Genomic DNA, 56,372 nt, shown 5'->3' on the forward strand with positions numbered 1-56,372 from the left:
CCGCCTCGATCACCTCGGCATGGCTGAGCGGGGTCTTCTGGATGCCGGCGGCGAGGTTGGTGATGAGCGAGAAGCCGAGGATCTCCATGCCGGCCTGCCGCGCGGCGATCGCCTCGAGCGCGGTGGACATGCCGACGATGTGGCCACCGATGGTCTTCGCCATCTGCACCTCGGCCGGGGTCTCGTAGTGCGGGCCGCGGAACTGCGTGTAGACGCCCTCGTCCAGGCTCGGATCGATCGTGCGGGCGAGGTCGCGCAGCCGCGCGCTGTACAGATCCGTGAGGTCGATGAAGGTCGCGCCCTCGAGCGGCGAGTCGGCGGTGAGGTTGAGGTGGTCGCTGATCAGCACCGGCTGCCCCGGCTTCCAGGTCTCGCGGATGCCGCCGGCGCCGTTGGTGAGCACCATGGTCTTCGCCCCGGTGGCGGCGGCGGTGCGCACGCTGTGCACGACCCGGCGCACGCCATGGCCTTCGTAGTAATGCGTGCGTGCGCCGATCACGAGCACGTTCTTGCCGCCCGGGGTGACGATGCTGCGGAGGGTCCCGACGTGCCCCTCGAGCGCGGGCTTGGAGAAGCCCGTGACCTCGGTGGCGGGGATGGTGGCGATCGTCTCGCCGATCAGCTCGGCGGCCTTGCCCCAGCCGGATCCGAGCGTGACGGCGATGTCGTGGCGTTCGACTCCCGTAAGCCGGTGGATGTCGGAGGCGGCCTCTGCAGCGATCGCGAAGGGGTCGGCACTCGGGTCGTCGAGGGGGTGGTTCCAGTCAGCCATGAGAACGAGGATACGGCCACGTGCGCTGCCCGAGCGAGGTGAGCGCGGAAGAGCGGGAGCCGCGCTCTCGGGTGCTCAGGGTCTCCGACGGCGCGGAACGAGTGGCGAACGGCGTCGGAACGCTCACCCCGTGCGGGACAGGCTGATCCCGGCGGCGCGGCGGATGCGGAAGAATGGAACCCATGACCTTGATGTTCGAGCGCTCTCAGCGTGTGGCCGTCCTCGGCGGCGGTCCCGGCGGTTACGAGGCGGCGCTCGCCGCAGCACAGCTCGGTGCGGAAGTGACGCTCGTGGAGCGGGTCGGCGTGGGCGGATCCGCGGTGCTCACCGACGTGGTCCCCTCCAAGAGCCTGATCGCCACCGCTGACGCGGCCGTCGCGATCAGCGAGGCCAGCGACCTCGGGGTGCAGTTCTACGCGAAGGGCGCGGAGGGCAAGCCGCTCAAGCCGCAGGTCGCGATCAACCTCGCCGCCGTGAACAAGCGGCTGATGGCGCTCGCCGGGCAGCAGTCCGAGGACATGCGCACGACGCTGCTCGACGCCGGCGTGACGATCCTGTCGGGCCACGGCCGCCTGGACGGCCCGAACGCGATCGTCGTCTCCACCTCGGTCGACGGCACGGAGTTCGACCGCATCGAGGCCGACACCCTCATCGTCGCCGTGGGCGCTGCACCGCGCGAGCTCGATTCCGCCAAGCCCGACGGCGAGCGGATCCTCACCTGGACGCAGCTGTACGACATGAAGACGCTGCCCGAGCACCTCATCGTGGTCGGATCGGGCGTCACGGGTGCCGAGTTCGCATCGGCGTACATGAACCTGGGCGCCAAGGTCACCCTGATCTCCAGCCGCGACCAGGTGCTGCCGGGCGAGGACCAGGACGCGGCGCACGTGCTCGAGAAGGTCTTCAAGCGCGGCGGCATGCAGGTGCTGTCCAAGTCCCGTGCCGACAAGGTCGAGCGCACCGCGAACGGTGTCACCGTGACGCTGTCGGACGGTCGCACCGTCGACGGCAGCCACTGCCTCATGGCTGTCGGATCCATTCCGAACACCGCGGGCATCGGCCTGGAGGACGTGGGGGTCGAGCTCACCGAATCGGGTCATATCCGGGTCAACCGGGTGGCGCGCACCTCGGTCTCCAACATCTACGCCGTGGGCGACTGCACCAACTTCTTCCCGCTCGCCTCGGTCGCCTCGATGCAGGGCCGCACCGCGGTGTTCCACGCACTCGGCGACATCGTGATCCCGCTGGAGAAGCTCAAGATCACCGCGAACATCTTCACCGCGCCGGAGATCGCCACGATCGGCTTCTCCGAGAAGGACATCGAGGATGGCGTGGCCGACGGCATCGCCTACAAGCTGCCGCTCGCCGCGAACCCGCGCGCCAAGATGCAGGGGATCCGCGACGGCTTCGTGAAGATCATCGCGCGCAAGGGATCCGGCACCGTGATCGGCGCCGTGATCGTCGCGCCGCGCGCCTCCGAGCTGATCTACCCGCTCGCGATCGCCGTCGAGCGCCGTCTCAACGTCGACCAGGTTTCCCGCGTGTTCGCGGCGTACCCGTCCATCACGAGCAGCATCACCGACGCCACCCGCGCGATGCACCAGGTCTACATCGCGAAGTGATCCCGACGCGAAGAAGCGGCGCCCCTTCCGGGGAGCGCCGCTTCTTCGTTCTGCGGATCTGATCAGCTGATCGTGAGGAGCTGGTGCCCGGCCGACACGGTCGCACCGGCATCGGCGTTGATGTTGCCGATGACGCCGTCCTTGTGCGCCTGCAGCGGCTGCTCCATCTTCATCGCCTCGAGCACGACCACGAGGTCGCCCTTGACGACCTGCTGGCCCTCCTCGACGGCGACCTTGACGACCGTGGCCTGCATGGGCGACTTCACCGCATCGCCCGAGGCGCCGGCGTTCACGGTCTTGGCGTGGCTGCGCCTCGACGGCGGCACCGCGGCCGGGCGTCCGCCCGTGCCCACGACGGAGGCGGCGACGCGGTCGGGCAGGCTCACCTCGAGGCGCTTGCCAGCGACCTCGACGACGACCGTGTGGCGGCCCTTCGGCTCGGCGGCGGCCTCGAGCTCGCCATCCCACGCCGGGATGTCGTTGACGAACTCGGTCTCGATCCAGCGCGTGTAGACGCCGAAGCGGCCGTCCTCGGCGGTGAAGGCGGGGTCGTTCACGACCTTGCGGTGGAAGGGCAGCACGGTCGGCAGGCCCGAGACCTCGAACTCGTCGAGCGCACGACGTGAGCGCTCCAGTGCTTCAGCGCGGTCCTTGCCGGTCACGATGATCTTCGCGAGCAGCGAGTCGAACGCGCCGGAGACGACGTCGCCCGCGGTCACGCCGGAGTCGAGGCGGATGCCGGGGCCGCCGAAGGTCTTGAACACGTGCACGGGTCCCGGCTGCGGCAGGAAGCCACGGCCGGGGTCCTCGCCGTTGATCCGGAACTCGATCGAGTGGCCCTGAGGGGTCGGGTCGTCGTAGTCGATGGTGCCGCCGGCCGCGATGCGGAACTGCTCACGGACGAGGTCGATCCCGGTGACCTCCTCGGAGACCGGGTGCTCCACCTGCAGGCGGGTGTTCACCTCGAGGAACGAGACCGTGCCGTCGGCGCCGATGAGGAACTCGCACGTGCCGGCGCCGACGTAGCCGACCTCCTTGAGGATCGCCTTGGACGCGGAGTACAGCAGCGCGTTCTGCTCGTCCGTGAGGAAGGGCGCGGGCGCCTCCTCGACGAGCTTCTGGTGCCGGCGCTGCAGGGAGCAGTCGCGGGTCGAGATGACGACGACGTTGCCTTCGGCGTCGGCGAGGCACTGGGTCTCGACGTGCCGGGGCTTGTCGAGGTACTTCTCCACGAAGCACTCGCCGCGCCCGAAGGCGGCGACGGCTTCGCGGGTCGCGGATTCGAACAGTTCCGCGACCTCGTCGAGCTCGCGCGCGACCTTGAGGCCGCGTCCGCCGCCGCCGTACGCCGCCTTGATCGCGATGGGCAGACCCACCTGCTCGGCGAACGCGACGACCTCGGCGGCCGTCTCGACCGGACCGGGGGTGCCGGGGGCGAGGGGGGCGCCGACCTTCTCCGCGACGTGGCGCGCGGTGACCTTGTCGCCCAGCGCCTCGATCGCCTCCGGCGAGGGACCGATCCAGACCATGCCTGCGCCGATCACGGCACGGGCGAACTCGGCGTTCTCGGCGAGGAAGCCGTAGCCGGGGTGCACCGCGTCGGCGCCGGCGCGGCGGGCCACCGAGAGGATCTTGTCGATCTGCAGGTAGGTGTCGGCGCTCGTGGAGCCGTCGAGGGCGTAGGCCTCGTCGGCGAGCCGGGTGTGCATGGCGTCCCGGTCCTGGTCCGCGTAGACGGCGACGGAGGAGAGACCGGAGTCGCGCGCGGCGCGGATGATGCGGACGGCGATCTCGCCGCGGTTGGCGACGAGCACCTTGGCGATGGCAGGCATGATTGCCAGCCTATCGACACGGCCGCCGATATTTTTGACGACTCTCCACAAGAATCGGCGCGGAACGCGTCTTGGATCCTACGAACCGGATCCGTCTGAGACGGAGCCTCGGATCCGCCGCGGACGGAGCCACGCGGAGGCGCGGACGGAGTCACGCGGAGGGCGGCACCGCGTTCCACAGATCGGTCCAGCGGATCCCGAGCCGTCCGATGAGATGGCGCAGCGTCGACAGCGACATGCCGACGACCGTGGACGGGTCGCCGTCCACCCGCTCGATGAAGGCGCCACCGAGGCTGTCGACCGTGAAGGCGCCCGCGACCAGCAGCGGCTCCCCGGTGGCGACGTACCGCTCGATCTCCGCGTCGTCGACGTCGGCGGCGAACGTGACGGCGGCCTCCGCGACCCCGTAGGCCTCTTCGGCGCGCTCGCCCGGGCGCACCAGGAAGACGCTGTGCCCCGAGTGCAGCACGCCGGTGCGGCCGCGCATCGCGTGCCAGCGCGCGATCGCGCGCTCCGGCGTGTGCGGCTTGCCGTGCACATCGCCGTCGAGCTCGAACATGGAGTCGCCGCCGATCACGATGCCCTCGAAATCGGGATGCTCATCGTGGATGCGTGCGGCCACCTCGGCCGCCTTCGCACGCCCCAGCAGCAGCACGACCTCCTCGGGGGACAGGCGCCGGCCGAGCCGCTCCGCTTCCGCGGCGGCGACCGCATCCTCGTCGACATCGGGGCTCATGCTCAACGGCTCGATGCCGCTCTGCCGGAGAAGAGCGAGCCGAGCGGGCGAGGTGGAGGCGAGGCACACGCGCATGAGACCACGCTAGCGGTGCGCCGGATCGGGATCCGACGGCGGGCCGGGTGCGGAGGTCTGGGATGATCGAGAGGTGACCGACCCTTCGACAGGCTCAGGGACCGCAGCGTCCGAGGGCGCCCTTCTCGATCTCGACGTGACCGCCATCGCCCACGGCGGCGTCTTCATCGCCCGGCATGAGGGGCGCGTGGTGTTCGTCTCGGACGCGATCCCCGGAGAACGGGTGCGCGCGCGTCTGACCGACCCTTCGAGCGGTTCAGGGACCGCCGACTCGCGCTCGTTCTGGCGCGCCGAGACGATCGAGGTGCTCGAGCCGTCCGAGCACCGGCGCCCGCACGTGTGGGCGGAGGCCGACGTGTCGCGCGCCCCCGAGCAGCGCCCGGGCGGCGCCGACCTCGGGCACATCGCGATCGCGCATCAGCGCGTGCTGAAGCGCCAGGTGCTGCAGGAGGCGCTGGAGCGGTTCGCCGGTGGAGGGATCGAAGCGCCCGAGGTCGCGGGTACCGGAACCGACGAGAACTGGCGCACGCGGGTCACCCTGCACGTCGATGACCAGGGACGGGTCGGTCCGTTCGCGGCGCGCAGCCACCGGGTGGTGCCGGTCGCCGAGCACGTGCTCGCCCGACCCGCGATCGACGCGGCGGCACGTGAGCTGCGCGGGCTGCCCGAGGGCCGGATCGAGCTCATCGAGCCCGCCGACGGCGAAGTGCGCCGCGTGCTCCGCACCGAGGTCGAGCGCGTCGCGCACGGCCGGCGGGGGCGGCGCGGGCCGAGGCGCCCGGCGCCGGAGACCATCGTCGAGCGGGTCGGCGAGCGCTCCTTCACGCTCGATGCCGACGGCTTCTGGCAGATCCATCCGGCTGCGGCGGCGCTCCTCGACGGGGCCGTCGCCGAGCTGCTCGCCGGGCACGTCGATCCCGACTCGGCGCACCTCGACCTGTATGGCGGCGTCGGCCTGTTCTCTGCCACCCTGGCGCGACTCGGCGCGCACCGGATCACCACCGTCGAATCCTCTCCTCGCGCGACCCGGCACGCGGCCGCGAACCTGCGCGACCTCGGCGTGCAGGCGGTCACCGCGCGCGTGGACCGATTCCTGCGTGCGGGCGACGCGGGGCCGCAGGGTGTCGCCGGAGGCGCCGTGATCCTGGATCCGCCCCGCTCGGGTGCCGGACGCGCGGTCGTGGAGGATGTCGCCGCGCTGGATCCGGCGGCCATCGCCTACGTCGCCTGCGACCCGGTCGCACTCGCCAGGGACCTCGCCACGTTCCGTGCTCTCGGGTTCGAGCCGCGCGCGCTGCGCGCCTTCGACCTGTTCCCGCATTCGCACCATCTGGAGACGGTGGCGCTTCTCACGCGGTGAGCCGTCTCGGCGCGATGTCGTCGAGCGCACGATGGGGGCGTCGCTCGCCGGACCACGGGCTAAGGTGAGACCGTGAGCAGTGTAGCCCTGATCGACGATCACGAGTCCGTTCGCCTGGGACTCGCCGCCGCGCTCGAGCGGGCGTCCTTCGACGTGGTCTTCGCGGGTGCAGGCGTCGCCGAGTATCTCGACGCGCGAAGCCGTGCGGGCGTCGCGCCCGCCGATGTGGTGGTGCTCGATCTCACCCTGGGCGACGGCACCACCGTGACGGAGAACGTCACCCGCCTCGTCGTCGACGGATCCAGCGTGGTCATCCACAGCGTCGCCGACCGCCCGGTTTCCGTGCGTGAGGCGCTCGCCGCGGGAGCCGCCGGCGTGATCAGCAAGTCCTCCCCGCTGGACGACGTGATCGCCGCCGTCCGGACGGTCGCGCGCGGCGAGGCGCTGAACAATGTGGAGTGGGCGAACGCGGTCGACGGTGACACGGCGTTCGCGGACGCGCAGCTGTCCACGCGCGAGCGCGAGGTGCTCCGTCTGTATGCGACGGGACTGCCCCTGAAGGTCGTCGCCGAGCGGCTCGGCGTGGCCTATTCGACGGCCAAGGAGAACATCACCCGCATCCGCGTCAAGTACGTGGAGGTCGGGCGACCGGCGCCCACCAAGGTCGACCTGCTGCGGCGCGCGATGGAGGACGGCATCGTGGAGGCGGCGCAGGAGGATCCGCAGGGTGTCGCCTGAACCGAGCGGACTCGCTCCCGTGAGCACGGCGTCGATGCCGACGTCGCAGCCGAGGGGCTGAGCGCGTGTCGGCGGATCAGGGCCTCCGGGAGGCATGGGAGAAGATCCCCACGCCCGGCGAGGTCGGGCAGGAGCTGGAGCGCTTCGCCGGACGGCGGATGGAGCGCATCATCGCGATCGTCGTCGGGGTCGGCGCGCTCGCGCTCGGCACCCAGGCGCTCGTGAACGCGCTCCTCAAGCTGCAGGTCGTGGATGTGCCGCACATCGCGATGATGGCCCTGGTGTTCGTGCCCTGGCTCGCGATGCTCGTGTGCTGCACGCTGGGTCGCGGGGTGCGGCTCACGGCCGGGATCTTCTTCGTCGCGTATCTCGTCGACCTTCTGCTGTGGCCGTTCGTGGCGACGCACAAGAACGTCGTTCCGTCGGATCAGCCGTGGATCTTCTTCCTCGTCAACGTCGCCGGTGTGGCGGCGGTCGTGGCCTTCCCCCTCGGCGTGCAGGTGCTGTGGGCGCTCGTGGGCCCGTTCATCTACGGCACGGTGCGACTCGTGCAGGGCGGGTTCGGAGCCGACTTCTGGATCGTCACGGCGTTCGACGTGTCGTTCACGCTGATCCTCGGGTTGGTGCTGGTCGCTCTGGGCTGGATGTTCCGCTCGGTCGCGAACGGCGTCGACGACGCGCGAGGGCGTGCGGTCGCGCTCTACACCGAGGCCGCCTCCGCAGAGGCGGTCGAGCACGAACGCGTCGCGGTGGCAGCCCTCATGCACGACAGCGTGCTGGCCGCGCTGATCGCCGCCGAGCGCGCGACGACCGAACGTGAGCGCGCGCTCGCCGTGGACATGGCGCGTGAGGCCCTCACCCGGCTCGCGAACGCGGAGGCACCGGCGCAGGAGGGCAGCGACGAGCCGGTGCAGGTCGAACTCCTCGCAGAGGATCTGCGCCACGCCGTGACGCAGATGGGACTGACGATCGGGGTCGAACAGTTCGGCCATGGCGCCGTGCCCGACCGCGTGGCGCGTGCGATGGCCCTCGCCGCGCGGCAGGCGATCGGCAACGCCGTGTCGCATGCCTCCGCACGAGGTCTCGCCGTGGTCGTCGAGGGACATGGCGACACCGGTCTCACCGTCAAGGTGAGCGACACCGGGAGCGGATTCGATCCGGCGCAGGTCGGTGCGGACCGGCTCGGGATCCGCGCGTCGATCCTCGCGAGGATGGCCGCTGTCGGCGGCGTTGCCACGATCGAATCCGACCGCCACGGCACGATCGTCACACTGGGCTGGTCGCGGACATGAGGCTGACCGTCCGCATCGTCGCGACCGCGCTCGCGCTCGTGTTCGCCTGCTACTTCTCCGCACGGGCGTTGTGGTGGACCGTGATGCCGCCGCGACCGCTGCTGGTGCTGCTCGCCGTGGCGATCTACCTCGCCGCGATCGCCGTCGTCGCGATCGTCGGCGCGGGTCAGGCTGTGCGCATGCCGCGCTGGGCGGCGGCCCTGGCGCTGCTCGCGGCGGCCGCGATCCCGCAGCTGAGCAACTTCGGCCTGGACGCGAGCACGCTGCGCGCCCCGTACGCGACCTGGTACATCGGCGCGGTCGGACTGATCGGCGTGGTCTGCATCGTGCGCCGTCGCCCCCTCGCCGGATGGCTGGTGCTGGTGCTGCTCACCGTGGCCTCGACGGCGTGGATCGGGTTCCTCGACTCCCTCGGCCTGGGCCTGGTCGGATCCACGGTGTGGATGGTGATCGCCCAGCTGCTGGTCGCGTTCTGGCGGCGTGCGGTGCGCGACACCGACCGCCTGGCCGGAATACAGCAGGCCGCGTCGGCCTGGCAGGCGACGCAGACCGTCCGTCAGCGCGAGCGTCGCGAGCGCGTCCAGTACGCACTGGCGGTCGCGGGGCCCATCCTCTCCCGCGTAATCGCGACTCGAGGTGATCTTTCGGTCGAGGAGCGGCAGGAGGCGCACCTGTCGGAGGGGCGGCTGAGGGACGAGATCCGCGGCGGTGAGCTGCTCAACGAGCGCGCCCGCGCAGCGATCGAGACGGCGCGCGCACGCGGGGCCGCCGTCACAGTTTTCGACGACGGCGGGCTGGACGGCCTCGACGAACATACCAAGGGCCAGATCCGCGAGGAGCTGGCGGATGTGCTCGCGGACTCCTCCTCGGCGCGGCTCATCATCCGCGCCCCCAGGGATGCGCGTATCGCGGTCACCGTGGTCGGTCGCTCGGCCGCGGGGGAGTCCTCCGACGAGGACTCGGTCGAGCTGTGGCACGAGATTCCGCGTACGCCCGAGAGCTGAAGACGCTCGACGACCCGACAGAAAAGGAAGGGCGGGGGGCGGCGAAGCCGCCCACCCCCCGCCAGGGGCGGAACAGTTACCCGAAAACCGTTCCGCAAAGACCGGAGATCGTCTGCCTACCCTGTGGCAGAGATCCGGTCGAACGCGAAGCGTTGCAAGAAAGAGTCTTCCGGGTCGCAAGGGGGATGTCTGTAGGTATTTTGGGGGACAAATCCAGACGGAGGTGAATATCCCGTCGCGGAGCCCCGGGAGACGCCGCGAATCGGCGTCGATCCTCAGCCCGAGAAACGCCCCCACGGCACGTCTCGTCGCAGCGGCGCGCGCAGCGCGCGCTGATTGCGTCCCCAGACCGAGACGGGCTTCTGAGCGGCCACGGCGTCCGCCTCCTCGGCCACGAACGCCTCGGACAGCACGGCGATGAGAGCGGCGAGCTCCTCCTCGGTGGCGGAGCCGCGCAGCACCTGGATCTCGACCGCGTCTGCGGCGTCCTCCGCGCTCACAGCGGGATGTTCCCGTGCTTCTTCGGGGGCAGCTCGGCGCGCTTGCCGCGCAGCGCCCGCAGCGCCTTCGCGATCGAGACGCGCGTGTTGGCCGGCTCGATGACACCGTCGATCTCGCCGCGCTCGGCGGCGAGGAACGGGCTGGTGACGTTGTAGGTGTACTCGTTGGCCAGGCGGGTGCGCACGGCAGCGACGTCCTCGCCGGCTTCCTCGGCGCGCTTGATCTCGCCGCGGTAGAGGATGTTCACCGCGCCCTGGCCGCCCATGACGGCGATCTCGGCCGTAGGCCAGGCGAGGTTCACGTCGGCGCCGAGCTGCTTGGAGCCCATGACGATGTAGGCACCGCCGTAGGCCTTGCGCAGGATCACGGTCACGAGCGGCACGGTGGCCTCGGCGTAGGCGTAGATGAGCTTCGCGCCGCGGCGGATCACGCCGGTCCACTCCTGGTCGGTGCCGGGCAGGTAGCCGGGCACATCGACGAGGGTGACGATCGGGATCGAGAACGCGTCGCAGAAGCGCACGAAGCGGCTGGCCTTCTCGCCGGCCTCGATGTTCAGGGTGCCGGCCATCTGCGACGGCTGGTTCGCGATGATGCCGACCGAACGGCCCTCGACGCGGCCGAAGCCGATCACGATGTTCGGGGCGAACAGCGGCTGCACCTCGAGGAACTCGCCGTGGTCGACGACCCGCTCGATGACGGTGTGGATGTCGTACGGCTGGTTGGCCGAGTCCGGGATGATCGTGTTGAGCGTGCGGTCCGCGTCGGTCGTCTCGAACTCGAAGCCGCTCTCATAGGTCGGCAGCTCGGCCATGTTGTTGTCGGGCAGGAAGCCGAGCAACGTACGCGCGTAGTCGATCGCGTCGTCTTCGTCCTCGGCGAGGTAGTGCGCGACGCCGGAGCGGGTGTTGTGCGTGTAGGCGCCGCCGAGCTCCTCCATTCCGACGTCCTCGCCGGTCACGGTCTTGATGACGTCAGGGCCGGTCACGAACATCTGGCTGGTCTTGTCGACCATGATCACGAAGTCGGTGAGCGCGGGGCCGTACACGGCGCCGCCGGCGGCCGGGCCCATGATGATCGAGATCTGCGGGATCACGCCGGAGGAGCGGGTGTTGGCCCGGAAGATCTCGCCGTACTTGCTGAGCGCGAGGACGCCCTCCTGGATGCGCGCGCCACCCGAGTCGAGGATGCCGATGATCGGCACGCCGCTGCGCAGGGCGAACTCCATGATCTTGATGATCTTGTCGCCGGAGACCTCGCCCAGCGAGCCGCCGAAGGTGGTGAAGTCCTGGGAGTACACCGCCACGGTGCGACCGTTGATGGTCCCGACGCCGGTGACGACGGAGTCGCCGTAAGGGCGGTTCTTGTCCATGCCGAACGCGGTCGTGCGGTGCCGCACGTACTCGTCGAACTCGACGAAGCTACCCGGATCGACCAGCAGTTCGATGCGCTCGCGGGCGGTCATCTTGCCCTTGGCGTGCTGCTTCTCCTTCGCCTTCGCCTCGGCCGCGACGACGGCCTCGTCGTAGCGGGCGCGGAGGTCGGCGATCTTGCCGGCGGTCGTGTAGAGGTCAGGCGTGTCCGTCACGGGTTCCACACTAGCGCCGGGGCTTCCACGTCCGTTGGATGAGAGGCACAACAGCGCGGCCGGATCCTCTGTGCGGACCCTCTCAGAGCGGCCGGCCGTCGATGTGCATCATCCGGCACGCGGATAGGGTGATCGGATGAGCTTCCCGCACAGCGGCGTGGCCGCCGCCCGCCTCGAGATCGTCGCCTCCACCGGCTCCACGAACGCCGATCTGCGGGCCCATGCGGACGACGAGGCTGGCTGGCCGCACCTGTCCGTGATCCTCACCGAGAACCAGGTCGCGGGGCGGGGCCGCCTCGATCGCGTGTGGACGACGCCGGCCGGATCCGCACTGGCGCTGTCGGTACTGCTGCGCGTGCCCGCGATCCCGATGGCCGAGCGGGGCTGGATCCCGCTGGCGGCGGGGCTCGCCATGGCCGATCCGATCGCGGCGCAGCTGCCCGACCGCGAGGTGGGGGTGAAGTGGCCGAACGATGTGCTGGTGGGGGAGCGCAAGATCTGCGGCATCCTGACCGAGGCGATCGGACCCGACGCGGTGATCGTCGGATCGGGCGTGAACACCGCGATGACGGTCGAGCAGCTCCCGGTCTCCACGGCGACCTCGTTCGCTGTGGAGGGCGCGCAGGCCGACCTGGATCTGCTCGTCGCCGGCTACCTGGCCCGCCTGGACGGCTGGATCGAGGCGCTCGCCGAGCACGGTTCGGCCGTCGCGAGCGGCCTGCGCGACGCGGTCTCCGCGCGTTGCGTCACACTCGGCCGCACGGTGCGGGTCATGCTGCCGGGCGGGGCGGAGCTGGTCGGCGAGGCCATCGGACTCGGCGAGGACGGCTGCGTGATCGTCGATGCCGAGGGCGTCGAACACCGGATCGCGGCCGGTGACATCGTGCATCTGCGGCTCGCCTGAGCCTCCGGGTCCCGTACGGCCGGCGGACTGGGCGACCGGTCAGTCGTGCCGCAGCGCCGAGATGCGGCTGAGGGCGCGCTCCAGCGATCGCGCCGGCACCGCGGTGTCCAGCGGGCGCTCCGGCAGTGCGCGTGCGTGCACATCGAGCCGGATGTCGCGGTCGTAGAGCACATCGATCAGGTGACAGAACCGGAGCAGTGCGTCGCGGTGCATCGTGCGGAGATCCGGGACATCCAGGAGCGTGAGCGCGGTGGTCCGATCCGCGAGCCAGAGATACTGCGGAGTGCCGAGCGGCGCGCCGCAGAGGTCCTCGAAGGTCGCGGTGATCCGTTCGGCAGACCGCTCGCGCACGGTGAGCACGATGCCGTTCTCGGTCGTCATCTCGATCGCCGGTGACGGCGCCCGGGTGGGCGAGAGCGCCCAGGATCCGGCCGAGAAGCCGGTCGCGGAGCGGATCTTCGAGCCGACGCCTCGGTAGTCGGTGCCGTCCGCGACCTCGATCACGTCGAGGTGCTGCTCGATGAGTCGGATCGCCGGCACGAAATGCTCGTGCCACAGGCCCGGCATCAGTTCGCCCGGCGGATCGTTCGAGGTCGCGATCAGCAGCACATCCCGGTCGATGAGGTGTCGCAGAGTCGCCGTGAGGTATACGGCGTCTGCCACGTCGTGCACGTGGAACTCGTCGAACAGGATCGCGCGGGATCCGCCGATGAGGCGGTTCAACGCCCGATCGAGAGGCACGCGCCGCGCTCCGAGCGCGCTCTGCAGCTCGAGGAAGAAGTCGTGGAAGTGCACACGGCGCTTGCGCCGAGTGGGCAGCGCCGCGAAGTAGGCCTCGGCGAGCAGCGACTTCCCGCGTCCGACCGGGCCCCAGAGATAGGCGCCGTGGCGATGCGGGGCGGCGAGCGCCGAGGCGGCTTCCTGCTGCGCCGCATCGAGCAGGGTCTCCTCGGGCAGGTGCCCTGTGACCTGCCCGACTCGCGTCGTCAGGGGATGAGCGACGGCTTCGTCCGGCATGGCGAGCGGGACGGCGGTCATCCTCCGAGCGTAGCGAGCGGTGGGCCCGACTACCCTGGAAGCCGACATGGCACATCTCCTCGGGGCCGAAGGCCTCCATCTCGAGTTCCCCACCCGGATCGTCTTCGACTCCGTCACCCTCGGCATCGAAGAAGGGGATCGGATCGGCATCGTCGGCCGCAACGGCGACGGCAAGTCCAGCCTGCTGGCCATGCTCGCGGGACGTCTGGATCCCGACGGCGGCCGGGTGACCGTACGCGGCGGCACCACGATCGGGGTGCTCGATCAGGCCGACGTGCTGGACGACAGCCTGACGGTCGGCGGAGCGATCGTGGGCGACACCCCGGAGCACGAGTGGGCAGGGGATCCGAAGGTCCGCGACGTCATCGACGGCCTCGTGAGCGATCTGGACTGGAACGCCTCCGTCGCCGACCTCTCCGGTGGCCAGCGCCGCCGCGTCTCGCTGGCGAAGCTGCTCGTCGGGGACTGGGACATCGTCGCGCTCGACGAGCCCACCAACCACCTCGACGTGGAGGCGATCGGCTGGCTCGCGGAGCACCTGAAGCGGCGCTGGCCGGCGAACCAGGGCGCGCTCATGGTGGTCACGCACGACCGCTGGTTCCTGGACGAGGTGTGCACCGAGACCTGGGAGGTGCACGACCGGATCGTCGAGCCCTTCGAAGGCGGGTATGCGGCCTACATCCTGCAGCGCGTCGAGCGCGACCGGATGGCGGCGGCGAGCGAGGCGAAGCGGCAGAACCTCGCTCGCAAGGAGCTCGCCTGGCTGCGCCGCGGCGCCCCTGCGCGCACGTCCAAGCCGAAGTTCCGCATCGACGCCGCGAACGAGCTCATCTCCGATGTGCCCGAGATCCGTGACCGGATCGGCCTGCAGTCGCTCGCCGTCTCGCGGCTCGGGAAGGACGTCGTGGACCTCATCGACGCCGGCGTGACGTTCCCGGCCTCCGGTTCCACACCGGAGCGCGAGGTGCTGCGCGACGTCGAGTGGCGGGTCGCGCCGGGGGAGCGCACCGGGATCCTCGGCGTCAACGGCGCGGGGAAGTCGACGCTGCTCGGACTCGTCGCGGGCACCGTGGCGCCCACGAGCGGCCGGGTCAAGCATGGCAAGACCGTGCAGGTGCGCACGCTCACCCAGCGCCTCGACGAGCTGCAGGACGTGTGGGACGAGCCGGTGCGGGTCGTGATCGGCCGACTGCGCACGACCTACACGTTCGGGACCGGATCCAAGGCCGCCGAGCTGACGCCGGGCCAGCTGCTGGAGAGGCTCGGCTTCTCGTCGGCGCAGCTGTCCACGCCCGTGAAGGATCTTTCGGGCGGTCAGCAGCGCCGGCTGCAGCTGCTGCTCGTGCTGCTGGATCAGCCCAACGTGATGATCCTCGATGAGCCCACCAATGACATGGACACCGACATGCTGGCCGCCATCGAGGACCTCCTCGACTCCTGGCCCGGCACGCTGCTCGTCGTGAGCCACGACCGCTACTTCCTGGAGCGCGTGACCGATCAGCAGTACGCGATCCTGGACCGGCGCCTGCGCCACCTGCCGGGCGGGGTGGACGAGTACCTGCGGCTGCGGGCGCTCGAGCAGAGCCATCCGAAGGCGCCGGGGACAGGATCCGAGCCCGCGTCGGTCGCAGAGCCGGCGCTGAGCGGTGCCGATCGCCGTGCTGCGGAGAAGGAGGTGACGGCGCTCGAACGACGTATGCAGAAGCTCGCCGCGCAGATCGACAAGGCCAAGCATGCCCTCGCCGACCACGACCAGTCCGACTACGCCGGCCTCGGCGAGAAGATGAAGGAGATCTCCGCTCAGGAGGCTGAGGTCGAAGAGCTGGAGTTGCGCTGGTTCGAGCTCACCGAGCAGCTGGACTGATCGGATCCGCTCCGGGACTGTCCTGCGCGCGTGCACCGGGAATACCGTGGAGGCATGCGGCGCTGTGCTCTGAACGGATGGCGCCCGCGGTCCACGGCCTGGTGAAGGAGACGGCGCATGGAAGGTCTCGAAGTCACGGTCCTGCTGGGGCTCACGATCCTGAGCGGCGCCCTGCTCGCGCCGCGTCTGCGACTCGCGCTGCCGCTCGTGCTCGTCATCCTCGGCCTCGCGCTGGGCTTCATCCCGGCGCTGCGTGAGATCCAGCTGCCGCCGGAGACCGTGCTGCTGCTGTTCCTGCCGGTGATGCTGTTCTGGGAGAGCCTGACCACGTCGCTCCGGGCGATCCGTCGCGACTTCCGCTACATCCTTCCGATGAGCACGCTGTTGGTGGTGGCCTCCGCCTTCGCCGTCGCGGGGATCGGGCTGCTGTTCGGGCTGCCCTGGGAGACCGCACTGATCCTGGGTGCGGCGGTCGCGCCGCCCGACGCCACGGCGGTCGCGGCACTCGGTCGGCTGCTGCCGCGGCGCATGTTCATGAAGCTCAAGGCCGAGAGCCTCACCAACGACGGCACGGCCCTCGTGCTGTACGCGATCGGGATCTCGCTCGCGGTCGGCGGGCACATCGACCCGCTCAGCGTGACGTGGTCGGTCGTCGTCTCCTACGCCGGTGGCATCGCGGCAGGCATGGCGGTCGCCGCACTCGGATACTTCCTGCTGCGCGCGATCACATCCACGATCGTGATCAACACCGCGCTGCTGCTGATCCCGTTCGTCGCGTTCCTCCTGGCGGAGCTGATCGGCGCCTCGGGGGTGCTCGCCGTGGTCGTCGCCGGCGTGATCATCGCCTACGTGTCGCCCACGGTGACCACGGCGCAGTCCCGGCGGCAGGCCGAGTCTGCGTGGCCGTTCGGGGTGTTCCTGCTCAACGGCGCGCTGTTCGTGCTGATCGGACTCGAGGTGCAGTACGTCGTGCACCAGATCTCGGTGGGCGCGATCGGGCGCCTGGTGCTCGTCACACTCGTGGTCTGGGTCGCGCTGCTGGTCGTGCGCTATCTGTTCCAGCTGCTCAGCGTGCCGTTCTACCAGCGCACCGGTCCCCGTCCGCCCCGTGGCGTCAGGGCGCGCTCGCGCGTGCTGAGCACGTTCGCGGGCATGCGCGGGGCGGTCTCGCTCGCGATCGCGCTGTCGGTGCCCGCGGGCGCCGTCGCCGGGGGAGAGCTGGACGGCCGCGACGAGATCGTGTTCGTGACGGCCGGCGTCATCCTGTTGAGTCTGCTCGTGCAGGGAACGCTGCTGCCGGCGATCGTGCGGTGGGCACGTATCCCGGCCGACCAGGGCGAGGTGGAGGAGTACGAGCTCGCCGAACGCACGATCTCGGGCGCGGCGCTCTCCGCGCTGGATGACCTGGCGGTGCGGTACGAGGTCAGCGACGAGGTGCGCGATCGGATCCGGTTCGAGGGCTATCAGATGCTCGAGTACGCGAACGCGCGCACCCTCGCCCGGGAGCAGGCCCTCGTGGATGCGGAGGTCAAGGCGCTCGACGAGCTGCTCGGGCAGCCGGATCCGCTCGCCGCGGGGACCGAGCCGGAAGCGGAGGCGGGCGGGAGCGAGGCGAGCTCGTCCGACGGCATCGGATCCGATGGCATCGGCGGCGAGCCGGTCGACGCCGGCGATCAGGGTGCCGCGAGCGGATCCGCCCCGCGCCGCACACTCATCGAGGGCGCGACGCTGCAGATGATCGCGACGTCCGAGGACGTCGACCTCATGCAGCGCTCGCCGCTGGTGCGCCACGAGGAGTTCACGCGGCTCAAGCTGGCGCTTCTGGATCGCAAGCGCGAGGTGCTGCTGGGGCTGCGTCGTTCGGGGACGGTCGACGATCTCGTGGTGCGACGGATCTCCGCGCGCCTCGACCTCGAGCAGCTGAGGCTGCAGGGGCTCGAGGACTTCGACTGAGGGCGGCGGCGGAGTCCGCAGAGGCACGTCGTACTCCGGTAGCAGTCCGGCGGACCGGGATCACTCTGCAGAGGGACGCGGCCGGACGGCGCACCGACCTAGCGTGAGGGCATGGCCGACCTCCTGAGCTCCTTCCTCCTCACCCCGTGGGCGCCGATCCTGATCCTGCTGTTCTGCTTCCTGGACGGATTCTTCCCGCCCGTCCCAAGTGAGACCGTCGTCGTCGGCGCTCTGTCGCTGGCGTTCGCGACAGGGTCTTCGGCCACGCCGACGGCGATCCTGGTTCTGCTCGCCGCGGGCGTGGGCGCAGCGGCCGGCGACAGCGCGGCCTATGCGATCGGCCGTCGCGTCGGCACCGAGCGGTGGGCGTGGATGCGCCGCCCCCGCGTGCGCTCGGCGCTCGACTGGGCGGGGGAGAGCCTCGCCACCCGTCCCGCCATGTACCTCCTCGTCGCCCGCTACATCCCGGTCGGGCGGGTCGCGGTGAACATGACCGCCGGGGCGACCAGGCTGCCGTACCGCCGCTTCCTGCCGCTGTCCCTCGTCGCGGCCGTCGGCTGGGTCGCGCTCAGCACGGTGATCGCGGGCGTCGCCTCGGCCTGGCTCGGGCATTCGCCCCTGCTCGCGGCGGGAGTCGGCGTGGTGCTGTCGATCGTGATCGGCCTGCTGATCGATCTCGGAGCACGGCTGGTCCGTCGAGCTCGCAGCAGGAGTGCGGCAGTGCCGGCTCGCGGCTCCATGGCCGAGCCCGAACTGGTGACGGCGGGTGCAGGCGCGGAGCTGTGACGCCGTGTGACAGGTCGATTCGGAGGGCGCTCGGCGCCCCTCGTAGCGTGGTCGAGTCCCCCAAGAGAGGAACTCACAGCCATGTCCCGCAAGCTCACCACCGCGCTCGCCGCCGCCACCGCGGCCGCCGCGCTCGTCATCTCCCTCGTCGGCTGCTCATCCGCATCAGGTGCCGGATCCGATCCCACCGCGGAAGCCGGCAAGACCGTCAAGGTCGGCGTCGTCGGCAAGAGCGACCCGCAGTGGCCCGCGTTCGTCGACGCGGCCAAGAAGGAGGGCATCACCGTCGAGCTCGTGGACTTCGGCTCCTACGAGCAGCCGAACCCGGCGCTGACCGAGGGCGAGATCGACCTCAATCAGTTCCAGCACATCGTCTACCTCGCGCAGTACAACGTGAAGTCGGGCAAGGACCTGCAGCCGATCGGATCCACCGCGATCTACCCGCTCGGGCTGTACTCGAAGAAGTACAAGAGCGTGAAGGACATCCCCGCGGGCGAGACCGTCGCGGTACCCGATGACGCTTCCAACCAGGCGCGCGGTCTGCTCGTGCTGCAATCGGCCGGTCTCATCACGCTCAAGAGCGGCGGCTCGATCTTCTCCGACCTCGCCGACGTCGACACCGCGAAGTCGAAGGTCAAGGTCACCGCGCTCGAGGCGGCGCTGATCCCGACGTCGCTGCCGGACGTGGCCGCCGCGATCATCAACAACGACTTCGTCAAGGACGCCGGTCTCACGTTCAAGGACGCGATCGCGCAGGACGACCCGAAGGATCCCAACGCGCTCCCCTACGTGAACATCTTCGCGGCCCCGGCCAAGGAGAAGGACAACGCGACCTACAAGAAGCTCGTCGAGATCTTCCAGACCGACAAGGCTGTGCAGGCCGGCCTGGCCAAGGCCTCCGGCGACACCGGGGTGCCGCTGAAGGTCGACGCGTCCGAGCTGCAGAAGACCCTCACCAAGGTCGAGGGCGACGTCAAGACCCACAAGGGCTGACACCCACATCACACCGCGGCGGATGCGAACCCCGCCGCGTGCGAGGGAATCGGGCGACGCGAACCGGCGTCGCCCGATTCCGCGTCCGACAGACCCGGACGCAGAACCGAAACCGGAGAACACATGCCGATCGTGAGCCTGCAGGGCGTCACCAAGACTTATCCGCCGACCGCGCGTGACGGCGCCCCCGTCGTCGCAGTCGACGACGTGACCCTCGAGATCGCCCAGGGCGACGTGTTCGGCATCATCGGATACTCCGGTGCGGGCAAATCCACCCTGGTGCGGCTGATCAACGCCCTCGAGCCGACCACGAGCGGTCATCTGGTGGTCGACGGTGTCGACATCACGACTCTCTCGGAACGAGAGCTGCGCAAGGTGCGCGGCGGCATCGGGATGATCTTCCAGCAGTTCAACCTGTTCTCCGCCAAGACGGTCAAGGCGAACATCGCCTATCCGCTCAAGCTGGCGGGCTGGGCCAAGGCCGACATCGAGGCTCGGGTGACCGAGCTGCTCGCGTTCGTCGGTCTCTCGGACAAGGCGAAGGCGTTCCCCGAGCAGCTGTCCGGCGGTCAGAAGCAGCGGGTCGGCATTGCGCGCGCCCTCGCCACCCGGCCTGCGATCCTGCTCGCCGACGAGGCGACCAGCGCGTTGGATCCGCAGACCACGCACGAGGTGCTCGAACTGCTCGCCCGGGTGAACCGTGAGCAGGGCGTGACGATCGTCGTCATCACGCATGAGATGGATGTGATCCAGACGCTCGCCACCAAGGTCGCCGTCATGGAGAACGGTCGCGTCGTCGAACAGGGCGATGTGTTCGAGGTCTTCTCGAACCCGCAGAATCCGGCGTCACAGCGGTTCGTCGGGACCGTGATCAAGGGCGTGCCGAGCCCGGCGGAACAGGCGTCGCTGCAGGCGCGACACGACGGGCGCCTCGTCACGTTCTCGTTCCGCGACGGCGACTCCTCGCAGGCGCAGGTGTTCCTCGATCTGGCTGCGGCGGGTCTCGGGTTCGAGCTCGTCTATGGCGGCATCAACGACATCCGCGGCCGTGCCTTCGGGCACCTCACGCTCGCGATCCGCGGGGCGGAGGGAGCGATCGACTCCGCGCTCGAGAAGATCCGCGTGCACGCCACCGTGACCGAGATCGGATCCGATGCTCCGGCCGGAACGGCCTCGAGCGAAGGCGGGGTGCGCTGATGGATCGACTCATCGAACTGCTGCCGGACTTCTGGCAGGCGGCGCTCGAGACGCTGTACATGACCACGTTCGCGCTCGCGATGGCGGGCGTGATCGGCACGCTCATCGGCATCGGCCTGTACGTCACCCGTCCCGGGGGACTGCTGCCGAACCGCCCGGTGAGCATCCTGATCTCGTTCCTGGTCAACTTCATCCGCCCGATCCCTTTCGTGATCTTCATCGCGGTACTGCAGCCGTTCACCCGGATCGTCATCGGCACGGGTATCGGCATCAACGCCGGCGCGTTCGCGATCGGCGTCGCCGCGTCGTTCGCGATCGGTCGCATCGTCGAACAGCATCTCGTGTCGGTTTCGCCCGGCGTGATCGAGGCCGCGCGTGCGATGGGCGCGGGTCCCTGGCGGATCCTGTTCACGGTCGCCATGCCCGAGGCGCTCGGTCCCCTGATCCTCGGCTACACCTTCATCGTGGTCGCGCTCATCGACATGACGGCGATGGCGGGACTGGTCGGCGGCGGCGGCCTCGGCGCCTTCGCCCAGGTCTACGGCTTCCGTCAGTTCGAGCCGCTGGTGATGTGGGCTGCGATCATCCTCATCGTCGTGTTCGTGCACCTCGTGCAGACCTTCGGCACCTGGCTCGCGCGTCGGATCATGCGGCGCTGAACGCGGGTCAGGACTCGTCCGAGGCCATCGCCGTGTAGTCCAGCAGGAGCGCGCCGGTGTCGAGAGTCCGCGACGACACCAGGCGCAGGCCGGCTCCCGGACCCCCGGATCCGAAGATCGAGCGGCCCGCTCCTGCGATGCGCGGCATGAACAGCAGCCGATAGTGGTCGACGAGGCCCGTGGCGACCAGGGCTGCCGCGATCGAGACTCCGCCGACAGCGACGATCTCACCGTCGTGGCGCTGCTTGATGCGCGCGACGGCGTCGGCGATCGGGCCGCGCTCGATGGTGGCGTTCCAGCCGACGCTCTCCAGGGTGTCGGAGAGGACGACCTTCGGGAGTGCGTTCATCGTCCGGGCGAAGGCGCGGTAGTCCTCCGAGTTGCCCTCTGCGTCGGCGGTCGGCCAGTAGCCGGCATTGAACTCGAACGCCGTGCGTCCGTAGAGGAGCAACTGGCCCTCGTGCGCGTTGGCGCCGGACCAGTGCTGCTGCATCTCGTCGGACCAGGACGGGGAGATGAGCCGGCCTTCCGGCGTCTCGGTGAATCCGTCCAGGGTCATGAACATGGCGACGGTCAGGGTTCCCATGGTGTTTCTCCTTCTTGTGCGGTGGATCCTGCGGGATGGGAGGTCACGCCGCGGTGCTGCGGCGGACCAGGATGAGGACGAGGGGCAAGACGAGCGCGAGTGCGAGGAAGGCGGGCGCGGAGCCGAGGAACGAGGCGAGCACGCTGACCAGGAGCGCGCCGACGGCCATTCCGCCGTCGTATCCGGCATTCCACAGGGCGCTGACCGTGCCGAACTGGGCGTCGTCGGCGCTGTCGTACATGGCGGCGATCGTGGAGTTCTGCAGGGCGCCGAAGCCGAGGCCGAACACCGCTCCTCCGGCGAGTACGAGAGGTGCGCTCGAGGTGGCGGCCATCGCCGCCATCCCCAGCGCGGACAGGACGATGCCCGGCAGGAACAGGCGGCGGTGCCCCAGGCGATCTCCGTAGCGACCGGCGACCCAGCGCCCGAGCGCGGTGGCCGCAGGCTGAATCAGCAGGAGTGCGGGCGCCAGCGGCAGTGCCGCACCGGTGAGTGCGCCGGGCACGCACGTGACGACGACGCCCGCCACCGCGGCTGAGCCGGCGAAGACCAGCGCGGGGCGCAGCAGGGCGGGTGTGCGCAGGCCCGCGAGCATCCCGGACCCCGCTGCCTGCGTCGCGCGGCCGGACCCCCGCCGCTCCTCGTGCCGCCCCTCCGTCCGCTCGCCGCGCGGAGCACGTCCGGGGAGCCCGGCGATGCTCGCGATCGCGAGGAGCGGTGCGGCTCCGGCGATCACGAACACGGCCGCGGGGCCGCTGACAGACGTGATCCACACACCCAGCGGCAGAGCGGCGAGCGACGGTACGGCGCTGACCAAGCCGGCGATCGCGAGTCCCTCCCCGCGCCGCTCGGCAGGAACCAGCGCTGCGGTGACCGCACCTCCGGCGACGATGGCGAGAGCGAAGCCGAGGCCTCGGAGCACGCCGATCGCGATGAGGACGGGGACCGTGGTCGTGGCCAGCATCACGAAGGTCGGGGCGCCGAGGAGTACGAGTCCGACCGCCAGCACGAGGCGCGTGCCGAGACGATGCATGAGCCACGGGGATGCCAGCTCGCCCACCACCGTCGCCGCCAGCAGCGCACCGTTCGCGAGGCCGCCGGCGAGGGGTGACGAGCCTTCGGCGAGCAGGGGCACGACGGCCAGGGGAAGGAAGAAGCCCACCGAGCACGCGACGATGGACACGAAGCGAAGGAGCAGCGGGCGGGTCAGCAACCGGGGCCGGCGGATCCGCGGGGCCGTGGTGGGAAAGGTCGTCGTGGTCATGTCTTCGACACTAGAAAGCCGGTGGCCCAGCGGTAAGATCCATTGCCATGGCGGTGGCGTGGTCCAATTCCAGTCCGGAGCTCCTGGTCCCCTTGAACCGGGAGTCGGCGGAGCCGCTGCGCGTGCAGCTCCAGACCCAGTTGCGCATGGCGATCCAGAGCGGGCGGCTCGGCGCGGGCGAGAGGCTGCCGTCGTCGCGCGATCTGGCGCGGAATCTCGGGGTCGCCCGGGGCACCGTGCAGGATTGCTATGAGCAGCTGCGCTCAGAGGGTTACCTGGTCGCGCAGACCGGATCGGCGACCCGAGTCGCCGACCTGCGATTCGAATCGGCGGACGACGCGAGCGGGCTCGTCGTCGACTCATGGAAGCGGCCTTCCCGTCCGCGGATCGCCGACTTCGCGAGCGGCGTCCCCGATCTGGGAGCGTTCCCGCGTGACGACTGGGTCTGGGCATTGCGGGAGGCGACGAGAACCGCGCCCAATGCCGCTTTCGACTACGGCGACCCGCGCGGAGATCCGGCATTGCGCACGGTGGTCGCGGCATACGTGCGGCGGGTGCGCGGCATGAACGCACGCCCGGATCAGGTGATCGTCTGCGCCGGTTTCGCGCAGGGGATCGCGGTGACCTTCCGTGCGCTGGCACGGCGTGGACTGTCCCTCGTCGCGGTCGAGGATCCCGGCTCGATCGGAACGGTGACCCGCGCGGCCGAGGCGGTCGGGGGATCGGCCGTGCCTGTGCGCGTGGACGAATGCGGCATCGATGTCGAGGCGCTCGAAGCCAGCGGTGCACGCGTCGTCGTCCTCACACCGGCGCACCAGTGGCCGACCGGCGTCGTGCTGGCCGCCGATCGCCGGCTGGCGCTGCTCGAGTGGGCGGTGCGCAACGACGCCGTCATCGTGGAGGACGACTACGACGCGGAGTTCCGCTATGACCGGGATCCGGTCGGCTCCCTGCAGGGCCTCGCACCGGACCGCGTGGTGACGCTGGGCACGGTGAGCAAGTCGCTGGCCCCGGCACTGCGGCTGGGCTGGGCGGTCGTGCCTGGTCACCTCGCCGACGAGGTCGCGGCCGCGAAGGAGACCGCCGACCGCGGTGCGCCGATCATCGATCAGGTCGCTCTGGCGCGGCTGATGGAGTCCGGTCGCTACGACCGGCATCTGCGGCGGATGCGCGCGCTCTACGGCTCGCGCCGTGACGCCCTCTCCGCCGCGCTCGATCGCGCGGTTCCGCACGTGCCGCTGACCGGCCTCGCCGCCGGCTTCCACGCCGTCGCCCACCTGCCCCGGGCTGCGGATGAGCGCAGCATCGTCGACGCGGCGCGCGAGCGCGGTGTCGGACTCTACGGCATGAGCACCTACCGATCCGATCGCAATGCGCACCCTGCGCAACTGGTCCTCGGCTTCGGCAACACGTCGGCGGAGGAGATCCATGCGGGGATCGAGGCGGTCGCGGACCTGCTGCGCGGATGAGCCTGCCACGCGGGCCAGCGACACCTGGGGCCGGGCGGTGCGGTTGGTTCTGAGACGTGGAGCGGTCGGCGACCTTCGTGGGAGCGCGCCGTCGATTCTCACCATGCGGAGCTCCGGGTCAGCGCTGGCCCGAGGGGACGCGGTGGCTGTCGAGCCCGCGGACGAGGGCGTCGAGCCCGAGCTCGAACTCGAGGTCGGTTCCGCCGGCGGCGACCTGCCGGAGGACGTCGGCGAGATGCGCGGTCCGCTCGTCTCCGGGCGGTACGGCGGCTGAGAGCGGTGGGCTGTCGCGACTCCCTTGCTCCTCGAGCGCCGCGCCGATGGTGTAGCGGGACACCGCGATGAGGGCCAGCACGGCGTTCGGCCCGTCGAAGCCGCTCCGCTCCAGCAGTCCCACTTGCGCGATCGCGTTGCCGAGCTCCGGCACTCTGCTGCCGCTCGACGAGATCAGGCGCGCCCCATCACGGACCGAGAGCATCGCGATGCGAAGGCTTCTCGCATTGCGCCTGACGAACGTGTCCCAGGTCTCGCCGGGACGGGGGAGGCGATCCCGATGGTGGCGAGCGAGCACCTCGTCCGCGACCGCGGCCAGCAGAGCGGCCTTGTTCTCGAAGTGGTGATAGAGGGCGGGCTGCTTCACGCCGAGGCGTGCGGCGATCGCGTACAGGGAGACCTTGTCGAGCCCCAGCTCATCGAGGAGTTCGATCGCGGCCGTGACGATGGCGGGACGGTCCGTGCGTGCGGGCTGAGGCATGCGACGACCCTAGCAGGGCAAGCTTATCGATGATAACCTTCGGGACGTGTTTCCGGAGAAAGGACCACCATGGCTCAGCACACGGGTGACACGGCGGTCGGGAAGGGCGTCTCGACCGCACGGCGGAAGCGAACTCCTCGCAATCGTCCGGCCGCCTTCACCCTGATCGTCCTCACCCCGCTGATCGCGGAACTCGCACTCGGCTCGACGCCGATCCGGATGGCCTGGCTGGTCATCCTCTGGGTTCCGATCTACGGGGCAGGAGTTCTGTTCATCCGAGAAGTCGTCATGCGCCGGGGGCGTGGCTGGCCGAGCCTCATGGTGATGGCCCTCGGCTACGAGCTCCTCGAGGACGGAATCGGGCTGCAAGCGCTGACGAGCCCGCACCTCTACGGTGCCGCGGGATGGGGGCTCCGGCTCCTCGGGCTCAACCTGCCGTACTGGGAGGCCAACCTGATCTATCACGCCGTGTTCACGGTCGCCATCCCGATCGCTCTGACCGATCTGCTGTTCCCCCGACACGTCGGAAAGCCGTATCTCGGCCGCACCGGAACCATCGTGGCGGGGGTCGTGGCGCTTCTGGGCGTCCTGGTGCTGCGGATCTCCGTACCCGTCAGTCAGGATCCCGGCTACCAGGCGCCGTGGCCGTTCGTCGTGTCGATCGGCATCCTTGTGGTCCTCCTCGCCGGGATCGCGCTCTTCGCGATTCCCCGCCGGCGCGAGCGCAGCGGGAGCGGGTCGGTGCCGTCGCCTCATCTCCTCTTCCTCGCGGCGATGGGCGCGACTCTGGTCTTCTTCGCACTCGCCTTCCCGATCTTCGGCGCACGGCAGCCGGCCTTCACGCGCGGCGCCTTCGTCGTGGTGCCCATGGGCGCTGCAGCCGCGCTCGCGACCGCCTCCTACATTGTTCTGCGCAGGCTCGGCGGGTCCACGGCGTGGATGCCGAGGCACACCCTCTGGCTGATCGGCGGTGCATTGGTCGCCCACAGCCTCGGCGGCCTCGTGATCATGGCCCGAACTCCGATCGACGCGATCGGCCTCGCCGCGATCACCGCTCTGACGGCAGTTCTGCTGTCGGTGCTCGATGTTAGCCTGCGGCGACGAGCGGAGGGAGGGACCGTATGAGCAGACGGATCTCGGTGCGCGGTGCTCGAGCGAACAACCTGCGCAACATCGATGTCGATATTCCGGCCGCCAAGATCACGGTGTTCACCGGCGTCTCGGGATCCGGGAAGTCGTCGCTGGTCTTCGACACGATCGCCGCGGAATCGCAGCGGCAGCTCAATGACACCTTCCCCGCCTTCGTGCGCAATCGGATGCCGCAGATGGGCAAGCCTGATGTGGACTCGATCGCGAACCTCTCGGTCGCGATCGTTGTCGATCAACGACCGCTCGGCGGCAACACCCGTTCGACCGTGGGAACGGCAGCCGACCTCGCTCCGCTCCTGCGCCTCATCTTCTCCCGTGTCGGCGAACCCTTCGTGGGCTACTCGAACGCCTTCTCGTTCAATCAGCCCGCGGGCATGTGTCCGAACTGTCAGGGCCTCGGCACGGTCGACGAGGTGGACGAAGACGCTCTCCTCGATCGGTCGCGCTCGCTCAACGCCGGTGCGCTCACGTTCCCGACGTTCGCTCCCGGCACGGCCTACTGGAAGCGCTACGTGAACTCCGGACTCTTCGACAACGATCGTCCAGTGCGGAAGTGGCCGCGGCGACTGATCGAGGATCTGTTGCACGCGGAGCCCCGGGTGCTCACGAACCCGCCGCCGGAATGGTACGCATCGTCGAAGTTCGAGGGCGTGGTTCCCCGGTTCCGGCGCCTGTACCTGTCGGGCGGCGCGGAGAAGGCCCGCCGTCGATACGGAGCCGAGCTCGCCAGAGTCGTGTCCTCCCGGCCCTGTCCCGCATGCCACGGGGCCCGGCTGAACCCCGAGACGTTGAGCTGTCGCATCCACGGCCGCAACATCGCGGACGCGAGTGCGCTGCCGATCGAGGAACTGCTCGCGTTCATCGCCTCCATCGCCGATCCGCGGGTGGCGCCGGTCTGCGACGCGCTCAGGGAGGGGCTGGAGAATCTGGTCCGGATCGGGCTCGGCTACCTCAGCCTTGATCGCGTGTCGTCGACGCTGTCCGGGGGCGAATCGCAGCGGGTCAAGCTCGTTCGGCATCTCGGCAGCTCTCTCACCGCGTTGACCTACATCCTCGATGAACCGTCGAGTGGACTGCACCCCGCAGATGTGAGCCGACTCGCTGAGCTGATCGTGGGCCTGCGCGACAAGGGCAACACGATTCTGCTCGTGGAACACGACCCCGACCTCATCCGCATCGCTGACCACGTGATCGATCTCGGGCCGGGCGCCGGTGCCCACGGCGGCGCCGTCGTGTTCGAAGGAGCCATCGGCGATCTTGCGCGGAGCGACACCCCGACCGCCCGGTTCCTCCGCGCGCCGCAGCGGCTGAAAGCATGCCCGCGTCCCGGGACGGGCATGCTCGCGCAGATCGACGGGGCGGATCGGCACAATCTCCGAGACGTATCGGTGCAGCTGCCGGAAGGGGTGCTGACCGTTCTCACCGGCGTCGCCGGGTCGGGCAAGAGCTCGCTGCTAGCCGAGATCATCGATCGCACCGACGGCATCCGCCTCGTCGACCAGCGGCCGATGCGCGGAACCCGCCGCTCCAACACCCTCAGCTATCTCGGAGTCCTCGATCAGCTGCGGCAGGATTTCGCGCGCAGCAATGGAGTCGGGCCGGAATGGTTCTCGTCAAACTCGACCGGCCGGTGTCCTGTCTGCCGCGGACTGGGCGTGATCGTCACCGAACTCGCGTTCATGGACGACGTCGAACTGCCGTGCGACGCCTGCGGTGGCCGCCGCTACAACGACCAAGCTCTGAGCTACACGCTCGAGGGCCGCAACATCAGCGAGTTCCTGGCTCTCAGCGTCGAGGATGCGGGTGCCGTCGTCGACCCGGACCGACAGCCGCGCCTCGCCGACGCCGTCGACCGCGTCAGGCGTACCGGGCTCGGCTATCTCCGGCTCGGACAGGGCCTCGACACGCTCTCCGGTGGCGAACGGCAGCGGCTGAAGCTCGCCAAGCATCTCGCCGACGCCGTCACCGCCTATGCGTTCGACGAGCCCACGACGGGTCTTCACGGCAACGACGTCACGGCGCTCCTGTCGCTGTTCGACGAGCTCATCGACCACGGCGCCAGCCTGCTCGTGATCGAGCACGACCTGCAGGTCATGACGCAGGCCGACTGGATCATCGACATCGGGCCTGGCGCGGGCACCCACGGCGGCGAGGTCACGTTCGCCGGCAGGCCCGCGGATCTTCTCGAACGCGAGGACAACGCCACGGCAGTGCACCTTCGCCGCTATCTGCACGATGGGCCGCTAGCTTTGCACGCCGGCTGAGACGGAGGCGTTCGAGAGATGCGCAGGATCGCGCAGCGGATGGTGGTTGCGGGGCCTCGGGTGGAGATCGATCCAGACGGATCCCGGGCTCACGCCGCGCGTCTCCCACCCCTTCCGGCGGTACTTGGCGCCTCCTGTAGAGTCCGTCGGGTGCGGAACTCGCGCGCGTCTCCGGTCAGCGGATCCATGAAGCGCAGCTCCCGCGCGAGCAGCTGCAGCGGGCGGTCGAAGTCGTCGGGCTGTTCGGGCAGGAGTTCGGGGTAGAACGTGTCGTGGAGGATTCCGGCGCCGAGTTCGGCGAGGTGCACGCGCAGCTGGTGCATGCGTCCGGAGTGCGGGCGCAGCACGGTGTGCAGCACGCGGTCGTCGAAGCCGAGCAGTTCGACGAGCGTCTCCGAGTTCGGTTCGCGACCCGGATCCACCTGCACGCAGACGTGTCCGCGCAGCTTCTCGATGTGATTGCGATGCACGAGCGGGAATGCGGATCCACCGAGAGCCGGAGCCTGCGGATCCCACCCTTCGGGCAGCAGGGAGACGGCCTCGTAGACCTTCTCGACCCGGCGGTTCTCGAACAGCAGCTGGTATGCGCCGCGGGTGACCGGCCGCGCGGAGAACATCAGCACGCCCGCCGTCGCCCGGTCGAGACGGTGGATCGGCGTGAGCTCGGGGATGTCGAGTGCATTGCGCAGGCGCACCAGGGCCGAGTTCTGCAGGTATTTGCCCCCCGGGGTGGTCGGGAGGAAATGCGGTTTGTCCACGACGACCAGATCCTCGTCCTGATGCAGGATCTCGACATCGAACGGGATGTGCTTCTCGATCGCCGGCTCCCGGTAGTACCAGACGAAGTCGTGCACGCCGAGCGCGGTGTCCCGGGTGAGTGGCGAGCCGTCGATGGCAACGATCTCGCCGCGGTCGAAGCGACTGAACAGACGCTCCGGGTCGAGGTGGAAGAAGCGCTCGGCCATGAAGGCGCCGACGGTGGGCCACGGCCCCTCCGACGGCACGCGAAGCCGGGTCGCGCCCACGCCGTCGCGGACGGGCAGGGGAGAGCGCATCGCCATTCGGCCCAGCCTAGTTCGCACGGGAGGCATCGAGGTACGGTGCCGCGATTCCGGCCCGAGGCCCCGCGGCGTCTCGCAGGGAGTGCGGATCCGGCGCGGGGGTGCGTGCCGGTCATCCGGCGTCACATGGAAATACTCTCCGCGGCCGATCGGTTGCCCCGAACATGACTCGCATCGGATCCAGTGACCTCTCCGTCTTCCCGCTCTCGCTCGGCGGCAACGTGTTCGGCTGGACGGCCGATCGCGACGCGTCGTTCGCCGTTCTGGATGCGTTCGTGGCAGGCGGCGGCGACTTCATCGACACGGCTGACGTGTACAGCGCGTGGGTGGAGGGCAACCACGGCGGGGAGAGCGAGACGATCATCGGGGAATGGCTCGCCTCGCGCCGCCCGGAGGGCCTCGTGGTCGCGACGAAGGTGAGCCAGCACCCGCAGTTCCGCGGTCTGTCGGCCGCGAACGTCCGCCGTGCTGCGGAGGCCTCGCTCGATCGGCTCGGCGTGGACGCGATCGATCTGTACTACGCGCACTTCGACGACGAGAGCGTGCCGCTCGAGGAGACCGTGGCCGCCTTCGGTCAGCTGGTGACGGACGGCCTGGTCCGCAACATCGCCGTGTCGAACTACTCCGCCGACCGGATCCGCGAATGGATCCGGATCGCCCGATCCACCGGCGTCGCACTGCCGGTCGCGGTGCAGCCGCACTACAACCTCGTGCACCGCAATGAGGTCGAGGAGACCATCGTTCCGGTCGCGACCGAGTTCGGGCTGAGCGTGATCCCGTACTACGCGCTCGCGAGCGGGTTCCTCACGGGCAAGTACCGTTCGACCGACGCGACGGGACAGTCCTCGCCCCGCGCCTCGGGTGCGGCGAAGTACGCGACGGAGCACGGACTGCGCATCATCGACGCGCTCGAGGAGATCGGCGATGGGCACGGCGCCTCGATCACCGCGACCGCACTCGCGTGGCTGCGCGCGCAGCCGACCGTGGCCGCTCCGATCGCCAGCGCGCGCACGGCCGAACAGGTCTCTGACCTGCTCACGGGCGGGCGTCTGGAGCTCTCCGCCGAGGAGGTCGCCCGCCTCAGCGACGTCTCGGAGTGGACGCCGACGCGGGTCTGACCGCGAAGGCGATCACCCCTGCGGCGGGATGCACCGCCGCAGGGGTGATCGCGGTCAGGCGTCGAAGCTCAGGCTGAGCTTGCGCAGCAACGCCGCGAGCCGCTCGCGATCGCTGCGGGAGAGCGCAGAGAGCAGCGTCGCCTCGGCGTCCACCAGACGCGTGATCGCGGCATCCACGCGCACCCGGCCGTCGTCGGTGAGCGTGACCAGCACGCTGCGGCCGTCACCGGGATCCGCCTCGCGGCGCACGAGACGGCGACCCACGAGACGGTCGATGCGGTTCGTCATGGTGCCGCTCGAGACGAGGGTCTGCTGCAGCAGCTGCTTCGGGCTGAGCTGGAACGGGGCGCCCGCACGGCGCAGGGCGGAAAGCACATCCCACTCCCACGGTTCGAGATCGCTGCGGCGGAACACGTCGCGGCGCGCGCGATCGAGCAGCCGCGAGAGGCGATCGACCCGCGAGAGCACCTCGAGCGGCGAGAAGTCGAGATCGGGCCGCTGCGTGTTCCACGCCGCGACGATCCGGTCGACCTCGTCGCCTGCGGATGGATCGCCGATGCTCATCCGTCCATTATCCCGGCCCGGAGCGGTTGCTCATGGCCGGTCGTGGTGCGACCCGCACCGTGAGGAAGATGCTGTGCGGATCCTCGACATAGGAGCCGAACGGCTCGCATTCGTCGAAACCGGCCTTCGTGTACAGCCGGTGAGCGGCCCAGAAGAAGTCGCTCGCACCGGTCTCCAGCGACACGCGTTCGATCCCGCGATCGCGCGCGTCGCAGAGCAGGGCCGCCAGCATCACGGATCCGACACCCCGGCCGCGCATCCTGGGCGAGGTGCGCATGGACTTCAGCTCCTCGTGACCCGGCTCGAGCTCGGCGAGCGCCCCGGTGCCGACCAGCGCGCCGTCCACCGTCGCGGCGAACAGGCGCACGCGCGGCGAGAGCAGGCGCGAGATGTCCAGGGCATGCCGGCTCTCCGGCGGTGCGGTCGCCTGCATGTCGCGGAGATGGTCGCTCAGGAACGCCTCGAGGTCGGGCGTCGCAGCGTGCATGCGAGCGATGCGGATCGTCATGACCCCAAGCGTCCCGCAACGACATTGCGAGGATGTTGCCGACGGGTTCCGGCCGGATCACGCAGACGGCGCATGGCAGAATTGAGAAGCGGGCGCCCGGCGACCGCGGTCCGCCGTGGTGTAACGGCAGCACCCCAGCCTTTGGAGCTGTGGGGTCCAGGTTCGAATCCTGGCGGCGGAGCATGACGCAGAACGCACTCGCCATCGTCGTCCTCGCCGCAGGCCAGGGCACGCGCATGAAGTCCCGCCTCCCGAAGGTGCTGCATCCGATCGCCGGACGGACGCTGGTCGGCCACGTGCTCGCCACGGCCTCGCGGCTGGGAGCGGACACGATCGAGGTGGTCGTGCGCCATGAGCGCGACCAGGTGGTCGAGGCGCTGGCCGCGGAGCACCCCGAGGCCGTCATCGTCGACCAGGACGAGATCCCCGGCACTGGGCGTGCCGTGCAGGTCGCCCTCGATGCGTTGCCCGCGGGCTTCGACGGCGACGTGCTCGTGCTCTCCGGTGACGTGCCGCTGCTCGAGACGGCGACGCTGCAGGGGCTCATCGACGGGCACCGCGCCGCTGCGGCCGCGGCGACCGTGCTGAGCGCGATCGTCGACGACCCGAACGGCTACGGCCGCATCATCCGCGACGCCGCCGGCGATGTCGCCCGCATCGTCGAGCAGAAGGACGCGGATGAGGCGGAGAAGGCCACGCGCGAGATCAACGCCGGCGTGTACGTGTTCCGTGCGGATCTGCTCCGCGCCGAGCTCGCGAAGGTCACCACCGATAACACTCAGGGCGAGATGTACCTGACCACGGTGATCGGACTGCTGCGCGAGCGCGATGAGAAGGTGGCCGTCGAGATCGCCGCAGACACGGCCGCCACGTTCGGCATCAACGACCGGATTCAGCTCGCCGAAGCCGCGCGCACTCTGAACGACCGCATCGTGCGCCGCTGGCAGCGCGAGGGCGTCACGATCCAGGATCCGGCGACGACCTGGATCGACGACGACGTCACACTGGCTCCCGATGTCACGATCCTGCCCAACACGCACATCCTGCGCGCGAGCACGGTGGCGAGCGGCGCGATCATCGGCCCCGACACCACACTCGTCAGCACCGAGGTCGGGGAGGACGCGACCGTGCGCCGCTCCGAGGCGACGCTCGCCGTGATCGGCGCCGGCGCGACCGTCGGCCCGTTCTCGTTCCTGCGCGCGGGCACCACGCTCGGTGCGGAGGGCAAGATCGGCGCCTATGTCGAGACCAAGAACGCGCAGATCGGCGACGGTTCGAAGGTGCCGCATCTCTCGTACGTCGGCGATGCCACGGTCGGCCGCGGCGTGAACCTCGGGGCGTCGACGATCACGGCGAACTACGACGATGTGAACAAGCACCGCACCGAGATCGGGGACGAGGTGCACACCGGCTCGCACACGGTGCTCGTCGCGCCCGTTAGGCTGGGTGCCGGCGCGAAGACCGGCGCCGGCGCCGTCGTCCGCAAGGACGTCCCCGCCGGTGCACTCGCCATGAGTGTCGCACCCCAGCGCAACATCGAGGGGTGGGTCGAGAAGAACAGGGCAGGCACGGCCGCCGCAGACGCGGCGCGTGCCGATTCGGCGGAATAGGCGGGTCCGATGGGGCGCAAGAAGAACACGACGGTCGAGCTGGATCGCGAGAACGACATCGCGCCAGGACTGGTCGCCAAGACCAAGAAGCGACTCGTCGTCGCCGGAGGTCGCTCGCATCCCGAGCTGGTCTCGGCGGTCGCCGCAGCGCTCGGCACCGAGATCGCACCGGTCGAACACCGCACCTTCGCCTCCGGTGAGCTCTACGCCCGCTTCGAGGTGTCGATCCGCGGCTGCGACCTGTTCATCATCCAGTCCTTCGGTGAGCCGATCAACGAGTGGCTCATGGAGACGCTCATCATGCTCGACGCCGCCAAGCGCGCGTCGGCCAAGCGCATCACCGTCGTCGCGCCGTACTACCCGTACGCACGTCAGGACAAGAAGGGTCGCGGCCGTGAGCCGATCTCGGCCCGCCTCGTCGCCGACATGCTCAAGGTCGCCGGTGCCGACCGCGTCATGAGCGTCGACCTGCACGCGGCGCAGATCCAGGGCTTCTTCGACGGCCCTGTCGACCACCTCTTCGCCAAGCCCGTCCTCCTCCAGCACTTCGAGGAGACGCTCACGGCCGAGGACCGCGCCACGCTCACCATCGTCTCGCCGGATATGGGCCGCGTGCGCGTCGCCGACACCTGGTCGGACAGCCTCGACGCCCCGCTCGCGATCATCCACAAGCGCCGCGACCCCATGGTCGCCAACCAGGTCTCCGTGCACGAGATCGTCGGCACCGTGGACGGGCGCACCTGTCTCCTCGTCGACGACATGATCGACACCGGCGGCACGATCGTCAAGGCGGCCCAGGCGCTCAAGGCCAACGGCGCCCGCAAGGTGATCGTCGCCGCGACCCACGCGATCTTCTCGGATCCGGCCAGCGAGCGCCTGCAGGACTCCGCGATCGATGAGGTCGTCGTCACCGACACGATCCCGCTGTCCGCGTCGCGACGGTTCCCGGGCCTGCGCATCCTGCCGATCGCGCCGCTGCTGGCGACCGCGATCCGTCAGGTCTTCGAGGACGGGTCCGTCACGAGCATGTTCGACGGCGCCGCCTGACATCGGCCACGAGAGGCCGGCCGGAATCGGCCGGCCTCTCGTCCGTCCCGGGAGAATGCGCTCGCGCACGGTGATCCGGGGCTTCACGAGGCACAGCGTCATCTCAAAGGCGACGCATAGGAGGGTTGCGGAAGCTGGATCCCATGAAGCTCTCTCCTTCGGTACGTCACGGATCCGCTCTCGTCGGCATCGCAGGAACGCTCCTGCTGGCGGGATGCGCGGCCGAGTCGTCCTCCGCGGAGACCACGACGGAGACGCCCGCGCCGCAGACGAGCGCGGATGCTGCACCGTCCGCGCCGAGCACCGCGTCCGCGGCCGATTCCGGCTCGACGTACAAGGACGGCACGTACACGGCCGACGGCTCGTATCAGACCCCGGAGACGGTGGAGAAGATCACGGTCGCCCTCACGGTCGCCCAGGACACGGTCACGAAGGTCGAGGTCACCGGCGACCCCCAGGCGTCGGAGACGAAGCACTACCAGTCGCAGTTCATCGGCGGGATCGCCGCACAGGTCGTCGGCAAGAAGCTCGACGACATCTCCGTCAGCCGGGTCTCCGGATCCTCACTGACCAGCAAGGGTTTCAACCAGGCGCTGGCCACCATCCGCACCGAAGCCAAGGGCTAGGGGTGGGAACCCGGCCCGTGCCGGCGGTGTGCTCCTTCCCGCCCTCGGACCGTCGACTACTGCGCGCGGGGGACGCACGCTGATGGACATCTGGCGTTTCGACGCGATCGGGACGACCTGGGAGATCGGCACGGCGGATCCTCTTCCCGAAGGCGAGCGCGATGCCGTGCGCGAGACGATCGACGACTTCGACCACACCTGGTCGCGCTTTCGCGTCGACTCGCTCGTCACGGCCCTCGCCGAGGAACCTCAGGAGGTGCCGGCGCCACCGGATGCGGCGGCGATGCTCGATCTGTACCGGGAGCTGTCGCTGGCGACGGACGGCGCCGTCCAGCCCCTCATCGGAGACAGCCTAGCGTCGCGCGGCTACGACGCCGCGTACTCGTTCCGTGACCGGGGCGCGCGACCGGCCCCCGTGGACTGGACGGACCGGCTCGCGTGGGACGATGGCGCCCTCGAGCTTCGCGAACCCGACCTCATCGATGTCGGTGCGATCGGCAAGGGCCGGATCGTCGACGTCGTGCACGACCTGCTCGGAACCCTCGGGCATGTCGAACGCCTGACCGACGCCGGGGGCGACCTGCGGGTGAGCGGCGCGTCGATCCGCGTGGGGCTGGAGCATCCGTTCGACGCCACGAGCGCGATCGGCGTCGCCACGATCTCGGACGCGGCCCTGTGCGGGTCCGCGGTGAACAGACGGGCGTGGCCGGGGGAGCGCGGTGGGCTGCACCACGTGCTGGATGCGCGAACCGGGGAACCGGTGCGCACCTACGCTGCGACCTGGGTCATCGCCGCCCACGCGATGGTCGCGGATGCGGTCGCCACGGCGCTGTTCTTCGACGGCGGTGCCGAGTTCGCCGCTCGGTGCGGTGTGGAATGGGTGCGGATGACCACGGATGGAGCGGTCGAATGGTCGGCGGGGGATCGGATGGAGGTGTTCGTGTGATGGCGATGCTGATCGGCGCGCGGCAGCGCGTGGTCGCGCAGCTCGGGCGGCTGTCGATGTATCGGCTCACGCTGTACGCGCTGCTGGTGCTCGCCGCGATCGCCGTGATCCTGTCGGCGGTCGGCGCGATCTCCTCCACGCCGCTCGACGTCCTCGCCACGCTGGCGCTGCTGATGCTGGCGACCCTCTGCGCGGACGCGGTCGGCCAGGCGCTGGTGCGGGCCCCGCGTCGTGTCGAGTCGTCGTTGATCACCGCGCTCATCCTGCTGTTTGTCGTGCAGCCGGGCGCGAACCCCGACCAGGTCGGCGGTATCGCGCTCGCGGGCGTGATCGCGGCAGCCTCCAAGTACCTGCTGGTGTGGCGGGGGAGGCACCTGTTCAATCCGGCGGCCGTCGGCGCGACGGTGCTCACGGTCACCGGCCTCGGATTCTCAGCCTGGTGGGTCGGAACTCCGGCGATGGCGATCCCCGTGATCGTGCTCGGACTGCTCGTGCTGTGGCGCACCGAGCGGATCCGGGTCGTGCTGCTCTTCGTCGTCGTGTACGCGGGCGTGTCGATCGTGCGGCTCTCCGTGCAGTCCGCGGCCTCCGGGCTCGCGGTCGAGCCCGGAGCGCTGGCGACGTCGGTGCTGCTGCAGTCGCCGGTGCTGTTCCTGGGCGCCTTCATGCTCTCCGAGCCGCTGACCCTGCCGTCTCGTCGGTGGCAGCAGCTGTCGGTCGCGACGGTCGTGGGAGCGCTCGCCGGCTGGCCGATCAGCCTCGGGATCATCACGCTCGGTCAGGAGCGCGCGTTGCTGGTCGGCAACCTCCTCGCGGCGGTGCTCGTCGCCCGTGCCGGGATCCGGCTCTCGCTCGTGCGCCGGCGCGCGGTCACGCCCACCGTGCACGAGCTGACCTTCCGGGTGCGGCGCCCGTTCCGGTTCGCACCGGGGCAGTACCTGGAGCTGCAGGTGCCGCATCGCCGTCCGGACAGCCGGGGCACGCGCCGCGAGTTCAGCATCGTCTCCAAGCCGGCCGAGCTGCCGTACGTCCGCATCGCGTACCGCGAGGCGGAGCCGGGCTCGAGCTACAAGCGCGCTCTCGCCGCCGTGCAGCCGGACGATGTGCTCACCGCCACCGGCGTGTGGGGCGATTTCGTGCTGCCCGCCGGTGACGCCCCTGTGCTGCTCATCGCCGCCGGCATCGGCGTGACGCCGTTCGTGGCGCAGCTCGGCGCGCAGCAGAGGGCGGACGCCGTGCTCGTGCTCGTCGCCTCCTCGGCTGTGGAGTGCGCGTACCTGCAGGAGCTCGGCGGGTTCGGTGCGCGGATCGTGGTGGTCACGCCCGACGACCCCGGCGGCTTGCCGTCGGGTGCGGAATGGGCCGGCGGGGCGCGGCTGGATGCGGCGCTGCTGCGGACCCTGGTGCCGGATCTGGCGCACCGGCATGCCTATGTGTCCGGTCCGCCGCGGCTCATCGCGCAGCTCGCCCCCGCGCTGCGCGGCGCCCGCCATGTGACGACCGACGCCTTCGCAGGGTACTGAGCCCGGAGGGACCGGGCCGGACCCGTCCGGCACGTAGCGTCCGACGAGTCGAGGAGCCGCTCGGCTCAGCGTCCGCCGAGAGTGCGCCCGATCTGGTGGCTGCCCGCTGCGGCCGTGGATGCCGGCTGCGGGACCTTCGGCAGACGCACCGTGAACACCGTCGCGCCCGGTTCGCTCTGGACCGAGATCGTGCCGCCGTGGCCGTCGATGATCGCCTTCGTGATCGACAGTCCGAGGCCGGATCCGCCGGTGGCCCGGTTGCGGGAGCGATCACCGCGTGCGAAGCGGCTGAACAGTTCATCGCGCACCGCGGGGTCGATGCCGGGTCCGTCGTCGCGGACTCGGAGCACGACCTCGGACGTCTCCTCCGCCACCTCGATCGTGATGTGCGTGCCGGCCGGGGTATGCGTGCGCGCGTTCGCGAGCAGGTTCGTGACGACCTGCTGCAGCCGTCCGGTGTCGCCGATGAGCTCGACGGGTTCCTCCGGCACGTCGATCGCCCACTCGTGGTCCGGTGCGGTGGGCCGGGCATCCTCGACGCCCTCGATCGCGAGCCGGGAGAGGTCGACGGTGGAGAGGGAGAGCTCCCTGCCTTCTTCGAGGCGGGCGAGGAGCAGCAGGTCCTCGACCAGGCTCGTCATCCGCAGCGACTGCGCCTGGATGCGCTCCAGGGCGGTGTGGGCGGAGGCGGTGGCGGGATCCTCTGGTGCATCCGATTTCGACAGCGCGCGCAGCGACAGCTCCGAGTACCCGCGGATCGAGGACAACGGCGTGCGCAGCTCGTGGCTCGCGTCCGCGACGAACTGCCGCATCCGCTCCTCGTTGCGTTGACGCACCGCGAGCGAGGCGTCGACGTGGTCGAGGAGGGTGTTCAGCGCAGATCCGACGAGTCCGGTCTCGGTGCGCGGATCGGCTTCCGCGGCGGGCACGCGCTCCGTGATCGACACGTCACCGCGGTCCAGCGGCAGGTTGGCGACCCTGTTCGCGGTCGCGGCGACCTCGCGCAGAGGCCGCAGCGCGACCCGGATCGTGATCGCGGTGGACAGCGCCAGCAGGATCAATCCGCCGATCGTGGTGAGCGCGATCATCGAGAACAGCGTCGTGATCTGCGCTTCCGTGGACGCGCGGGGCAGGCCCGTGATCACCTCGAACTGGGTGGGGCCCGTAGCCGGCACGGGCTGATGCACGAACTGATAGTCGCCGAGCTGGGAGAGATCCTCCGCGTAGCGTCCCTCCGAGAGCGCGGTGACGACCTGATGGATCTGCAGGGCGGTGAGGTCCTGGGCGACCCGATCGGACGTGACCACCGTGCCTGTCGCTGACCCGCTCTGCGAGACCACGATGACGAGCGTGCCGTTGGGGACCCCCGTCGGCCCGACCACGAGGTCTGCGGCATCGGGCACGAAATGGCCGATCACGGCCGGCTGCCGGGCGATGCCGCCGATGCTCTTCGCGGTCGTCGCCAGTTCATCCTGCAGTCGGCCGTTGAGCACGTTCCCGAGCACGACGCTCGTCGTGATCGCGATCACCACGAGGATGAGCGAGACGAACCCGGTCACCGCCGCCATCAGCCGTGTCTGCAGGGACAGCGGACCACGGGGCCGGGTGCGGAACGGATTCATCGAGGGTGTGCCTTCTTCATGCGCGGGGCAGTCGGTCCTGTCGCTGCGGTGCCTTGCCTACTGCTGCGGCTGCGGCGCCTTGATCATGTAGCCGACGCCGCGCACGGTGTGGATCAGCGCCACCTCGCGTCCTGCGTCCAGCTTCTTGCGCAAGTACGAGATGTACAGCTCGACGACGCTGGAGCGTCCGCCGAAGTCGTAGCTCCACACCCGATCCAGGATCTGCGCCTTGGACAGCACGCGGCGCTCGTTGCGCATCAAGAAGCGCAGCAGCTCGAACTCGGTGGCCGTGAGCTCGATCTCGTCGCCGCCGCGGACGACCTCGTGGCTGTCCTCGTTGAGCGTGAGGTCGCCGACCTGGAGGATGGAGTCGCTGGCATCGGTGGTCGCGCCGCCCGAGCGGCGGATCACCGCGCGCAGCCGCGCGACGACCTCCTCCAGACTGAACGGCTTGGTGACGTAGTCGTCGCCGCCGGCGGTGAGCCCTGCGATCCGGTCGCTCACCGCGTCCTTGGCGGTGAGGAACACGACGGGCACCATGTTGCCCTGCTCGCGCAGGCGTTTGAGGACGCCGAGCCCGTCCAGGTCGGGCATCATGACGTCGAGGACCAGCGCGTCGGGGCCGAAGTCGCGGGCGACCTGGAGTGCTTCGAGTCCTGATCCGGCGGTGCGCACCTCCCAGCCCTCCATCCGCAGGGCCATGGCGAGGAGGTCGGTGAGCATCGGCTCGTCGTCGACCGCGAGGATCCGCAGGGGAGAGCCATCGGGGCGGCGCAGCTCAGTGGCGTGATCGTTCATGGGATCCATTCTCCTCAATTTCCTATGAGCCGCCTATGAGCTTTGGAATGTCGTATCCGCCGCGTAGCGTCGCAGGCATGAGCTCACTCAGCGCATCGTCCTCCGCCGCCGCGGACCAGCCCGAGATCCTGCATCCTGCCGATGCCGAAGGAGTCGCCACCGCGGTGCGCCGTGCGGTCGACGAGGGCAGGGGACTGACCGTGCGCACCGGGGGCCATGGGTTCTGGAAGCCCCGGCCCGCGGGACTCACCATCGATCTGCGGAAGTTGTCCTCGATCGAGATCGGGGAGGATTCCGGCGAGGGCAGGATGGTCCGGGTCGGCGCCGGCGCGTTGTGGGGCGAGGTCGCAGCGGCGCTCTCGCCGCACGGAGTCGCCATCAGCTCGGGCGACACTGCCAGCGTCGGGGTGGGCGGGCTGATCGTCGGCGGGGGCATCGGCCTGCTGGTGCGCGACCGAGGTCTCGCGATCGATCAGCTCCGCGGGGCGCAGCTCGTGACGGCGGATGGAGTGGTGCGCGAGGTCTCGGCCTCCGAGAACGCCGATCTGTTCTGGGCCATCCGCGGCGGGGGCGGGAACTTCGGTGTGGTGACGCGGCTCGACTTCGCCGCGGCGCCGCTCGACGGCGTCCTGGCGGGCGAGCTGGCCGTCGACGGGGACCAGACCGCGCTGCTGCGGACGATGCGCGATGCCCTCGAGTCCGCTCCGCGGGCGCTCACGGTGACGTATATGGACGTCCCGGCGATGGATCCGAGCGCCCCCGCGGGCGCACGACTGGCCGTGACCTGGGCAGGCACCGATCAGGAGGCGCTCGACGAAGCCCTGCGGCCGATCGTCGCCGTCGACGGCGTCCGCGGAGAGGTCGTCCGCACGGCTTACGGCGATGCGCTGAACACCATGCCGCACGACGTCGATGAGCCCACACCGCCGATGCTGTCGATGAACGGGCTGTTCACCGTGCTCGACGACGACCTCATCGAGCGACTGGTGGCCTTCCGGCGCGCTCACGCGGTGTCGGTCGTGTTCCTGCGCTCGCTGGGCGGGGCGTTCGGCGATGTCGCAGAGGAGACGACGGCGTTCCCTGCCCGCTCCGCCACCTGGTTCGTGATGGCGGTCGCCTTCGACATCCCCGGCATGCTCGACGATGCGGAGCGCGAAGCGGTGCGGTCCGAGCTGGCTGCCATCGCGCAGGGCCGGATCTCCGCGTACACGAACTTCGCGGATCCAGCGTCCAACCCCGATCTCCGCGTGTTCTACACCCCGGAGACATGGACGCGTCTGCGCGTGCTAAAGGCGCAGTGGGATCCGCAGAACGTGTTCGCAGGCAATCACAACATCCCGCCGGCGGACTGACGGTCCCGCCGTCGGCCTCGGCGCCCGCGGCGTGCTTAGCGCGCGCATAGCCGCGCCATCAATCCGCCCCAGACCAGGCTCCTAGCGTCACCAGCACGAGCGTGACCGAAGGAGAAGCATGTACGGGACGTATCTGCGCCGGGAACTGGCCGGGCGGAAGAAGCAGACGATGATCGTCGCGGTGGGGCTCGCGATCGCGATCGCCCTGGTCATCGTCGTCAACGCGCTGGCGGCCGGCGTGCGCGACGCGCAGACGCAGGCGCTTGCGCGGGTCTACGGGGTGGGCACTGATCTCACAGTCACCGGTGCACCCGCTGAGCGCGGCAGCGACACCGGGCAGCGCTTCGACTTCGGGGCGGGCGGCGGCGCCGCGGCGAGCGACGGCAGCACCACGCTGAAGACCTCGGTGCTGCGCGCTTCTCCGGCGCGCGGCACGATCGACGCGGCCGGAGTGAAGACGATCTCGAGCACATCCGGTGTCGCGGCGGCCACGGGAGCGCTCAGCCTGACCAACCTCACGTTCGACGGGCAGATCGCCCAGCAGAGGACGCAGGACGGAACCGGCACCGGTCAGGCCGACACCGGGCAGAACGGCACCGGTCAGACAGGGGAGGGCGGCACCGGCGAGCGGCCGCGATTCGGCGGCGGCAACTTCGGTCTCAACTCGTTCACGGTCCTGGGCGTCGACCCCGCCGCGGGCACGTCGGTGGGGCCGCTCTCATCGGTGAAGGTCTCGTCGGGGCGCGGGCTCGACGGCGCCGACGCGGGGCAGCTGGTCGCCGTGGTGGACAGCACCTACGCCACCTCGAAGAGCCTGAGTGTCGGCGGCACGATCGACGTCGGCGGATCCACGGTGAAGATCGTCGGGATCGTGGCCTCGTCGTCCGATTCCGCCGATACCGCGGCGAACGTCTACCTGCCGCTGGACACCGCCCAGAAGATCGCCGGCACCGGCGACGTGGTGTCCACGGTCTACGTCAAGGCGGCCTCCGCGTCCGACATCGCCGCCGTGCAGACTGCACTCGCCAAGGCCCTCCCGACCGCGACAGTGAGCTCGCAGGCGGATCTCGCCTCCACCGTCTCCGGTTCCCTCGCCAGCGCCGCCGGCATGATCGAGGGCCTCGGCACCTGGCTGTCCCTCATCGTGCTCGCAGTCGCCGTGCTGCTCGCGGTGCTGTTCACGCTCTCCGGCGTCACGCGCCGCACGCGGGAGTTCGGCACGCTCAAGGCGATCGGGTGGTCGAACGGACGGATCGTGCGCCAGGTCGCCGGGGAGTCGCTGGTCCAGGGCCTTATCGGAGGGGCAGCCGGACTCGTGCTCGGTCTGGTCGGGATCCTCGTCGTGAACCTCGTACAGCCCACGATCTCCGGCGCGTCGGCCGCCGGGTTCGCGCGTGGCGATGGGGCAGCCAGGGGCGGGCAGGCCGCAGCCGGCGCGGGGAGCGGAGGTTTCCCCGGTGCGGGAGGAGGCGAGGGTTTCCGCGGGCTCGGCCAGGCCGCGCAGGCGGTCGTGCTGCATGCGCCCCTCAGCGTGGGGATCCTCGTCGCGGCTGTCGGCCTGGCGATCCTCGGCGGCCTCGTCGCCGGTGCGATCGGCGGATGGCGGGCCGCGAGGCTGAGCCCGGCCGAAGCGCTCCGATCCGCCGCGTGACATCAGCAACCCGAACAGGAGAGACGACATCATGAGCATCACTGAGATCGAGATCGAGCCGCAGGCGCTGTACCGCCTGATCGACGTCACCCGCACCTACCGGACGAAGGGACGCACGGTCGCGGCGCTGACCGGCGCGACCGCCGAGATCAGGGCGGGCGAATTCGTGACCATCCAGGGCCCGACCGGCGGAGGGAAGTCCACGCTGCTGCAGCTGCTCGGCGCACTGGACCGCCCCTCCGGCGGGTCGCTGGTGCTGGGCGGCACAGAACTGTCCACCGCGTCGAATCGCGAGCTCGGCAGGCTGCGCGCCGAGGAGATCGGGTTCGTGTTCCAAGGGTTCAACCTGATCCCCACGCTCACGGCGCGGGAGAACGTCGCGATGGCGCTCGTGCCGCTCACGATCCCGGCTGAGGAACGTCGTGCTCGCGTGGATGAGGCGCTCGCGCACGTGGGCCTGGCTGACCGCGGCGATCATCTGCCCGGCGAGCTGAGCGGTGGTCAGCAGCAGCGCGTGGCGATCGCCAGAGCGATCGTGAAGAAGCCGCGTGTGCTGCTCGCCGACGAGCCCACCGGCAACCTCGACGAGGAGATGCGGGACGAGATCCTCGTGCTCCTCGAGGCGCTCTGCGCCGAGGGGCTCACTCTCATCGTGGTCACGCACGACTCGGCGGTGGCGAAGCGCGCGCACCGCCGCCTGCGACTCAAGAACGGCCGCCTCACCGAGGTGTGACACCCACCGGAGCCTGCAGCTGGTCGGCGGGCAGCGCCAGGAAGTCGATCGCCGCCTGCAGCGCCAGGGCATCGGCGAGCCGGCCTTCCGGGCCGTCGATGTGGCCGTTGGCCCGCACCGTCAGGCGCCGCGGCCCGGCGAGTGCATGGTAGACCGCGAACTGTCCCCGTGGATCGACGGCCGGGTCGAGCAGGGCGGCGCCGACGTGCACGGGAATGCGAATGCGGCGGGCCGCGGTCGCCGCGTCGTGATAATCGAGCGTGGAGCGTACCTCGGGGTGCGTGCGGAGATGCGTCCGGACGGCCTCACCGCTCCCGGTGCAGCGCCGGGTGAGTCGGATCGCGTGCGCGCCGAAGCTGGGGACGTCCAGTGCTGCACGGCGGAAGCGCGCGTCCCAAGGAAGCGCCATCGCGCCGATCCCGCCGCCGAAGCTGCTGCCACTGAAGTCGAGAGCGTCCGCAGCCGGGGCGGCGATGTCCAGCAGCACGCTCGCCGCACGCCAGATATCCGCGGCGGCGAAGCGGAGCGAGTAGGTGTCTCGATCGGCGATGCCCGCGAGCACGTGCTCCGCGGGGAGCGCCGGGAAGCGGCTGGGTGCATCCGCGTTGGTCCCCGGCGCGCAGGGGAAGATCGCGGCCGTGTCCGCGGGCACGCGCTCGATATCGGGTGCCGAGCGTCCGCCGTAGCCGTGTCCGACCACGAGCCCGCGCCGGATGCCGGTCGTCGCGTGCGGGACCATGACGAACGCGGTGGCCGGCTCGCCGGCCGAGGATTGGAAGCGGATCTGTGTCACGTGATGGGTCGGCGTGGCTTCCCGCTCACGAGTGGTCCGCCATCCGACCGTGCCGGTGCCGAACTCCTCGAAGGTCGACTGCCAGAAGCGGTCGAAGTCGTCCGGCTCCGGTAGATCCGGCGGAGGTACGAGCAGCGCTCCGAGTGAGTACTCGGTCAGTTCTTCGGGTCTTGCGTCGGGCAACGACTGACTCCTCACCGGTTCCACTCCTCCTCGATCCTGCCGCGCAGACAGCGTTCAGGCGCATACAGGACGATCCATTGACATCCTCGCATACGAATTGCAATATATGCATCATGATTGCAAGGAAGAACGCGAGAGATGATGATGGCTCCCTGCAGTGGAGCCGTCGATCCGTGCTGCGCATGCTGGTGATCGCGGGCGTCCTCCCGCCGGTCCTCGGCGCACAGACCGCCGGAGGCTCGGCCGCGGCCACCGAGCTCCCCACGGCGATCGGCGCCTACGCCGACGCCCTGCGGCGGCTCGACAAGCCGAACCTGGCGGTGACCCAGGTCGCGCAGCTGGTCGGGACGAACCACCGGATGACCTTCTTCCAGGCGACGTGGGACGGAGGGGCGACGATCGTCCGCGATCTCGAGATCGTGCACGAGGGCGGATGGCTCGCCGTGACGGATCCCGCCCACCGGTTCGACGAGCAATGGGTGGTGCTGAAGGGCGCGCTGCCGTCCGGCAGCGCGCCGGAGCTCTACGGCCCGCTGGCGCCGAGCTGGCTGGGATTCACCTCCTTCCAGATCCTCGGCCCGCAGGCGATCGAGCTGCGCACCAGCACCGACGACATCGAGCTCGTGGTGCGCTGGCGCCTGGAGGGCGACAATCCGGAAGCCCACCACGTGCTGACGGCGAAGAACGCCGGGGACTACCTCGTCGGCTACCAGAGCCAGGATGCCCGGTCGCTCGACGATATCGACGAGGTGCTGTGCGGGTCGTACCAGCATGCGCTGTCCGTCCTCGACGGCTCGGCCCCGCTCGGGGCGTGGGAGCTGTTCGCCCCGATGGCGCTCACGCAGTACGCCGTGGGTGGCACGCCCGTCACATCCGGCGTCTACCTGCCGGCCGAGGTCGCGGAGTTCGTGCACGAGCGGCAGCTCATGTCGGACCGCCAGCCGTACGGCATGAGCCTGCGCAACGACAGTCTCGACCTCGTTCCCTGCATGTACTCGCCACAACCCGGCCTCCGCACGGCGATGGCGGCAGGGGAGGAGCGCGGCTTCGCATTCGGCCTGGCTGCCCAGGCGGGCGCTCTGTACGACGCATACACCGCGCTGTGCCGCGGCGAATACGGGCTGACGGCGTATCGGAGCAACGTCTACGATCGCTCCCTGACCGATGCCGTGCACGCCATGGCCGATCTGATCGCGGTCGAGCCGGCGGGCGACGACGCCGTGGACTACATCCCCTCGTTCTCGGGGTGGTGGAACCGAGCCAAGGGGTTCGTCGACGTCGAGAACGAGGATGCAGTCCGGACGGCGGCGAGCGGCGTGGTCCTCTCGGCGCACTACCTCACCGGCACGACAGGCGGCACGCTGTACGATCGCCGCGCCCGGCCGCTGATCGAGTATCAGGTGTCGCGCAAGGGGATCGGGCACTCGCCGGTGATCGGCAGTCCCGTCTACAACGACACCACGCAGTACCGTCTCGGCCGCGTTCCCACGGACGCGGTGAATCTGACCGCCCTGTACCAGCTCACCCACGGCCGCAACGCGGGGATCCAGCGGCTCGCCGTGCAGGCCACGAAGTCGGGTGTCGTCGGGCAGAGCCGTGCGCCCTTCTCCGTGCCGCTGGCCACCTACCGGGCCACAGGGGATTCCGCGTATCTGGCGGAGGCGACCCTGATCGGTCGCCGCTACGTGCAGGAGCAGATCCTCACGCCCTACCGTGGCAACGGCCAGCCGCCCGGCGGCTTCGCCTACAGCTTCTCCAAGTACTGGGTCGACCTGCTCGAGCTGTTCGAGGTCACAGGGGAGGCGGTCTTCCTGGAGGGAGCGCACCGGGAGGTGCAGCGGTTCATCACGCAGACCGCCGTGCGGCCCGTGCCGGACCAGACCGTCACGGTTCCCGAGGGTCACGTGATCACGCAGCAGTACGACTGGGAGACCCGCTCATCGTTGCCGCCGTACCCGGTCACGGGCGTGGCGACAGAGACGGTTCCGGCCTGGTGCGTCTCGCCGTCCGGCCTCACCTTCGAGGCGCTCTCGTCGTTCAAGCTCGGGGTGAGCGCCGTGACCGATCCCGGCGGCGGATACGTCTTCAACCCCTGCTGGGCAGGAGCGCTGCTGCGCCTCGCCCATCACACCGGCGACGCGCTGCTGGCCGACGTCGCGCACAACATGGTGATCGGCAGATTCACGACCTATCCCGGCTACTATGGCCGGCAATTCCAGGTCGCGCAGATGAAGCCGGACTTCGCCACGAGCGGTCCCGTCGGGATCACCGGGTACTACTTCCATCACGCGCCTGCGCAGCTGGGTCTCGCCATGGACTACCTGATCAGCGAGAGTTTCTACCGGAGCTCCGGCAGCATCGAGTTCCCGCACGTCTTCGAGGCGGACTTCGCCTACTTCAAGTTCTTCGCATACGGTCACGCGCCCGGCTCGTTCTTCGGCGAGGGTGGGGTCTGGCCCTACTTCCCGGCGGGCCTGATCGTGCTGGACAACCCGCTGGTCAACTGGATCGCCGGGGTGGGCAACGGCGCGCTCTACATCAGCCTCACGAACTCGGCGTCCGACGCCCAGCAGGTCGTCGTCGACCTCGCCGGAGATCTGACCGGACTGCCCCGCACCGCCGCGCCCGCGGTCGAGGTGGTCGCCGCGGACGGCAGCCGCTCCTCCCAGGCGGCGGTCGACGCGCGCGTCACGGTCACCGTCCCCGGGCACGGGCTGCTCGCCCTGGTCGTCCGCAACGTCGCGGTTCAGCGGCCGGAGCTGCCGTTCGACGACATCGTCGACCACGGCCCGGACAGCTTCCGCGAGGTCGACTCCGATCCGGCGACCGACTACGGACTCGTCCGCGGGATGCTGCTGGTGCGGCCGGGCGGGCAGGGGTACGACGCGTATGTGCAGATCGACACGGAGCAGCAGGCGACGCTCTCCTATCGGATCGGCGGACAGGCCGCGCAGCAGGCGCCCGCCAAGGGGTATCCCTACGAATGGACGATCCCGGTGGACGACCCGACGAAGACGTTCGCCTATACGGTCTCGGCCGGCGGCGCGACCACGGCCGAGGTCACGCTGCGCCTGCCCGCGCGACTCGCCGGCGCCGGCACGGAGGTGTCGGGAGACGTGGTCGCCCAGGCCACGGGCACGGCAGGGGACAGGGTCCCGCTGATCATCGAGGTGCGCAACGGGACGGCGCAGCCGATCGCCGGCAGCGTCGGGCTGACCCTGCCGAGCGGGTGGCAGCTCGACGGCACGGTGCCCGCCATCGCGGCTCCCGCGCACACGACGGTCCGGGTGGAGTCCGCGGTCGTGATCGCCGCGTCCGCCGCGCTCGGGGAGGTCCAGGTGGCCGGATCCCTGTCGGTGCCGGGGGCGACGCCTGTCACGCTGAGGCCCGCGTCGATCGAGGTGATCGATCGACGTCGCCTGGTCTCCCTCGCATCGGACACCGAGGTCGCCAGCGGTCCCGGTGCGACCGTGAAGCTGACCGCCCTGGTGATCAACACCGGCGTGACGCCGCTCCAGGGCACGCTCGCCCTCTACGGTGCGACCGGCTGGACCATCGATCAGCGGGATGCGGCCGTCGTGGTGCCGCCGCGCTCGGACCTGACGCACACCTGGACTGTGACGGCAGGGGCGGGCATCGCTCCGGGATCGAGCACCCGGTTCGAGGCGAGGCTGGATCAGAGCCTGCGCCGCGGCGTCCTGGTGCGAATGGCTGACGAAGGCGTGATCGTGCACACGCAGTCTCCCTGGCCCGGATACCTCGAGACCGGGCAGTGGTATCCGAGCGGTCTCTCCGGCTGGAACGGGACGCGCACGCGGTACAGCGACTCCGGCTCCGTCGGCAGCACGGTGACCTGGAAGGCGGAGCTTCCTCAGCCGGGCCTCTACCGCGTCTCGGTCTGGTACCCGACGAATCCGACCACCACCACGTCAGCGGCCTACGTCGTCGAGCACCAGGGCGGCAGCAGCGAGGTGATCGTGGACCAGACCCAGGGCGCGGCCGCGTGGCGCGCGCTGGGCACCTTCCGCTACGACGCCGGCGCTCCCGGCGTCGTGCGGCTGGAGGTCCGCAACACGAGCATCCACCGGGTCAGCGCCGCGCAATTCGTGAGGGTCGGGGATTGACGGAAAGGGGCGGACCGGAGCGCGGCTCCGGTCCACCCCTGTTCCGGGTGCTGTGCGGTCAGCGCCGGACGAACTGCGCGACGGCCGCCTCGTCCACCGTGACGCCGAGTCCGGGGCCGGTGGGGACGATGAAGCCTCCATCCGGTCGCACCTCGAGCGGAGTGGTCAGGATGAGGTTGGCGACCGGGAGCGTGAACGGCTGGTACTCGAAGGCGAGCAGCGAGGTCGCGCTCGCCGCGACGTGCACCCCCGCGGCCATGGCGAGGCCGAAGGCGGCGGAATGGTGAGGTGCGACCTGTGCGTGGAAGGCGTCGGCGACCGCGGCGATCGCGAGCCCCTCGGTGATCCCCGTGCGGCCGATGTCGGGCTGCGTCAGCCCGACAGCCCTGCGGGCGAGCCAGTCGGTGAACTCGAAACGGCTGCGCATCGCCTCGCCGATGGCGATCGGTGTGGCGAGTGACGCCGCGAGATCGCGGTGGCCTTCGACGTCCTCCGGCGCCAGGGGCGCCTCGAAGAACCAGGCCCTGCGGTCGTCGAGTTCGCGTCCCAGGGCCTTCGCCTCGCCGAGACGGTAGGTCCAGTGCGCGTCGAGCGCGAGATCGAGATCCGGGTGCACCGCGCGGATGGCGTCATAGGTGGCGAGGTCGGTGCGGATGTCGGTGCCGAGATGCAGCTTGATCCGCCGCACGCCGGCCTCGACGAAGGCCGTCGCCTTGTCGACGCGCTCGGCGTCGTCGTTCCCGCGGATCCCGGAGACGTAGGTCGGCAGGATCTCGGCAAAGCGGCCGCCCGCGAGTTCGGAGACGGAGAGGCCCGTCGCGTGTCCCCAGAGATCCCAGAGCGCGATGTCGACGGCGGCCATGGCGTCCGCCTGGTGTCCGGTGAGATGCCCCCGCTCGCGCATGGACTCGGTCATCCGGTGCCAGAGAGTCCGCACGGATCGCGGATCCTCACCGAGGATGAGCGGGGCGAGCAGGTGATCGACCACGGCGGCGACCACCTCGGGGGCGACGGGGGCGAGGGCTTCGCCCCATCCGACGAGCCCCTCGTCGGTCTCGATCTTGACGAGGAGCGTCTCGTAGCCGGGGGAGTACAGGCTCCGCCACGGCGGCCGGATGACGTAGCCGCGGTGGGCGACGCCCGTGTCGCCCGCATAGGAGTCGTCCGCATCCTCCCTCGACAGGAAGAGAGGGAACGTCTGGACGCGCGTGATCTTCACAAGGGTCTCCGAAGACAGTCGTGGGGGAAGAGGCCGACGGCGTCTGCCGCGGCGATGAGCTTCAGGGCGCCGCGATCGGATCGCGGCGGCGGGTCAGAGCGCCGCGAAGGCGCTCGCGGAGCGGGAAGGGCTGTATCCGAGGGCGACCGAGATCTCGTCCGCCGCCTCGATGAGCTGCAGGGCGAGTTCCTGGTGCGGGGCATGCAGGTCGAGCACGGAGAGGGGGCCGCTCGCCGACAGCGCGGCGACGATCTCGCCCGCCCTGTTGTGGATCGGCGCGGCGATGCAGGCGCGTCCGAAGGCGAGCTCCTCGATCTCGGTCGCGTATCCACGGCTGCGGCTCTCCTCGAGCGCGACCTGCATGGCGTCGCGGTCGACGATGGTGTGCGGGGTGAAGCGCTGGGGGGAGTGCTCGAAGTACTCGTCGACCTTCTCGGACGTCATGCCGGAGAGCAGGGCCTTGCCGAGGCCGGTGGCGTGCAGGGGCCCCGTGCGTCCGGCCATCGCGAACGACTTCGGGGCGAGCGCGCCCTCGAAGTTGCAGAGGTAGGTGAAGGTGAAACCGCTGAGCTCGGCGACGTTCACGCCGATCTCGATCCGGCGGGCCAGGTTCTGCGCGATCTGCCGCGACGCGCGGAAGATCGGCGAGCCGTTGAGCGCGATCGTGCCGAGGGCGACCGCCGCCGGCCCGAGCCGGTACAGACCGGTCCGGCCGTCCTGGACGACGAACTTCATCCGGTCGAGGGCCGACATCATGCGGGAGACGGTGGACTGCCCGAGGCCGGTCAGCGTGCAGAGCTCGGAGACCCGCAGCTCACCCGACTCCTCCGTGAAGCAGGCGAGCAGGGACATCGCCCGTTCCACGGTCTGGGTGCCCCCCACCGATTCCGATGCCATCGCGACTTCTCCTCCCAGCGGCCACCGCATCTGCGGAGCCGTTGCCAGTCATCCTAATGAGACTGCTGAGCCCAGGCAAGGCAAATGTGGGTGTCTTATGCATTTTGTGGATTTAGCATCCGCATTGTGGTTGACTGACTGCACGTCATCGTCGACGACTGCGACGACGACGTGCAGGGGACCGCAGGGTCCACCCCACCCGGAAAGTGAATGCCATGCCACAAGCCACCCTCGAGCGGCCAGAGATCCGCGAGCAGGTGCCGCCGCCGCGCTCGGGACGCCGCTCCACGCTGGGCGCGAAGGACCGCACCTTCGGCTTCATGATCGCACTTCCTGCGGTCCTGCTGTTCCTCGTGATCGCGATCTTCCCGCTCGTCTCGAGCATCGGCACCAGCCTCTACGACCAGTCCCTGCTGCGTCCGGAGCGCACGTTCGTCGGCTTCGACAACTATGCGCTGATCTGGGACGAGTTCGTGGCGAGACTCGGAACGACGCTCGTGTTCGCCTCGCTGTCAACGGTCTTCCCCCTGTTCCTCGGCGTCGCCCTGGCGATGCTGCTGAACTCCCGGATGCGCGGCCGCACCGTCCTGCGGGGCGCGCTGATGCTGCCGTGGCTGCTGCCCGGCGTGGTCGTGTCGTTCCTCTGGGCGTGGATCTTCAACGACAGCTACGGCGTCGTGAACCACGTCCTGACGCTCCTCGGCCTGCCCGAGATCAGCATGCTCGGCAACCCCGTCGGAGCGATGGCCGCCGTGATCATCGCGAAGACCTGGCACTCCTTCCCCTGGATCATGGTGGTCGCGCTCGCGGTGCTGCAGACCCTGCCCAGCGAGCAGATCGAGGCAGCGACGATCGACGGGGCGACCCGCGCTCAGCGCTTCCGGTACATCTCGCTGCCGCACATCGCCGGCCCCGTCACGCTCGTCGCGGTGCTCGAGTTCATCTACAACTTCGGCAACTTCGACACGATCTTCGTCATGACCGGCGGAGGGCCGGGCAACTCGACCACGACCCTCGCCGTGAGCCTCTACCACCTCGCCTTCGGCAGTTACGAGCTCGGCAAGGCCTCCGCGATGGGGGCGCTGTGGCTGGTCCTGCTCGCGATCATCTCGAGCGGATATCTGCTCCTCAACCGACGACTGGAGAAATGATGCGCCGCAACCGCGACGTCGGCGAGGGGATCATCCGCCCTCATCTGTCCGTCCCCGGGCGTCTGGGCCTCATCGTGCTCGCCCTGTTCGGCCTGCTGCCGGTGTACTGGCTCGCGGCGACCGCGTTCACGAAGAAGGAGGACGTGTTCGCCCAGAACCGTCCGTTCTTCCCGGTGGATCCGACGATCGAGAACTTCATCGGCTTCTTCCAGAACGATGCGCTCCTGAAGAACCTCGGCAACAGCGTCATCGTGTCCAGCGGCACCGCGCTGCTGGCCGTGCTCGTGGGCGGCCTGATGGCCTACTCGCTCTCGAAGTTCCGCTATCGCGGACGCAACGCGATCATGTTCATGTTCCTCATCGGCCAGCTGATCCCCGGTGCGCTGCTGCTCATCTCGCTGTATCTGATGCTGAGCTCCGCCGGTCTGCTGTACACGTATGCGGCCCTGATCCTCTCGTTCACGACCTTCACGCTGCCGCTCACCGTCTTCCTGCTCAAGGGGATCATGGACGGCCTCCCGGACGACATCCTCGAGGCCGCGAAGGTCGACGGGCTCTCCCGGACAGCCACCGTGTTCCGGATCGTCTTCCCGCTCGTCGTGCCAGGGCTCATCACCGCCGCGATGTTCGCCTTCATGCGCGGGTGGAGCGACCTCCTCTTCGCGCTCACGCTCGCAGGTCCCGACAAGCAGACCCTGCCGGCCGGCCTCACGCAGGCATTCATCCACGAGGGCACAGCGGATTGGCCGGCGCTCATGGCGGCCTCCCTGATCACCTCGCTTCCGCTCGTCATCATCTTCGTCGTCCTCCAGCGCTACTTCGTCTCCGGCCTGGCCGCCGGAGCGGTGAAGGGCTAGCCGCTTGTCCCCGAAACACCCTGATTCCCGATCTGTCCCTGAAGGAGCTGTGCCCATGAACATCCCGAACTCGCAGTTGAGTCGTCGCGCCTTCCTCGGCGGCGGCACCGCCCTGGCCGCTTTCGGCGTCCTCGCGCTCGCCGGCTGCGCTACTCCGGCCGCGACGCCGCCCGGCGCCACGGCGAATGCCGCGACCAAGGCCAAGACCATCAACTTCTACGGCAACTCGCTCGGCGAGGAAGCGCTCAAGCCGGCCTGGCAGGGGATCATCGACGGGTTCTCCAAGGACGCAGGAGTGACCGTCGCGCCGGTGATCTACCCGTACGACCAGGCCGCCACCCAGCTCGCGCTCACCGGCCGCTCCGGCAAGCTGCTCGGCGTCGGCCAGTCGGGCGGATGGCAGGTGCTCACGCCGATGGACCTGCTCGCCGATCTGACCGAGCTGGCCAAGGGCCTCGGGATCCCCCAGGGCGTCCTCGACTCCTACACCAAGGACGGCAAGCTGCTCGTGCTGCCGCTGACCGCTTCGGGCATCGGCATCGCCACGAACGGCGAGATCGCCAAGAGCGTCGGCATCAAGTCCGGCATGACCGTCGAGCAGTTCGCGACGGCGCTCGAGAAGATCAAGGCCCAGGACTCCTCGCTGATCCCGTACGCGGCCGTGACGAAGAACCCCGACCTGAAGGACGCCGTGCACTGGATGTGGGGCTTCGGGAGCGAGGTCGTCACGGATGATCTGAAGTGCACGATCGGCGACGCGGCGAGCGTCAAGGCCATCACCTGGTACAAGTCCCTCATGGATGCGGGACTCACGCAGACCAACGTCGCCCGCAGCGACGCCCGGATCCTGTTCGCGAGCGGGCGGGCGGCGCTCTACGACGATGCGCCGCTCGTGCCGACCTTCCTGAAGAAGAACGGCGCGGCGCAGAACATCCTCGACAACGTCAGCGCGATCTCGCGCCCCACCGTGGACGGCAAGAAGTCATACAACCGCGCCTGGGGCAGCGGCCTGTTCGCGACGGCCGGTGAGGGAGAGGTCACCAGCCGAGAGTTCATCAAATATGCGGCGACCGATGTCGCGGCGGCGACGGCGCTGTACGAGCGCTCCGCCGTGGCGCCGGCCGCCAAGAGCGTCGCGGACAAGATCCCCGCCCTCGCCGCGGACAAGTTCCAGGGAACCTTCCGCACCCAGGTTTCGGAGCACGCCCGGGCCGCGGCCTGGGACCGGGTCGCGGTGACGGCGCAGATCGACGCCGCGATCGGTGGCGGTGTCGCGACCATCCTCGCCGGCCAGGTGGACGTACAGGCCGGGCTCAACGCCCTGAAGAAGGAAGTGCAGGGGCTGCTCGACTCCAACTCGTGAGTCACGCATAGGAATGCCGCGCCGGAGATCCTCCGGCGCGGCATTCGCATGCGAGTGGACCGTCGTCAGAGCCAGCGGTCCCGCAGCACCGGCTTCAGCCACGCGGCCGGGGAAGACATGGAGAGCCCTCCGTCGACCGGGATGGTCGCGCCGGTGATGAAGGACGCCGCCTCCGATGCGAGGAAGGCGACGACGGACGCGACCTCCTCCGGGCGTCCGATCCTGCCCAGCGGATAGCCTTCGGTCTCGCCGGTGTCGGCGGCGGAGATGCCCCCGGGCTGCACCGAGTTCACGCGGATCCCGCGGGGGCCGTAGTCCAGCGCGAGCTGCCGCATGAGGGCCTCGACGCCGGCCTTGGCCGCGGCGTATGCGGGCAGGGAGGGCGCCGCGAGCGTGGCGTTGACCGAGGTCACCGCCACGATCGACGAGCCGGAGGCGAGCAGCGGCAGCGCGGCGCGGGCGACGAAGAACGCCGAGTCGAGCGTCGCCCCGAGCGCCCCGTGCCAGTCCTCGTCGCTCGTCGCGTCGGCGCGGTCGATGGGCATGCGTGCCGCAGCGAGAACGACGACGTCGATGCCGCCCAGGGCGGCCGCGGCGTCGGAGACGGCCGTCGCCGCGCCCTCCGGGCGGCTGCAGTCGGCGACGAGGAAGCGCGAGAAGGCCGGATCTACGGTCGGCTCCAGTCCCACGCCGACGACGGCGTCGCCGCGCTCCGCGAACGCGCGCGCGATCGCGATGCCGATTTCGGATCCGCCGCCGATCAGCAGCACACGGCTGGTCACACGCGGACCGCGGTCGGCAGGAGGGGAAGGGCGAGCTCCTCGAGGACGAGGTGCACCGCGGCGCGGCTGCCCGCGTCGAGGCGGGCAGCCGGGTAGCGCACGGTGGCGTGCTCGATGATGCCGCGCGCGACGAGGACCTCCTTGTGCACCGCCCATGCGATGCCGCCCTGCAGTCCGATCAGCACGAGAGGGAGCATACGACGGAAGCCCGCGCGCGCCTCTTCGACGCGCCCCGCGACGAAGTCGGCCAGCACAGGTCCGAGCAGGTCGGGGAACTCGCAGGCCGGCATCGTGCCGACGGCGCCGCGCGCGTACTCCTCCAGGCAGAACTGGGCGTTCTGGCCGCCGAGCACGGCGAAGTCCGCCCCGCCGAGCGCGTCGATGACGGCTCCGACCTTGGGCGCGGTCGGCGGCGCCTCGACCTTGACGGAGTCGACGCGATCGAGACGGGCGAGCTCGGCGATGAGCCCCGGCGTCATCGTCACGCCGGTGACGCCGGGGGCGTCCTGCACCATGACGGAGAGGGAGGTGGATCCCGCGACATCGCCGTAGAAGTCGACGAGCGTGCCCGCCGCCGGCTTCACCATGAACGGCGGAAGCACCATGAGCGCATCGGCGCCGCCCTCCTCGGCGAGGAGGGCCTGCTCGATCGAGGTCGCCGTCGAGGTGCCGTTGACCCCGGCGATGACGGGAACGCGTCCGGAGACGACCGAGACGACATCGTCGAGGATCGCGCGCCGTTCGTCCGCCGTCAGTGCGAAGCCCTCGCTCGCCATCCCGAACACGGCCACGCCGTCGACGCCGGAGGCGAGTTCGAATTCGACCAGACGCCGAAGTCCGGCGCGGTCGAGCGCGCCCGTCTCGTCGAACGGCGTCGCCAGGATCGGCATCAAGCCATGGAGGGTAGGAGTCATCGGCCGGTTCCCCGCTTCATCATCGGTTCGCATTTCGCGCAAGAGGTATGCATATTGTGAGATAGTCTGCCACATAACGGTTATCGCCTACCAGTGAAAGAGGGCAAGGATGTCGCGTTCACCCCGGTCACGAACCGTCGAGATCATCACCGACGAACGATACGTTCAGGCCGAGTCACCGCGCTGGGACGGCCGGGACGGTGGTCTGGCCTGGATCGACATGGCGACGGGACGCTTCCACCGGGGGCGCTGGGACGGCTCGAGGCTGGTGCCGGCGGGATCCCTCGCCGTCGGGGCGAAGATCGGTGCGCCGGCGCCCCTCGTCGAGGCGGGCGCGGGGTGGATCGTCGCCGCCGAGCGCGGCGTGGTGCACGTGGGGGATAAGGGCGGCATCGTTCCCGTCGTCTCGGACCTCGCCGTGCCGGGCGACTACATGAACGATGGCGCCTGCGATCCGTTCGGGCGCTTCTGGGTGGGGAGCCAGTCGATGCCGCGGGATCCGCACAGCGCGCTGTGGAGCATCGACGGACGCG

48 protein-coding genes and 1 tRNA gene (2 of these 49 cut by a window edge) are annotated in these 56,372 nt (G+C 69.9%); 30 read left to right on the forward strand and 19 right to left on the reverse strand.

All coding sequences use genetic code 11. The features are described from left to right. Positions 1-772: the 5' portion of a purine-nucleoside phosphorylase gene (locus AC1DCT_RS16370; RefSeq protein WP_441977219.1), read on the reverse strand. 59 nt of this gene lie to the left of the window's left edge; only the first 772 of its 831 coding nucleotides appear in the window; the start codon lies at positions 770-772; its stop codon lies beyond the left edge, outside the window. A gap of 182 nt (positions 773-954) precedes the next feature. Between AC1DCT_RS16370 and AC1DCT_RS16375 the strand changes: the two genes are divergently transcribed. Next, the gene (locus AC1DCT_RS16375; protein ID WP_440733318.1) at positions 955-2,394 is read left to right on the forward strand and encodes an NAD(P)H-quinone dehydrogenase; all 1,440 of its coding nucleotides are present in this window, start codon (positions 955-957) and stop codon (positions 2,392-2,394) included. A 62-nt stretch (positions 2,395-2,456) separates the two neighbouring features. Here AC1DCT_RS16375 and AC1DCT_RS16380 read toward each other — a convergent pair whose 3' ends face one another. Together AC1DCT_RS16380 and AC1DCT_RS16385 are read right to left on the reverse strand one after the other, a co-directional pair. Beyond that, a complete protein-coding gene (locus AC1DCT_RS16380; protein ID WP_440733317.1) occupies positions 2,457-4,226 on the reverse strand; it encodes an acetyl/propionyl/methylcrotonyl-CoA carboxylase subunit alpha in 1,770 nt (589 codons plus the stop codon). A gap of 151 nt (positions 4,227-4,377) precedes the next feature. After that, on the reverse strand, positions 4,378-5,037 hold the full coding sequence (locus tag AC1DCT_RS16385; RefSeq protein ID WP_441977217.1) for a Maf family protein: 660 nt from the start codon (positions 5,035-5,037) through the stop codon (positions 4,378-4,380). Between the two features lie 73 nt (positions 5,038-5,110). Here AC1DCT_RS16385 and AC1DCT_RS16390 point away from each other — a divergent pair, with 73 nt between their 5' ends. The 4 genes from AC1DCT_RS16390 (at position 5,111) to AC1DCT_RS16405 (ending at position 9,431) form a co-directional block, all read left to right on the forward strand. After that, entirely contained in the window at positions 5,111-6,397 is a 1,287-nt protein-coding gene (locus AC1DCT_RS16390) for a class I SAM-dependent RNA methyltransferase (RefSeq protein ID WP_477430357.1), read from the forward strand. 72 nt (positions 6,398-6,469) lie between these two features. Beyond that, complete coding sequence (locus AC1DCT_RS16395) at positions 6,470-7,135, forward strand: response regulator (RefSeq protein ID WP_440733314.1); 666 nt, start codon at positions 6,470-6,472, stop codon at positions 7,133-7,135. A gap of 65 nt (positions 7,136-7,200) precedes the next feature. Then, positions 7,201-8,427 (forward strand): sensor histidine kinase, encoded by a 1,227-nt coding sequence (locus tag AC1DCT_RS16400; protein ID WP_440733313.1) that lies wholly within the window; start codon positions 7,201-7,203, stop codon positions 8,425-8,427. Then, the gene (locus AC1DCT_RS16405) at positions 8,424-9,431 is read left to right on the forward strand and encodes a hypothetical protein (RefSeq protein WP_440733312.1); all 1,008 of its coding nucleotides are present in this window, start codon (positions 8,424-8,426) and stop codon (positions 9,429-9,431) included. The genes AC1DCT_RS16400 and AC1DCT_RS16405 overlap by 4 nt, the downstream gene beginning before the upstream one ends. 275 nt (positions 9,432-9,706) lie before the next feature. Here AC1DCT_RS16405 and AC1DCT_RS16410 read toward each other — a convergent pair whose 3' ends face one another. Both AC1DCT_RS16410 and AC1DCT_RS16415 read right to left on the reverse strand, forming a co-directional pair. After that, on the reverse strand, positions 9,707-9,931 hold the full coding sequence (locus tag AC1DCT_RS16410; RefSeq protein ID WP_233310488.1) for an acyl-CoA carboxylase subunit epsilon: 225 nt from the start codon (positions 9,929-9,931) through the stop codon (positions 9,707-9,709). Next, a complete protein-coding gene (locus tag AC1DCT_RS16415) occupies positions 9,928-11,526 on the reverse strand; it encodes an acyl-CoA carboxylase subunit beta (protein ID WP_440733310.1) in 1,599 nt (532 codons plus the stop codon). The genes AC1DCT_RS16410 and AC1DCT_RS16415 overlap by 4 nt, the downstream gene beginning before the upstream one ends. Before the next feature lie 127 nt (positions 11,527-11,653). Between AC1DCT_RS16415 and AC1DCT_RS16420 the strand changes: the two genes are divergently transcribed. Beyond that, positions 11,654-12,421: a biotin--[acetyl-CoA-carboxylase] ligase gene (locus AC1DCT_RS16420; RefSeq protein WP_477430358.1), complete on the forward strand. Its 768-nt coding sequence runs from the start codon at positions 11,654-11,656 to the stop codon at positions 12,419-12,421. Between the two features lie 39 nt (positions 12,422-12,460). Here AC1DCT_RS16420 and zapE read toward each other — a convergent pair whose 3' ends face one another. Further along, positions 12,461-13,459, reverse strand: a complete 999-nt coding sequence (gene zapE, locus AC1DCT_RS16425) for a cell division protein ZapE (RefSeq protein ID WP_477430359.1) — start codon at positions 13,457-13,459, stop codon at positions 12,461-12,463. A gap of 46 nt (positions 13,460-13,505) precedes the next feature. On the opposite strand from zapE, the gene AC1DCT_RS16430 reads away from it, so the two are divergent. From AC1DCT_RS16430 to AC1DCT_RS16455, 6 genes are all read left to right on the forward strand, one after another. After that, the gene (locus AC1DCT_RS16430) at positions 13,506-15,323 is read left to right on the forward strand and encodes an ABC-F family ATP-binding cassette domain-containing protein (protein WP_477430360.1); all 1,818 of its coding nucleotides are present in this window, start codon (positions 13,506-13,508) and stop codon (positions 15,321-15,323) included. A 117-nt stretch (positions 15,324-15,440) separates the two neighbouring features. Further along, positions 15,441-17,276: a Na+/H+ antiporter gene (locus AC1DCT_RS16435; RefSeq protein WP_477430361.1), complete on the forward strand. Its 1,836-nt coding sequence runs from the start codon at positions 15,441-15,443 to the stop codon at positions 17,274-17,276. Between the two features lie 111 nt (positions 17,277-17,387). Continuing rightward, positions 17,388-18,062, forward strand: coding sequence for a DedA family protein (locus AC1DCT_RS16440; RefSeq protein WP_477430362.1), 675 nt, complete (start codon positions 17,388-17,390; stop codon positions 18,060-18,062). A gap of 81 nt (positions 18,063-18,143) precedes the next feature. Beyond that, on the forward strand, positions 18,144-19,055 hold the full coding sequence (locus tag AC1DCT_RS16445; protein ID WP_477430363.1) for a MetQ/NlpA family ABC transporter substrate-binding protein: 912 nt from the start codon (positions 18,144-18,146) through the stop codon (positions 19,053-19,055). Positions 19,056-19,178: 123 nt separating this feature from the next. Then, the gene (locus AC1DCT_RS16450) at positions 19,179-20,252 is read left to right on the forward strand and encodes a methionine ABC transporter ATP-binding protein (RefSeq protein WP_477430364.1); all 1,074 of its coding nucleotides are present in this window, start codon (positions 19,179-19,181) and stop codon (positions 20,250-20,252) included. After that, positions 20,252-20,911 (forward strand): methionine ABC transporter permease, encoded by a 660-nt coding sequence (locus AC1DCT_RS16455; RefSeq protein WP_477430365.1) that lies wholly within the window; start codon positions 20,252-20,254, stop codon positions 20,909-20,911. The genes AC1DCT_RS16450 and AC1DCT_RS16455 overlap by 1 nt, the downstream gene beginning before the upstream one ends. A gap of 7 nt (positions 20,912-20,918) precedes the next feature. On the opposite strand, the gene AC1DCT_RS16460 is transcribed toward AC1DCT_RS16455, so the two are convergent. Both AC1DCT_RS16460 and AC1DCT_RS16465 read right to left on the reverse strand, forming a co-directional pair. After that, positions 20,919-21,497 (reverse strand): dihydrofolate reductase family protein, encoded by a 579-nt coding sequence (locus tag AC1DCT_RS16460; protein WP_477430366.1) that lies wholly within the window; start codon positions 21,495-21,497, stop codon positions 20,919-20,921. A 43-nt stretch (positions 21,498-21,540) separates the two neighbouring features. Continuing rightward, positions 21,541-22,761 carry an MFS transporter gene (locus AC1DCT_RS16465; RefSeq protein ID WP_477430367.1) on the reverse strand — a complete coding sequence of 407 codons (1,221 nt, stop codon included), beginning with the start codon at positions 22,759-22,761 and terminating at the stop codon, positions 21,541-21,543. Positions 22,762-22,808: 47 nt separating this feature from the next. Between AC1DCT_RS16465 and pdxR the strand changes: the two genes are divergently transcribed. After that, the gene (gene pdxR, locus AC1DCT_RS16470; RefSeq protein ID WP_477430368.1) at positions 22,809-24,230 is read left to right on the forward strand and encodes a MocR-like pyridoxine biosynthesis transcription factor PdxR; all 1,422 of its coding nucleotides are present in this window, start codon (positions 22,809-22,811) and stop codon (positions 24,228-24,230) included. Between the two features lie 118 nt (positions 24,231-24,348). Here the strand turns inward: pdxR and AC1DCT_RS16475 are convergent, their stop codons facing one another. Further along, entirely contained in the window at positions 24,349-24,984 is a 636-nt protein-coding gene (locus AC1DCT_RS16475) for a TetR/AcrR family transcriptional regulator C-terminal domain-containing protein (RefSeq protein WP_477430369.1), read from the reverse strand. A gap of 69 nt (positions 24,985-25,053) precedes the next feature. On the opposite strand from AC1DCT_RS16475, the gene AC1DCT_RS16480 reads away from it, so the two are divergent. Both AC1DCT_RS16480 and AC1DCT_RS16485 read left to right on the forward strand, forming a co-directional pair. Beyond that, the gene (locus AC1DCT_RS16480; RefSeq protein WP_477430370.1) at positions 25,054-26,109 is read left to right on the forward strand and encodes a hypothetical protein; all 1,056 of its coding nucleotides are present in this window, start codon (positions 25,054-25,056) and stop codon (positions 26,107-26,109) included. Next, positions 26,106-28,397 carry an ATP-binding cassette domain-containing protein gene (locus AC1DCT_RS16485; RefSeq protein WP_477430371.1) on the forward strand — a complete coding sequence of 764 codons (2,292 nt, stop codon included), beginning with the start codon at positions 26,106-26,108 and terminating at the stop codon, positions 28,395-28,397. The genes AC1DCT_RS16480 and AC1DCT_RS16485 overlap by 4 nt, the downstream gene beginning before the upstream one ends. 89 nt (positions 28,398-28,486) lie before the next feature. Here AC1DCT_RS16485 and AC1DCT_RS16490 read toward each other — a convergent pair whose 3' ends face one another. Next, positions 28,487-29,452 (reverse strand): pseudouridine synthase, encoded by a 966-nt coding sequence (locus AC1DCT_RS16490; protein WP_477430510.1) that lies wholly within the window; start codon positions 29,450-29,452, stop codon positions 28,487-28,489. Positions 29,453-29,622: 170 nt separating this feature from the next. Here AC1DCT_RS16490 and AC1DCT_RS16495 point away from each other — a divergent pair, with 170 nt between their 5' ends. Then, positions 29,623-30,576: an aldo/keto reductase gene (locus AC1DCT_RS16495; protein WP_477430372.1), complete on the forward strand. Its 954-nt coding sequence runs from the start codon at positions 29,623-29,625 to the stop codon at positions 30,574-30,576. A 54-nt stretch (positions 30,577-30,630) separates the two neighbouring features. On the opposite strand, the gene AC1DCT_RS16500 is transcribed toward AC1DCT_RS16495, so the two are convergent. Further along, complete coding sequence (locus AC1DCT_RS16500) at positions 30,631-31,140, reverse strand: MarR family winged helix-turn-helix transcriptional regulator (RefSeq protein ID WP_441976634.1); 510 nt, start codon at positions 31,138-31,140, stop codon at positions 30,631-30,633. A gap of 7 nt (positions 31,141-31,147) precedes the next feature. Then, complete coding sequence (locus AC1DCT_RS16505; RefSeq protein WP_477430373.1) at positions 31,148-31,648, reverse strand: GNAT family N-acetyltransferase; 501 nt, start codon at positions 31,646-31,648, stop codon at positions 31,148-31,150. A gap of 109 nt (positions 31,649-31,757) precedes the next feature. Here AC1DCT_RS16505 and AC1DCT_RS16510 point away from each other — a divergent pair. The 6 genes from AC1DCT_RS16510 to AC1DCT_RS16535 all read left to right on the forward strand — a co-directional run bounded on the left by AC1DCT_RS16510 (position 31,758) and on the right by AC1DCT_RS16535 (position 37,400). Then, positions 31,758-31,829 (forward strand) — tRNA-Gln (locus tag AC1DCT_RS16510). 1 nt (position 31,830) lies between these two features. Further along, positions 31,831-33,258 carry a bifunctional UDP-N-acetylglucosamine diphosphorylase/glucosamine-1-phosphate N-acetyltransferase GlmU gene (gene glmU / locus AC1DCT_RS16515; protein ID WP_477430374.1) on the forward strand — a complete coding sequence of 476 codons (1,428 nt, stop codon included), beginning with the start codon at positions 31,831-31,833 and terminating at the stop codon, positions 33,256-33,258. Positions 33,259-33,267: 9 nt separating this feature from the next. Beyond that, positions 33,268-34,305 carry a ribose-phosphate diphosphokinase gene (locus tag AC1DCT_RS16520; protein WP_477430375.1) on the forward strand — a complete coding sequence of 346 codons (1,038 nt, stop codon included), beginning with the start codon at positions 33,268-33,270 and terminating at the stop codon, positions 34,303-34,305. 143 nt (positions 34,306-34,448) lie between these two features. After that, on the forward strand, positions 34,449-34,931 hold the full coding sequence (locus AC1DCT_RS16525; protein WP_477430376.1) for an FMN-binding protein: 483 nt from the start codon (positions 34,449-34,451) through the stop codon (positions 34,929-34,931). Between the two features lie 82 nt (positions 34,932-35,013). After that, positions 35,014-35,877 (forward strand): FAD:protein FMN transferase, encoded by an 864-nt coding sequence (locus AC1DCT_RS16530; RefSeq protein WP_477430377.1) that lies wholly within the window; start codon positions 35,014-35,016, stop codon positions 35,875-35,877. After that, the gene (locus tag AC1DCT_RS16535) at positions 35,877-37,400 is read left to right on the forward strand and encodes an FAD-dependent oxidoreductase (protein WP_477430378.1); all 1,524 of its coding nucleotides are present in this window, start codon (positions 35,877-35,879) and stop codon (positions 37,398-37,400) included. The genes AC1DCT_RS16530 and AC1DCT_RS16535 overlap by 1 nt, the downstream gene beginning before the upstream one ends. A gap of 65 nt (positions 37,401-37,465) precedes the next feature. Here the strand turns inward: AC1DCT_RS16535 and AC1DCT_RS16540 are convergent, their stop codons facing one another. Both AC1DCT_RS16540 and AC1DCT_RS16545 read right to left on the reverse strand, forming a co-directional pair. Then, entirely contained in the window at positions 37,466-39,022 is a 1,557-nt protein-coding gene (locus AC1DCT_RS16540) for a sensor histidine kinase (protein ID WP_477430379.1), read from the reverse strand. A 57-nt stretch (positions 39,023-39,079) separates the two neighbouring features. Beyond that, positions 39,080-39,820 (reverse strand): response regulator transcription factor, encoded by a 741-nt coding sequence (locus AC1DCT_RS16545; RefSeq protein WP_477430380.1) that lies wholly within the window; start codon positions 39,818-39,820, stop codon positions 39,080-39,082. A gap of 77 nt (positions 39,821-39,897) precedes the next feature. On the opposite strand from AC1DCT_RS16545, the gene AC1DCT_RS16550 reads away from it, so the two are divergent. The 3 genes from AC1DCT_RS16550 (at position 39,898) to AC1DCT_RS16560 (ending at position 43,556) form a co-directional block, all read left to right on the forward strand. After that, entirely contained in the window at positions 39,898-41,172 is a 1,275-nt protein-coding gene (locus AC1DCT_RS16550; protein ID WP_477430381.1) for an FAD-binding oxidoreductase, read from the forward strand. A 118-nt stretch (positions 41,173-41,290) separates the two neighbouring features. Further along, positions 41,291-42,823 (forward strand): ABC transporter permease, encoded by a 1,533-nt coding sequence (locus AC1DCT_RS16555; RefSeq protein WP_477430382.1) that lies wholly within the window; start codon positions 41,291-41,293, stop codon positions 42,821-42,823. A gap of 31 nt (positions 42,824-42,854) precedes the next feature. Next, positions 42,855-43,556, forward strand: a complete 702-nt coding sequence (locus tag AC1DCT_RS16560; protein WP_441976642.1) for an ABC transporter ATP-binding protein — start codon at positions 42,855-42,857, stop codon at positions 43,554-43,556. On the opposite strand, the gene AC1DCT_RS16565 is transcribed toward AC1DCT_RS16560, so the two are convergent. Beyond that, positions 43,543-44,532 (reverse strand): acetylxylan esterase, encoded by a 990-nt coding sequence (locus AC1DCT_RS16565; RefSeq protein ID WP_477430383.1) that lies wholly within the window; start codon positions 44,530-44,532, stop codon positions 43,543-43,545. The genes AC1DCT_RS16560 and AC1DCT_RS16565 overlap by 14 nt on opposite strands. Before the next feature lie 182 nt (positions 44,533-44,714). Between AC1DCT_RS16565 and AC1DCT_RS16570 the strand changes: the two genes are divergently transcribed. After that, positions 44,715-48,656 (forward strand): golvesin C-terminal-like domain-containing protein, encoded by a 3,942-nt coding sequence (locus tag AC1DCT_RS16570; protein WP_477430511.1) that lies wholly within the window; start codon positions 44,715-44,717, stop codon positions 48,654-48,656. Positions 48,657-48,714: 58 nt separating this feature from the next. Here the strand turns inward: AC1DCT_RS16570 and AC1DCT_RS16575 are convergent, their stop codons facing one another. After that, positions 48,715-49,875 carry a mandelate racemase/muconate lactonizing enzyme family protein gene (locus AC1DCT_RS16575; protein WP_441976645.1) on the reverse strand — a complete coding sequence of 387 codons (1,161 nt, stop codon included), beginning with the start codon at positions 49,873-49,875 and terminating at the stop codon, positions 48,715-48,717. A 93-nt stretch (positions 49,876-49,968) separates the two neighbouring features. Continuing rightward, the gene (locus AC1DCT_RS16580) at positions 49,969-50,772 is read right to left on the reverse strand and encodes an IclR family transcriptional regulator (protein WP_375903730.1); all 804 of its coding nucleotides are present in this window, start codon (positions 50,770-50,772) and stop codon (positions 49,969-49,971) included. Positions 50,773-50,987: 215 nt separating this feature from the next. Here AC1DCT_RS16580 and AC1DCT_RS16585 point away from each other — a divergent pair, with 215 nt between their 5' ends. The 3 genes from AC1DCT_RS16585 to AC1DCT_RS16595 are packed head-to-tail and all read left to right on the forward strand — an operon-like array spanning position 50,988 to position 54,143. Further along, the gene (locus tag AC1DCT_RS16585; RefSeq protein WP_477230830.1) at positions 50,988-51,923 is read left to right on the forward strand and encodes a carbohydrate ABC transporter permease; all 936 of its coding nucleotides are present in this window, start codon (positions 50,988-50,990) and stop codon (positions 51,921-51,923) included. Beyond that, positions 51,920-52,780 carry a carbohydrate ABC transporter permease gene (locus AC1DCT_RS16590; RefSeq protein ID WP_477230829.1) on the forward strand — a complete coding sequence of 287 codons (861 nt, stop codon included), beginning with the start codon at positions 51,920-51,922 and terminating at the stop codon, positions 52,778-52,780. Before AC1DCT_RS16585 ends, AC1DCT_RS16590 begins: the two co-directional genes overlap by 4 nt. Before the next feature lie 55 nt (positions 52,781-52,835). After that, positions 52,836-54,143, forward strand: a complete 1,308-nt coding sequence (locus tag AC1DCT_RS16595) for an ABC transporter substrate-binding protein (RefSeq protein ID WP_440732380.1) — start codon at positions 52,836-52,838, stop codon at positions 54,141-54,143. A gap of 65 nt (positions 54,144-54,208) precedes the next feature. Here AC1DCT_RS16595 and AC1DCT_RS16600 read toward each other — a convergent pair whose 3' ends face one another. Together AC1DCT_RS16600 and AC1DCT_RS16605 are read right to left on the reverse strand one after the other, a co-directional pair. Further along, positions 54,209-54,925, reverse strand: coding sequence for an SDR family NAD(P)-dependent oxidoreductase (locus AC1DCT_RS16600; RefSeq protein WP_477430384.1), 717 nt, complete (start codon positions 54,923-54,925; stop codon positions 54,209-54,211). Then, positions 54,922-55,815 (reverse strand): dihydrodipicolinate synthase family protein, encoded by an 894-nt coding sequence (locus AC1DCT_RS16605; RefSeq protein WP_477430512.1) that lies wholly within the window; start codon positions 55,813-55,815, stop codon positions 54,922-54,924. Before AC1DCT_RS16605 ends, AC1DCT_RS16600 begins: the two co-directional genes overlap by 4 nt. 133 nt (positions 55,816-55,948) lie before the next feature. On the opposite strand from AC1DCT_RS16605, the gene AC1DCT_RS16610 reads away from it, so the two are divergent. Next, positions 55,949-56,372 carry the beginning of an SMP-30/gluconolactonase/LRE family protein gene (locus AC1DCT_RS16610; RefSeq protein WP_477430385.1) on the forward strand. The gene runs 497 nt beyond the window's last position, so the window shows 424 of its 921 coding nt (coding positions 1-424); it begins with the start codon at positions 55,949-55,951; its stop codon lies beyond the right edge, outside the window.

The organism is Microbacterium sp. 10L49, from assembly GCF_056395125.1.

What these genes read in the sequence shown, in the direction of transcription:
- AC1DCT_RS16375 (WP_440733318.1), top strand. Translation starts at nt 955, where the DNA reads ATGACCTTGATGTTCGAGCGCTCTCAGCGTGTGGCCGTCCTCGGCGGC.
- AC1DCT_RS16380 (WP_440733317.1), bottom strand. Translation starts at nt 4,226, where the DNA reads ATGCCTGCCATCGCCAAGGTGCTCGTCGCCAACCGCGGCGAGATCGCC.
- AC1DCT_RS16385 (WP_441977217.1), bottom strand. Translation starts at nt 5,037, where the DNA reads ATGCGCGTGTGCCTCGCCTCCACCTCGCCCGCTCGGCTCGCTCTTCTC.
- AC1DCT_RS16405 (WP_440733312.1), top strand. Translation starts at nt 8,424, where the DNA reads ATGAGGCTGACCGTCCGCATCGTCGCGACCGCGCTCGCGCTCGTGTTC.
- AC1DCT_RS16420 (WP_477430358.1), top strand. Translation starts at nt 11,654, where the DNA reads ATGAGCTTCCCGCACAGCGGCGTGGCCGCCGCCCGCCTCGAGATCGTC.
- zapE (WP_477430359.1), bottom strand. Translation starts at nt 13,459, where the DNA reads ATGACCGCCGTCCCGCTCGCCATGCCGGACGAAGCCGTCGCTCATCCC.
- AC1DCT_RS16430 (WP_477430360.1), top strand. Translation starts at nt 13,506, where the DNA reads ATGGCACATCTCCTCGGGGCCGAAGGCCTCCATCTCGAGTTCCCCACC.
- AC1DCT_RS16435 (WP_477430361.1), top strand. Translation starts at nt 15,441, where the DNA reads ATGGAAGGTCTCGAAGTCACGGTCCTGCTGGGGCTCACGATCCTGAGC.
- AC1DCT_RS16440 (WP_477430362.1), top strand. Translation starts at nt 17,388, where the DNA reads ATGGCCGACCTCCTGAGCTCCTTCCTCCTCACCCCGTGGGCGCCGATC.
- AC1DCT_RS16445 (WP_477430363.1), top strand. Translation starts at nt 18,144, where the DNA reads ATGTCCCGCAAGCTCACCACCGCGCTCGCCGCCGCCACCGCGGCCGCC.
- AC1DCT_RS16450 (WP_477430364.1), top strand. Translation starts at nt 19,179, where the DNA reads ATGCCGATCGTGAGCCTGCAGGGCGTCACCAAGACTTATCCGCCGACC.
- AC1DCT_RS16455 (WP_477430365.1), top strand. Translation starts at nt 20,252, where the DNA reads ATGGATCGACTCATCGAACTGCTGCCGGACTTCTGGCAGGCGGCGCTC.
- AC1DCT_RS16460 (WP_477430366.1), bottom strand. Translation starts at nt 21,497, where the DNA reads ATGGGAACCCTGACCGTCGCCATGTTCATGACCCTGGACGGATTCACC.
- AC1DCT_RS16465 (WP_477430367.1), bottom strand. Translation starts at nt 22,761, where the DNA reads ATGACCACGACGACCTTTCCCACCACGGCCCCGCGGATCCGCCGGCCC.
- pdxR (WP_477430368.1), top strand. Translation starts at nt 22,809, where the DNA reads ATGGCGGTGGCGTGGTCCAATTCCAGTCCGGAGCTCCTGGTCCCCTTG.
- AC1DCT_RS16475 (WP_477430369.1), bottom strand. Translation starts at nt 24,984, where the DNA reads ATGCCTCAGCCCGCACGCACGGACCGTCCCGCCATCGTCACGGCCGCG.
- AC1DCT_RS16480 (WP_477430370.1), top strand. Translation starts at nt 25,054, where the DNA reads ATGGCTCAGCACACGGGTGACACGGCGGTCGGGAAGGGCGTCTCGACC.
- AC1DCT_RS16485 (WP_477430371.1), top strand. Translation starts at nt 26,106, where the DNA reads ATGAGCAGACGGATCTCGGTGCGCGGTGCTCGAGCGAACAACCTGCGC.
- AC1DCT_RS16490 (WP_477430510.1), bottom strand. Translation starts at nt 29,452, where the DNA reads ATGCGCTCTCCCCTGCCCGTCCGCGACGGCGTGGGCGCGACCCGGCTT.
- AC1DCT_RS16495 (WP_477430372.1), top strand. Translation starts at nt 29,623, where the DNA reads ATGACTCGCATCGGATCCAGTGACCTCTCCGTCTTCCCGCTCTCGCTC.
- AC1DCT_RS16500 (WP_441976634.1), bottom strand. Translation starts at nt 31,140, where the DNA reads ATGAGCATCGGCGATCCATCCGCAGGCGACGAGGTCGACCGGATCGTC.
- AC1DCT_RS16505 (WP_477430373.1), bottom strand. Translation starts at nt 31,648, where the DNA reads ATGACGATCCGCATCGCTCGCATGCACGCTGCGACGCCCGACCTCGAG.
- glmU (WP_477430374.1), top strand. Translation starts at nt 31,831, where the DNA reads ATGACGCAGAACGCACTCGCCATCGTCGTCCTCGCCGCAGGCCAGGGC.
- AC1DCT_RS16520 (WP_477430375.1), top strand. Translation starts at nt 33,268, where the DNA reads ATGGGGCGCAAGAAGAACACGACGGTCGAGCTGGATCGCGAGAACGAC.
- AC1DCT_RS16525 (WP_477430376.1), top strand. Translation starts at nt 34,449, where the DNA reads ATGAAGCTCTCTCCTTCGGTACGTCACGGATCCGCTCTCGTCGGCATC.
- AC1DCT_RS16530 (WP_477430377.1), top strand. Translation starts at nt 35,014, where the DNA reads ATGGACATCTGGCGTTTCGACGCGATCGGGACGACCTGGGAGATCGGC.
- AC1DCT_RS16535 (WP_477430378.1), top strand. Translation starts at nt 35,877, where the DNA reads ATGGCGATGCTGATCGGCGCGCGGCAGCGCGTGGTCGCGCAGCTCGGG.
- AC1DCT_RS16540 (WP_477430379.1), bottom strand. Translation starts at nt 39,022, where the DNA reads ATGAATCCGTTCCGCACCCGGCCCCGTGGTCCGCTGTCCCTGCAGACA.
- AC1DCT_RS16545 (WP_477430380.1), bottom strand. Translation starts at nt 39,820, where the DNA reads ATGAACGATCACGCCACTGAGCTGCGCCGCCCCGATGGCTCTCCCCTG.
- AC1DCT_RS16550 (WP_477430381.1), top strand. Translation starts at nt 39,898, where the DNA reads ATGAGCTCACTCAGCGCATCGTCCTCCGCCGCCGCGGACCAGCCCGAG.
- AC1DCT_RS16555 (WP_477430382.1), top strand. Translation starts at nt 41,291, where the DNA reads ATGTACGGGACGTATCTGCGCCGGGAACTGGCCGGGCGGAAGAAGCAG.
- AC1DCT_RS16560 (WP_441976642.1), top strand. Translation starts at nt 42,855, where the DNA reads ATGAGCATCACTGAGATCGAGATCGAGCCGCAGGCGCTGTACCGCCTG.
- AC1DCT_RS16570 (WP_477430511.1), top strand. Translation starts at nt 44,715, where the DNA reads ATGCTGGTGATCGCGGGCGTCCTCCCGCCGGTCCTCGGCGCACAGACC.
- AC1DCT_RS16580 (WP_375903730.1), bottom strand. Translation starts at nt 50,772, where the DNA reads ATGGCATCGGAATCGGTGGGGGGCACCCAGACCGTGGAACGGGCGATG.
- AC1DCT_RS16585 (WP_477230830.1), top strand. Translation starts at nt 50,988, where the DNA reads ATGCCACAAGCCACCCTCGAGCGGCCAGAGATCCGCGAGCAGGTGCCG.
- AC1DCT_RS16590 (WP_477230829.1), top strand. Translation starts at nt 51,920, where the DNA reads ATGATGCGCCGCAACCGCGACGTCGGCGAGGGGATCATCCGCCCTCAT.
- AC1DCT_RS16595 (WP_440732380.1), top strand. Translation starts at nt 52,836, where the DNA reads ATGAACATCCCGAACTCGCAGTTGAGTCGTCGCGCCTTCCTCGGCGGC.
- AC1DCT_RS16605 (WP_477430512.1), bottom strand. Translation starts at nt 55,815, where the DNA reads ATGCCGATCCTGGCGACGCCGTTCGACGAGACGGGCGCGCTCGACCGC.